The organism is Paenibacillus taichungensis (assembly GCF_047302525.1).
In the GTDB taxonomy this organism is placed as follows: Bacteria; Bacillota; Bacilli; order Paenibacillales; family Paenibacillaceae; genus Paenibacillus; species Paenibacillus taichungensis_B.
Window position 1 is genome coordinate 1,668,511 of the sequence record NZ_CP168020.1, and the last position, 57,671, is coordinate 1,726,181.

Consider the following 57,671-nt stretch of genomic DNA (forward strand, 5'->3'; position numbering starts at 1 on the left):
TACTTCAGGCGCTTCAACGCCAACACCCATCACGAAGGAAGTCATCCTGTATCTGGAGCAGTATGAACATGACAAGCCGGAAACATGGGAAATCAAGCGTACGGTGAATATGAGCAAACTGCTACCTCCTGTAAGGGAAAAGACTCGTACGACGTAAACGAACATTAATATAAGAATCTTGCAGTACAGAGCCGAAATCCGGTGACTGACTGCAGGATTCTTTTTTTTGAGGGGGATAAGAGTCGGCTTGACTGAAAAGGGTGAATATGTTATATTTACTTTAGTGGATAAAAGCTTAAAAGCGAACAAGCGTTTAAGTGAAGAAGAGTTTTGGAGATTAAATCAGACGCGCTTAAGGCGCTCTCATACAAGGAAGGATGGGATTTATAATGATCGTTATTGCAGGTAAAGCTACTCCGGAGGAACATATTCAGGATATCGTCGCTACAATTGAAAAGGAAGGGCTTCAGGTTCATATCTCGCGTGGAGAGGACCGCACCATCATTGGTTTGATTGGTAAAGTAGAGCCGAAAATGGCTGAGCATCTCCGTCAAATGAAAGGTGTGGAGAATGTCGTCAAGATTTCGAAGTCCTACAAATTAGCAAGCCGTGACTTCCATCCTCAAGATACCGTGATCTCCATCAAAGGAGTAGACATTGGCGGGAAAGAACTCGTCGTTATGGGCGGACCTTGTGCGGTTGAATCAGCCGCACAGATTGATGAGATTGCCGGACTGGTTAAGGCTGCCGGTGGACAGGTGCTACGCGGTGGTGCATTTAAGCCACGTACAGGTCCATACAGCTTCCAGGGAACGGGTGTTGAAGGTCTGATCATGATGGCAGAAGCAGGCAAGAAACATGACCTGTTAACCATTACAGAAGTCATGACGCCTGAATATGTGGATATTTGTGCCGAGTACGCAGACATTCTGCAAGTAGGTACACGTAACATGCAGAACTTCGATTTGCTGCGCAAGTTGGGTGAGTGTGGCAAACCGGTATTGCTGAAACGTGGTTTCAGTGCAACTTATGATGAGCTGTTGAATGCGGCGGAATACATTCTTGCGGGTGGCAACCCGAATGTAATGTTGTGTGAGCGTGGTATTCGTACATTCGAATCCTACACACGCAATACGCTCGACCTGTCGGCCATCCCTGTCCTGCAGTCTCTCAGTCATCTGCCAGTCATTTCGGACCCAAGTCATGGTACTGGTCGACGTGAACTGGTTGAACCGATGACGAAGGCTTCTGTTGCTGCTGGTGCTAACGGCCTAATTATCGAAATGCATACGGACCCGGATAACTCCATGACGGGTGACGGCGTGCAGTCTCTGTTCCCTGACCAATTTGCCAACCTGCTTCAGGATCTGGAGAAATTGGCACCAATCGTCGGTAAAACATTCAACACAGCCAAACAACCGGCGGAGTTCTTTCCGGCACGAGTTGGCGTATAACTGATCATCATAATATAGGTAATATATATCATCCGGGCATCTGTCCTGACTCCGTTCAATGAGAATGGGGCTAGGACAAAATGTCCGGTTTTTATGTTATTTGGAGCTTTGAACGCATTTATTAATCATAGGTGATAAGAAACATTTATGATGTAATGTTATTTCCATAATTTAGGGTAAATATACCCCTGCTTTACCGCATTAAACTAGTTAAATGTAGTATATTTACGTTGTTAAGTGAAATCAATAGGTTTATAAAATGTAAGCATAGCTTACATAGTCGCAAAAAATACCTTACATAAGTATTGACGATGTCACATTTGAGATTTTATAATGACGACAGAAAAAAATTCGAATATGGACATTTTCTTAGCGGGGTTGTTTAATGTTCGGAATATTTGGGAGGACGAATACATGTCGGTTGAAAACGTATTGAAATCAATTCAAGAGAACAACATCGAGTGGGTAGATTTTCGTTTTGTAGATTTATCCGGTCGTGCGCACCACATCTCGTTACCAGCTTCGGCAGTTGACGCAGACACTTTTGTAAATGGAGTAGCCTTTGATGGTTCTTCTATTCAAGGTTTCCGCGGAATTGAAGAGTCCGATATGGTTATGATTCCAGATCCTGAAGCGACTTATGTCGATCCGTTCACAGCACACCCTACATTGAATGTTATGTGTGATATCTTCACTCCGGATGGCGAGCGTTATGAGCGTGACCCACGCGGTATCGCAGTCAAAGCGGAAGAGTTCCTAAAAGAAAGCGGAGTAGGTACAGCAGCATTCTTCGCACCTGAATCCGAATTCTTCATCTTCGACGATGTACGTTATGAGAGCGGCACGAACAGCTCTTCCTATTTCGTAGATTCCGAAGAAGCTTCATGGAACACAAACCGCAAGGAAGACGGCGGTAACCTGGGATTCAAAGTTCGCACTAAAGGCGGATATGTTCCTGTAGCTCCAGTGGATACACAACAAGATATTCGTAGTGAAATGTGTCGCATTTTGGAAGAAGCGGGTCTCTCGATCGAGCGTCACCACCATGAAGTGGCGACAGCAGGTCAAGCCGAAATCAACTTCCGTTTTGATACGTTGAAGAAAACAGCAGATAACCTGCTTGTATACAAATACATCGTGCATAACACTGCACGTCAATATGGTAAAGTTGCAACATTCATGCCAAAACCACTGTTTGGTGACAACGGTAGCGGAATGCACGTTCACCAATCCATCTTCGATGGCGATTCCCCATTGTTCTATGACAAAGCGGGATATGCGAACCTGAGCGAAATGGCTTTGCACTACATCGGAGGAATTTTGTACCACGCACCAGCTCTGATTGCTTTGACTAACCCTAGTACGAACTCATTCAAACGTCTCGTACCTGGTTATGAAGCACCGGTTAACCTGGTTTACTCCAAAGGTAACCGTTCGGCAGCAGTACGTATTCCGGTTGCAGCTGTGACACCGAAAGGCTGTCGTATCGAGTTCCGTACACCGGACTCCACAGCTAACCCTTACCTGGCGTTCTCCGCAATGCTGATGGCGGGTCTGGATGGTATCAAACGCAAAATCAACCCTACTGAGCTTGGATATGGTCCGCTCGACAAAAACATCTATGATTTGTCTGATGCAGACAAAGAAAATATCCGCAGTGTGCCAGCTTCCCTGGAAGAAGCGCTTGACGCTCTGGCAGCGGACAACGAATTCTTGACTGAAGGCGGCGTCTTCACGAAAGAATTCATTGAAAACTACATCAACCTCAAACGTGACGAAGCGAAAGCAGTAGCAATTCGTATTCATCCACATGAGTACAGCCTCTACTTCGACTGCTAATCCGGTCGGAACAGAAACTGTTCCCAATGTAAAGCCTCCGGGACTCGCTCTCGGAGGCTTTTCCTTGAATTAAGCGATGTAGTGCATTAACTTTGCAGGGTGATAAAGGAATTTGATAACCCTGATTCGCAGCTTCGGTGCTTATTGCCCTTGAAGCAGATAGAGAATACTGATATCATAGCGATAATATTCACTTCATATGTCAGCTACGGATGGAAAGGGCGGGGGATTTTGTGACAAAGAGAGCGTATAATTTTAATGCAGGACCTGCGGCGTTGCCACTTGAGGTTCTGGAGCGTGCTCAGGCGGAATTTGTTGATTTTCGGAATACAGGGATGTCGATTATGGAGATGTCTCACCGTGGAGCGGTGTATGAATCTGTACATAATGAAGCTCAGGAGCGCTTGTTGTCTCTGCTAGGCAACCCCAAAGGATACAAGGTCCTCTTCCTGCAGGGCGGAGCCAGCACTCAGTTCGCCATGCTGCCGATGAACCTGCTCGGGGAAGGACAGACAGCCAGTTACGTCATGACAGGCAGCTGGGCCAAGAAGGCACTGTCTGAGGCGAAACTGATTGGGGAGACGCAGGTCGCTGCATCTTCCGAAGCGGATAAATATATGAAATTGCCGGATGTGTCGAATCTTAGCTTCCCGGATCGCACAGCTTATGTTCATTTGACGTCTAACGAAACGATTGAGGGAACACAATTCAAGTCATTCCCGGATACTGGTTCAGTTCCACTTATTGCGGACATGTCGAGTGACATCTTCTGCAAACCGTTTGACCTTAATCAATTCGGCATGATCTATGCAGGTGCACAGAAGAACCTGGGCCCATCAGGGATTACGGTTGTTATTGCTCGCGAAAAACTGGTTAGTGAATCTCCTAAAACAATTCCGACTATGCTTCGTTATAGTACACATGTGGACAACAATTCTCTCTATAATACACCACCGTCCTTCTCCGTATACATGGTGAATGAGGTTCTGAAATGGATCGAGGAACAAGGTGGATTGGCTGGAATTGAACAGAAGAACGTGAAGAAAGCAGATTTGCTCTATAATGCCATCGATTCCTCCGGAGACTTCTACCGTGGTTGTGTAGATCCGGCAGATCGTTCCCTGATGAATGTGACCTTCCGCCTGGCTAACGAGGAATTGGAGAAACAGTTTATCAAGGCTTCGGAGCAAGAAGGTTTTGTTGGTCTGAAAGGGCATCGGAGTGTGGGTGGCCTGCGTGCTTCCATTTACAATGCTGCTCCATATGAAAGTGTTAAAGCACTTACGGACTTCATGAGCCACTTCCAGAAGACAAATGGATAAATAACCTGGCAGCGAGTTGTGAATTCAAGCATTCACACTTGTGCTTTACCAGAGCCTTCCACATTGACGTGTGGAGGGCTTTTCTTTAAGATTAGAGAATTGTCGTTTACATGAAATGAAAAGGAGATTGAACACATATGGCTTTACATATCGTTCTGGTTGAACCGGAGATTCCGGCAAATACGGGTAATATTTCTCGTACATGTGCGGCTACCGGCACACATTTACATCTCGTGCGTCCACTCGGATTCCGTACGGATGATGCTACACTGAAACGCGCGGGTCTGGATTACTGGCATGCCGTTCATATTGAATACCATGATTCGTTTGCCGAGGTTCAGGAACAGTATCCGGAAGGGCGTTTCTTCTACGCAACCACGAAGGCAAAGAACCGTTATAGCGATTTTAAGTTTCAGGATGGAGATTTTCTAGTGTTCGGTAAGGAGACCAAAGGCCTTCCTCCAGAGTTAATTGCTGCTAATCCAGATACTTGTATGAAGATGCCAATGACAGGGGATGTCAGATCATTGAACTTGTCAAACTCAGCAGCAATCATTGTGTATGAGGCATTGCGTCAACTTAATTTCCCGGGTCTGGATTAATCCGATTCGCGTATAAGTGACGGTTAGAATTCGCTAAAAAAACATTTTTCAAAAAAAAGGACAAAAAATGTTTATTTCCAGCAGGATTCGACAAAATCTTGGCGAATTAATAAACATAGTACAAATGTACCTAGAAATTTAGAGTAAGATAGGAGAGGTGTGCCGTAGCTATGAAGCCAGCTGGAGTCGTTCGCAAAGTTGACCAATTGGGTAGGATCGTATTGCCTAAATCTTTGCGTAAAAGGTATCAAATGAATGAGGGAGATCCTGTAGAGATCTTAGTACAAGGGGACCATATCATTCTGGAGAGATACCGTCCAAAATGTATTTTTTGTGGATCGATGGAAGAAGTCAATGAGTTCAAAGAGCGTTACATATGCGCACAATGTTTAGATGAAATGACCCAGCTTCCACAGCACGGGTAAAATAAAAAGTATCATGACCTCTGAAGGTCATGATACTTTTTTTGTGTGAAAAAAACCATTTCCACTTCTATTTTACCGGGATTAAACGAAGGAGATCAGCTATTAGTGTCGTATTCCATCACCCAATATTTTTTCCCGGGTGTACCTTCTTCAATGACTTTTTTCCAACCTTGGCGCTCATAAAAGCCCATAGCGTTATGATTCTCCGATACACACTTCAATCGAATCGGTTGTTCCATGTTTGCAATGGATGCCTCAAGTAAACGCGCTCCTACACCTATGCCAATAAAACCGGGATGGACAAAAAGGTGGTGGATAAAGTTGTCGGGAAGGTATAGCGAAGCGAAGCCGAGAAGTTGTCCTTCTTCATTTTCAGCCACGATAATATATTCTTCTACGGTGTCAGTATCAAAATCCTGCAGGGACAGTTCTTCCGGATTAGCCCAGTGAAATCGGGCACGTCGCGACTCGAGATAAATGTTTCTCAACTCCGCATAATCTGCCTGAGTGGCTGCTCGTATATTCAAATGTTCCCCTCCAGAATAGGCAATATATCCGACCAAACATTATCAAGAATGGCTTGCATATTTTGTTCATCACTATTGATGGCAACGACGGACTCCAGTGTAGGTAGGACAACGCATAGTTGACCATTGGCGCCATCAGCACGGTAAGCGTTATGGGAACATCTCCAGAATTGATATCCATAACCTTGTCCCCAGTCTCCGTCTCCTGGTGTAGGGATCTGTTGTGTTGTCGCTAATCGGATCCATTCCGTAGGAATGAGCTGCTTGCCATTCCAGTGGCCCTCCTGAAGCAACAGTTGACCGAATCTACCTAATTCCTCGTTGGTGAGCTGCAGGCCCGCACAGCCCAATGTAATGCCCAAGGGAGAAGTCTCCCACTCTACATTCGTAATACCCAGTGGCTCGAATAGCCGGGGAATCAGATAGTCCTTAACGGTTTGATCGGTGGCAGCCTGAAACATGGCGGAGATCATAAACGTATCTGCACTGCTGTATGTAAACGTTTCACCAGGAACTCTGTTCAAAGGAAGGGACATGTAATATTTCGCCCAATCTTTCTCAGGAAGGGTGGCTCGCTCTTCTGCCCATAACACGGGTACGTCATGCCCCGAGGACATCCGTAGCAAATCATACAGGGTGAGATCTGCAGGAGGGAAGGCTGTTAAATGAGAAGCAGGTGTTGGTGATGTGAAATAGTCACCGAGTCTGGATTCAAGTGTAAGTGTGCCTTCATCCAAAGCCAATCCAATCGCCATACAGGTAAACGATTTGCTGACGGAATGCTGTAAACGGCGCATATCACTGGTGCGATCCCACGCTCCGATTGTAACCCCTTTCTGCAATACCCGAACAGAATGAACGTTTAACTGCTGCTCATCTATATGATGAACAAAAGAATTAATAATACTCGACATCTTAACATCCTTTCAAAAAAAGAAGAATTTTTGCTGTTGGTGAAACGTTTCCGCAATCTGGATCAAAAATTAGAACTTATGTTAGTACAAACTTGGTTCAATGTCAATGAAGATGTGTAAACGATTACTTATAGGATATTGTTTTACATTAGAAGTGCCTTTTGACGCAAATTTTATCACGAAAAATCAGTTTTTTGAGAAAAAAGCGCGAAATTTGTAAAAAGGTTATTGACAGGGTTTGCACTTCGGGATTATGATTTATTCGAAACGATTCGAAGAAATCGCTTCCACGTAAAAAGTGTTGTAATCAAGTCCAAGTAAATCAACGTTGGCTATGTTTTGAAACGATTCGAGAAAATCGTTTCGATAACCAAGCGAAATACGGGGGAATCACTGGAAGTTGCAACAAAAAGGCAGAGAAATAGAAGTTTACAGACAGCAGCCGACGATGAAAGGGGTTACATATGGCGCATATAACGATCGAAACCGGATCGCCTACGTTATGCATGAATACAAGCATACATGTAGTGTCCAGTGACTCCGGAGACACTTCAGGCGGTACGCTATATTTGCTGCATGGTGCAGGTGATAATGCAAGTACATGGCAACGTTTGACTACAATTGAAATGTACGCAGAGCAATATGGCTGTACCATCATTATGCCAGAAGCGAACCGAAGCTATTACACCGATATGGAATACGGCCTGAATTACTTCCATTACATCACTCAGGAGCTGCCTGAATTCTGCAAGCGTCAGCTCAATCTCAATACAGACCCGGCCAAGACTTACGTCGCCGGTCTATCCATGGGTGGGTATGGTGCATTGAAATGTGCACTGACATATCCCGAGAGGTATCGTAAGGCGGTGTCCTTATCAGGTGTAACTGATATTCAGACCCGGCTTCATGATCCGGAGATGCCATCAGGCATGATCAAGGAAATGAAAGCGGTTTTTGGAGAACGGTTACAGGTAAAACCCGATCAGGACCTATACGCACTGTCTGCAAAGCTGTTGAAGCAAGGTGGAAATTTACCGGATATTCTGAGTTGTTGTGGTGACATCGATCCCTTTGTGGATATGAATCGCAAATTCGCGGAATACATGCAGGAGACGGACTTTAAGTTTCGGTATGTGGAGACACCGGGCACCCATGAATGGAGATTCTGGGAGCAACACCTGAGAACAATGTTTGATTTTCTGTATAACGACAAGACCAAAGTAGAGTGAGGAGATGCAATTTGAAACCTGCAGCCGAAGGACCTAGCAAAAAGCTGAAGGAAAACTTGAAAGGCAATTCGCTCTGGAGTGAAATCTGGAAGCACAGAATGACGTACACCCTGCTTATTCCAGGGCTCGTCTGGCTGATCCTGTTTGCCTACATGCCAATGGGTGGCCTGTCTCTTGCGTTTAAAGACTATAAGGCGAACCTGGGGATTTGGGGAAGCCCGTGGAGCGGATTTGAGAATTTCAAATACGTTTTCCGGGATCCAACCTTTATTGACGCGGTATGGCGTACGCTGTACATCAACATTCTAAAACTGATTATTCAGTTCCCGTTCCCGATTATTCTTGCCCTGTTGCTGAATGAATTGCGGATGCGCAGAGGGAAAAAGTGGTTCCAGACGGTTCTTACGTTCCCTCACTTCCTTTCATGGATCATCGTATCCGGGGTAGTCATCAACGTCCTGGCTTATGACGGACTGGTAAACAGCGCACTTGGTTTGCTTGGATTGCCAACTATTAACTTCCTTGGTTCCGAGTCCAACTTTGTACCGATGCTGCTGTTGACGGATATTTGGAAATCAAGTGGATGGGGTGCGATTATCTTCCTGGCTGCCATTTCCGGTATTGATCAGGATCAGTATGAATCGGCGCAGATTGACGGCGCTTCCCGTATGCAGCAGATGTTCAAGATTACATTGCCAAACATTCTTCCAACAATCACCGTCATGTTCATTCTGTCGGTTGGTGGATTGATGTCTTCCGGTTTCGACCAGATCTTCAACTTGGCAAATGCCGCAACTAAAAATGTATCGGAAGTATTGGATGTATATATCTATCGGATTACGTTCCAGTCCTCAACGGACTTCTCATTCTCGACAGCGGTCAGCTTGTTCCGTTCCCTCGTGAATATGGTCTTGCTGCTTCTCGCAGACAGATTTGCCAAGTGGCTTGGCGGAGACGGTTTGTTCCGATAAGAGAGGAGGAAAAATGAAATGAGTAAGAAGTCTAACAAAAAACCGAGAATTGGTACAGAAAAAATGACATTTCTCGATTACATTATTTTCGCCATTTTACTTGTGCTTGCCCTGATGATTCTGATTCCGTTCTGGAATGTCATCATGATCTCGTTCGCAACACAAAAAGAATATGCTGACAATCCATTTTTGATGTTCCCTAAAGAATGGACATTGGATTCCTATAAGGCGTTGTTCGCTGACGGAACGATTCTGTCGGGGTACAAAAATACAATTATTTTGCTAGTCATCGGTTTGCCACTCAGCTTGTTCCTGACAACAAGCATGGCATATGGCCTTAGTCGCAACAAATTTCCGTTCAAGAAATTTCTCTTTTTCCTAGTACTGTTCACCATGATCTTTAATGGTGGTATTGTACCGCTGTACCTGATCATGAAATCACTTCACCTTACAGGTACGCTGTGGTCCGTTATCCTGGCGGGAAGCTTCAGTGCTTTCAACATGATTCTGATGATGAACTACTTCTATACCTTGCCTGAATCGCTGATGGAATCGGCGAGATTGGATGGAGCAGGAGAGTGGAGAATCCTGTTCTCAGTTGTTCTTCCGCTGGCTACACCAATTATGGCTACAATCACGTTGTTCTACGGTGTGGCTTACTGGAACAGTTGGTACGATGCGATGATATTCCTTCGAAAAGCGGATCAGTTACCGCTCCAGAATGTACTCAGAAACATTATCGTCACATCCCAGACGAACGCATCCAATGCATCCAGTGTGGATGCTGCCCAAGCAAGCAATTTCTCAATGGGTATGAAGATGGCGGCAGTATTTGTCACCATGGTACCAATTATGTGTTTCTTCCCAATGCTGCAAAAACACTTTGCCAAAGGGGTATTAACAGGGGCTATCAAGACCTGATTATACGTATAGGATTTTGCATTAAAATTCTACTAAAAAACATGGGGGTAAAACATGAAAACGAACAAAAAGTTGTCAGTAAGAGCTCTCTTTGCCATCACGCTTAGTGTAGTTATGCTGATGGTGACCGCTTGTTCCAGCCAAGGAGCTTCAGGTGGTAACGAAAAAGATGCAGAGGGAAATTACAAAGACAACCTGACCATCTCTGTAGCTAACCTGACAGAAATCAAAAACGGGAACTTGGATAATGACTTCCACAAATTCTGGACAGACAAGTTCAATGTAACATGGGATTACAACTATATCGATTGGGATTCATGGGGCGAAAAGCTTCGACTTTGGATCAACTCTGGCGATTTGCCGGATGTAGCAGTATGGAACTACGTGCATGGTGATGCCATGAACAGTATTGATCAAGGCCTGTTCTACAAATTCCCGGATGACTGGAAAGAACGCTGGCCTAACGTGGCAGCAGCCTACAAGTTGACTGGTCTTGGAGACAAGCTGGAAGAACTGACGGGTGGAACATACGTCCTGCCAAGACCAATCTATTTCGAGAACAAACCTGCTGACCCATTGACGAACCAAATTGGTGTCATTGCGCTTCGTAAAGACTGGGCTGAAGCGGTTGGTTTCGAACTAAAAGATGCATATACAACAACTGAATTGAATGAATACGCTGAGCTTGTGAAAGAAAAAGATCCAGGCAAAGTGGGCAACAAACTTGTACCTCTGTCCTACAATGCGGCAGATGCCATGACGAATATCATTATGCCGAACAGTGTGCATGCCATGACTGACTCTCCGTTCTATAAAGGAGAAGATGGCCAGTTCCACTGGGGTCCAGCAGATCCTGAAACTCTGACAGGACTTAAATTGATGCAAAAAGCCTACAAAGATGGCTTGCTCAATCCTGAGTTCTACACATGGAAAAACAATGAAGGTCAAAACAACTTCAAAGTAACAGGTACAGCTGCAGTAACAAGTCTGGGCGGACTGGCTTCGTACAGACAAGGTCTGGATTCCGATATGAGAAAGAATCTGGGTGTAGATAGTGATGAACTGGTACACACAGCAATCGTATTGGGCGAAGACGGGAAATACCGTAACATGGAGCAAGCCAACTTCTGGTCAGCATTGATCTTCAATCCGGACATTAGTGACGAGAAATTCGAACGGATCATGGATCTAATCGACTACTCGACTACCAAAGAAGGACAACTGCTCATCAACATGGGCTTCGAAGGAACAGATTGGAAATATGATGAAAACAACGAACTGGTTAGCTTGCTGCCAGAAGGAACTGTTCTGGAAGACAAATACCCAGCACGTTTCGAAGGCCTGTATCTTCTGGGTGACGACTTTAGTGTTGTAAACCCTGCAATTAAAAAGGATTACCGTGATAGAGCTGTGAAGCTGTTCGAGGAAAAAGCAAAACTCGGTACAGAAGGCCAATCACTCGCAACATACGACTGGGATGTCAACCTGTACGATTCCAAAGCTAAAAGTCAGGCATCATTCGACTACCAGAATGAATATGCCAACTTGATCCTCAAAAATGGAGATCTTGAAGCGAACTGGAAAGAATGGGTAAACAGTAAAATGTCCCTGGTTCAACCTTATCTGGATGAACTGAACAAAGAATTCAAGTAATCATTCAGTAATTAGCAAGATGGGATATGACAGGTGTGTTCTGTCTGTCCCGTCCAATCGAACCCGGTGCGCGGTCTCTCCCCGAACGCAGCCGGGTTCTTTATTTCAACAACATGTTGTGGAGGATAATGTCTATGAATAACGAACAGTTGCTAGACCTTGTAAAGCAAATGACTCTGGAAGAAAAAACGGCCCAGCTGCTTCAGCTGACCGCTAACTTTTATGAAGGAACCAATGTTGAAGGTCAGATCACAGGTCCAATGGAAGAAATGGGAATCACGGAGCAGTCCGTGGATGCCAGTGGCTCCATTCTGGGATTGTCCGGTGCACAGGCCATTATTGATGTACAGCAAGCTTACCTGAAAAAAAGCCGTCTCGGCATTCCGCTCTTGTTCATGGCGGACGTCGTGCATGGTTTTAAAACCATTTTCCCCATCCCGCTAGCCATTGGCTGTTCATGGGACACCGAACTGGCTGAGAAAAGTGCTGAGATCTCAGCACGTGAATCCGCCGTATCAGGCCTCCATGTCACTTTTGCACCGATGGTCGATCTCGTTCGTGATCCGCGCTGGGGTCGAGTAATGGAGACAACAGGCGAAGATCCTTATTTGAACAGTCTGTTCTCTGCGGCATTTGTACGTGGATATCAGGGCGACAGTTTGAAGAATGAGCCGGATCGTCTGGCTGCTTGTGTAAAACACTTTGCAGCATATGGGGCAGCAGAAGGTGGACGTGATTACAACACGGTTGACATGTCTGAGCGCAACTTGCGCGAGTACTATTTACCGGCTTATAAGGCAGCACTGGATGCAGGCGTCGAAATGGTTATGGCTTCGTTCAATACCGTAGAAGGTATTCCAGCGAGCGGAAATGAGAAGCTGATGCGTGACATTTTGCGTGACGAGTGGGGCTTTGATGGTGTATTGATCTCGGATTGGGCTTCCATTCGTGAGATGATTGCTCATGGCGCAGCTGAAGATGACCGTGAAGCCGCATACCGCGCCATTCGTGCAGGAGTGGACATCGAGATGATGACACCTTGTTATGTCCATCATCTGCCAGAGTTAATCAAGAACGGGGAAGTGGAAGAAAAGCTCATTGATGAAGCGGTGCTGCGTATTCTGCAACTGAAAGAAAAGCTGGGATTGTTCGATAATCCACTGCGTGCAGCTGATCCGGAGCGTGAGCGCGAGATTGTGTTCTCGAAAGAACATCGTCAGGTATCGTACGAGCTTGCAACCAAATCGGCAGTATTGCTGAAAAATGATAATGACGTTCTTCCGCTGAAGCCAGAAGCCAATGTAGCGTTAATTGGACCTTTTGCCCAGAGTGAAGACATTCTCGGATGGTGGTCCTGTGAAGGTGTCAAAGAGGATGCTGTTAAACTCGGAACTGCTTTACAGGAACGTCTTACTGCCGGGAAAGTTCATATGGCTCAAGGCAGCAACGTTCACACGATTACCGCTGAACAGATTGCTGAAGCGCTTGAAGTAGCAAGCAAAGCCGATCTGATCGTGCTTGCACTTGGTGAAGATTCCGAAATGAGTGGTGAAGGTGGATCGCGTACGGATATTCGTTTGCCAGCAGCTCAACTGGAATTGGTTAAACAGCTCAAAGCAGCGGGTAAACCAATCGCCAGCGTAATTTTCAACGGTCGCCCTCTGGACTTACATGGTGTATTCGAAGAATCCGATGCTGTGCTTGAAGCGTGGTTCCCGGGCAGTGAAGGTGGAGCGGCCATTGCAGATGTATTGACAGGTGTGGTGAATCCATCTGCGCGTCTGACGATGTCCTTCCCGCAATCTGTAGGCCAGATACCGGTATATTACAATCATTTTAATACAGGACGTCCACTCAATCCGCAAAAGACGGAAGAACGTTATGTTTCCAAATATATTGATAGTCCGAATGATCCACTGCTTCCATTTGGCTACGGCTTGTCATACACCTCGTTTGAGTATGGTGATCTGGAAGTTTCAAGCAATGAAATGACTGCTGATCAACCTCTGACAATCCAAGTGCGTGTAACCAATGCTGGCGAACGTGCTGGCGCGGAGACGGTTCAGTTGTACGTACGTGATGTAACCGGTGAAGTTGTGCGTCCAATGCGTGAGCTGAAAGGGTATGTTAAGCTGTCACTCGCATCGGGTGAAAGTGGTACGGCTACATTTACATTAAACGAAGAACAGCTTCGTTATCATCATTCCGATTTGAGTCATCGCAGTGATAAGGGAACATTCCACATTTTCGTAGGACCAAATAGCCGCGATACATTGGAGAGTAAGTTCAAGCTGGTGTAATGGGATACACCTCATATCGATAAATGAAGGAGGATATGAATAGATATATGAAGACCATGAATAAATCTCAAATCAACGTACAATCCGGCGATCTGTGCTTTACGTTCTGGGAAAGCGGTGATTTGTTCAAGGCCGTAAGTGGAACAACGATGATTAATCAGTGGATGGCTAGTCCGGTGGACGGCTCCATGAACAATCTATACTTGCGGTTTCACAGTGATTCCGGTATCCGTTTTGTGCCAATGCTTGGCATTCACTCCGACAGTCAGGTGAGCACCGACGGCAGTCGTATGGTATGGACAGGTACCGCAGAGGGCGTAGGTTATCAGGTTGTATTTGCTCCAACAACACAAGGTGTATGGTTCTGGGATGTAACCGTAAACGGTAATGGAGAAGAGGTCGACGTGGTCTACGGCCAGGATGTCGGCAATGCGGATCCAGGTGCGGTACGCAGCAATGAGGCTTACTTGTCGCAATACATTGACCATGCTGTATTTGAGGATGCAAAGCTGGGATATATCGTAGCTTCACGGCAGAATCAACCGCAGGGTGGGACTTTTCCTTATCTTCAACAGGGTTCATTAACCTGTGCAGCAGGTTACTCCACAGATGGATTTCAGTTCTTTGGCTTGAGTTACAAGGAAACGAATGTCCCTGAAAGTCTGAGCAAGCCAACACTTGCGAATGAAGTGTACCAGTATGAATTTGCATACACAGCCCTGCAGTCTGAAAAAGTGGTGTTGAGTGGCGAAGCTCGCTTTGTGTTCTATGGACTCTTTCGGGCCAATCACGCTGAAGCAGTGAAGGAACTCGAATACCAGGATGTTGTCCAACAGGCTTGGGACGAGTATGAAGCGAAGCGTCAAGAGAATACAAGCATGGTACAGGCAGTATCCAACGTATTCCCAAAAGTATCTCTCCATCCGGTAATGGGTGAACCCATACCTACTTTATCGATGACAGAAGAAGAAGTGAACTCCCTCTTCCCGGGTTCGAAGAGACATCAGGAAGAGCGCGCGGATGGTGAATTGCTGGCGTTCTTTACAGATACGTATGAGCATATTGTGCTGAAGGAAAAGGAAATGCGCGTGGAACGTCCGCATGGACACATTCTGATGAGTGGCAACAATGTGAAGCTGGGTCAGAACGTAATCACTACGTCTTCCTATATGTATGGTATTTTCAATTCCCATGTGGTTGTGGGGAATACGAACTTCAATAAAATGATGAGCAATGCACGTAGTGCACTCAACATACCCAAATCATCCGGTCAGCGGATCTACGTCGAGGTTGAGGGAATCTTCCGCCTACTCACGATGCCTTCCCTGTTTGAAATGGGCTTCAACTATGTTCGCTGGTATTACAAGACAGCTGAGGATACGCTGATCATCACGAATTATACAACTTTGGATACTCCTGAAGTACATCTTCATGTGAAGTCGGAAAAAGGAATAGCTTATCGATACCTGATCACCAATCAGATTACGATGAATGTGAATGAATATGAACTGCCTGTTCATGTTGCCGAGCAGAATGGTGAACTGAGCTTCAAGGCAGATCACAGCTCCCTCAGTGCCGAAGTTTATCCGAATCTGGAGTACCGCATGCGTGTAAGCGGAGCAGGAGTGAAGGTTGGCGATGAGACTGAGCTGGCTAGTGGAGTAAACGCAGGCGACGACTCACTGACGACTTTACGGCTGGACAGCAGCGCTGAATGGACATTGACCATTCAAGGGCTGTTGGAAGGAGGACAGACTGCATCATCGACACGCAGCTTCGAAGAGGAAGTGGCAGCTTATCGTACTTTCTATGCAGAAGTGATGAATGGATTCCATTTGTCCCAGCCTCAGAAGCAAGGAGCAGACGAGCTGTTCAAAGTGAATGCTCTTGCATGGTGGTACACCCACAATATGCTGGTGCATTACTCTGTTCCTCACGGACTGGAGCAATATGGCGGTGCAGCTTGGGGAACACGGGATGTCTGCCAGGGTCCGGTCGAATACTTTATGGCTACACAAAAGTATGAGCAGGTCCGCGACATTCTGAAGACGGTATACTCGCATCAGTATGAGGATGACGGCAACTGGCCGCAATGGTTCATGTTCGATCGTTATTTCAAGGTTCAGCAGGAAGAAAGCCATGGTGACATTATTGTTTGGCCTCTTAAAGTGCTAAGTGATTATCTGATTGCTACCAAGGATTATTCGATTCTGAATGAGGAAGTACCTTATACCGTAAAACATGGTTTTGACTTTACTGATCAGACAGCCAGCGTGCTGGAGCATGCCCAGAAAGAACTGGAGTATATCCGCAGCCATTTCCTGCATGATACATTCCTCTCCTCATATGGTGACGGGGACTGGGACGATACATTACAGCCTGCCAATGCTCAATTGAAGCAATATATGGTCAGCAGCTGGACAGTAGCGCTCACCTATCAAACGTTGAAGCAGCTATCCAGAGCGCTCGCGCCTGTGAAACCGGAGCTTTCTTCCGAATTAAGCGATATGGCAGCGGGTGTGAAAAAGGACTTCAGCAAGTACATGCTGGATACCGATGTGATTCCAGGCTTTGTATATATGGAAGATCCGGCACAAGCGAAGCGCATGCTGCATCCGGATGACAGCGAGACAGGTATTCAGTACCGTTTGCTGCCCATGACACGCAGCATGATTGCCGAGTTGCTGGAGCCTGAGCAAGCCCAATCCCATTATGAACTGATCAAGGACAAGCTGTACTGCCCTGATGGCGTTAGATTGATGAATCGTCCAGCACAGTATGATGGCGGCGTCAGCACTCATTTCAAACGTGCAGAGCAGGCATCCAACTTCGGACGTGAAGTGGGCTTGCAATATGTTCATGCTCACATCCGCTATATTGAAGCCATGGCGAAGCTGGGCAACCCGGATGAGGTCTGGAATGGCCTAGGCATTATCAATCCAGTGGGTATTCAGGAAGCTGTTCCTAACGCAGATCTACGCCAGAGTAATGCCTACTTCAGCAGCTCTGACGGGAAATTCAACAACCGTTATGCAGCGCAGGAGCAGTTCGATAAGCTTCGCACCGGCGATGTGCAGGTGAAGGGTGGCTGGAGAATCTACTCCAGTGGACCGGGAATCTACATGAATCAGCTCATTTCGAACGCCCTGGGTATTCGTCAGGAGGAAGAAGATCTGGTTCTGGACCCTGTGTTACCTGTCAGCTTGGATGGCTTGCATTTTGATTTCCAATTTGCCGGCAAAAAAGTAACCTTCGTCTATCATTTCAGCGGAGAGGCCGTACAACGTATTGTTCTGAATGGCAAGGAACTGGATGCGACTAGGCTGCAACAACCTTATCGTCTTGGTGGACTGCGTATTTCACGCAAGGAGCTTGAACAGAGCCTGAGCGAGAATAACGTGATTGAGATTTACAGTTAATCGTGTAAACGTTAGTCCATTTTATCAAGAATAAATATTTTAGATGTCAGGTCCTTCGATTTCGAAGGGCCTGATGAACATAACAGGGGAGCGAAGAATGTGGTCAGTATCAAGGATATCGCCAAACAGGCGGGAGTTTCGATCTCTACCGTGTCATATGCTCTGAATGGTAGCAACAAAGTGACAGATGAGACCCGTTCCAAAATTTTGGCTATCGCCAAAGAGCTGAACTATGTTCCCAATGCTGCTGCCAGAACATTGAAGAAGAGAGAATCCAAAATTCTGGGTGTATTTCTGACGGATTTTAGCGGGGATGTATATGGGGACTTGCTTAGTGGTATGAAATCTGTATGTAACGCGCAAGGGTACGACCTGATTGTGTGCAGCGGGAAACAATCTCATCGAATGCTTCCGGAGCGAATGATTGATGGTGCTGTCATTCTGGATCATACATTTGCGAGCAAGGAACTATTACAATATGCGGACAGAGGACACAAGATTGTCGTTCTTGACCGGGAACTGGATCACCCCAATATTAATCAGGTTCTGCTGGATAACAAGGCAGGAGCAACCCTTGCGATGGAGCATTTGATTGAACAGGGACACACGAAGATTTATGTCGTGACAGGTCCTGAAGGTTCCTTTGACTCGGCTCAGCGGTTGAAGGCTGTGAGGCAAGTATCGGAGCGGGAAGCGAATGTGGAATGGATTGAGATCACAGGAGATTTCGAGAAGAGTGGCGGAGAACGGGCAGCTGAACGTATTATTCAGGAATATACTGAACCAGTTGGGGTATTTTGTCTCAATGACGAGATGGCGATTGGGATGTGTGACCGGCTCGCTGATAGCGAGTTAAACATTGGTCAGGAGATTGATATTATCGGATTTGATAATATTGAACTTAGCAAATATGTGCAGCCAAGACTGGTCACGATTGATTATTCCAAACGAAAATGGGGCGCACTTGCAGCCGAACAATTAATCAAGATTATTGCTGGAGAGCCTGTCGATCATGAACGCATCTACGTGACACTGGTGGAGGGCGGGTCGGTAAACAGCCAGGTTCAGTCAGAATATCTTGCGCAAGCCCAGGGTGAAAAGGCGGTTAGCTATTGACGACGCTGTCCCTTCTTCATTCCATGGATGTTGTGTCAAACGACGACTGTACAGCAAGCAAGAGACAAGGCTTAGAAGAATTGAAGCATTCTTTTAAGCCTTGTCTCTTGTTTAGCTTGTTTATTTGACCCATTATGAAATGAAAAAACCTCTCACCAGGAGAGGCTTGGCCCTTAAAGGCCCTTGGTTTTGTCATTGTTGTAGGATGAAGTGAGAATGCCTGTAAGGAAGAGAGCCAATACAATTGCAATAATCCAAAATGTCAGTGAAAATGACATACCATAGCACCTCCTGCACAATCTCATTTACTTCTATTATAACCATTATAAGAAGAAAAGGAATGCTTCACTCCATCATTTGTAAAATAAAAAGTGAGTAGGTATCGGTCGGAGGCTCCCGTCCGAAGGGTTATTCACAACCCGGTTGTTCACGATAAGTGAGGACGATCCGCCGCCATCCAGATTATAGGCGTCCACTACGCCAAGCTTGTACAAACGTCCTTGCAGCTCTTCCAGGGTGGCTCCTGAGCTGCCCCCTTCGTTATACCCGTCAACAACGATAATCAACAATTGATCGTCCTTGTAGTTGCCGATCACGGTGCGTGGAGCCCGCTTGGGTGACACTTTCCATTTGGCTGGAATGACCGTTTTTTGTCCATTCTGCAAGAGCACGGGTACAAATGTGGCGCCAAATTGTGGTTGTAGGCGATCCAGGGAACTTTTGTCGAAAAATTTACCGCCTACCAGCTTACCGGCATCATCAAGACCTACAAAAAACAGATCCTTAAAGCTGGCCTGAAAACCATTCACATACTTGCCATCCATAACGGTTGTACTCAGTGGATACCGTTTACCGCCGCTGTCGGCGAACCCTCCGGCATTAATTCCGGCAATGGCACCGCTGCGCTTGACCGCCTGCATGGTTGTCTCAGATCGGCCTGGCTCGCTGTCCAGAGCCATCTTCATGGCCGTGGGGTCTTTTAGCTTGATTTTCATCGCATAGCCCTTATAGGGGCCTGGATTGACCCTATAGAGTTCAATCGTAAGTCGATCACTGTCTATCCGTTCAAACGGAACGCCCAGCTTGGATGAGATTCGTTGATTATAGATCGTTTCCGGGCGAGCGGCTTGAACCGTAGCCTTCTGTACAAGCGTCGACATCGTACTCGTTGTCTGATTGTACAGCTGTGTTGTTCTTTTAATAGAAGAAGAAGTCTGAACAGCAGCTTCTTTTGCCCCTGCAAGCTCCTGGCTAATTGCCTGGGTCCGGGGTGTAACATTCTCTTCAGCCAGACCGGAATTAATGAAATCTCCGGGTTCAAGCGGAGGACGAATCAGCAGCATGCATAACATCAATCCAACAAAAGGAGCAAGTGCAAGCATAAATAAACGATTAACCTTTTTTACGGGTGTAATCATTTGAGCAGGTCCATCTTTTTCTGGAGTGTCTCCAGTTGTTTTTTGACTTCGCTCAGCTGGGTATACAATTTGTTGCTGTTGTCGGTTTTATCGTTTGCATTATCCTTGGTGAAAGTCAGCAATTCATTAAAGGACTGCACCTGGCCCTGCAGGTCCGCTACTTCCTTGGATATCGTTGTTAGCTGCTTTTCGTAGTCGGCTTTGAGCGCTGCAATCTGCTGTTGATTATGGGTCTGAAGCTGATTAATCATCTGTTGCTGGAGGTGGTTACTATAATAGTAGGTTCCGAGTACTCCAAGTGCAATGAGAACAATCCACATGACCAGAAACAGCTTGACTGAAGATCCGGCCTTACCTTTGGCGCTCCGGGTGTGATGGATGTCAGAGGGTTGGACAGAAGGTTTCATATCATCACTCCTGGTTATTTATAGGTACAAAAAATTTTCCAGTCCTCATTCTATCACGCCACTATTGATTACGCAAAAATGAAATTCTTTGAGTAATAGGATAAAAAGAGATTGCATCGGAAGGAAGTCCTAGGATACAATTTCTTATAGATGCAATAAGTAGGAACTTTGGGCAAGTTTTTCGACTTTTTTAGATAGAAATGCAGGAAATTTATACTATATTTTGATCTTTCTTCGCTTGGGAAGACAAAAGTCCTGATGTGACGACAGCAAAATACAGTAGAAATAGAGCTGTTCTTACAGCTGTATCAAGTGTTTTTCTATTTTTCGACATTATCCGACTTTTGCTTCTTCTATACACGTACTGTCGCAAGGATAGAGGCATTATTATGGCTGATGGTAGAAAAGGAATTTGTCCAATACATAACAGGGGGAACAACAATGAAAAAAGTATGGCAGGTGGTCATCGTAGATATCCACCCCACCAGCATGCTGGGAACAAAATTGATTTTGGAAGAACAGCAAGATCTGTTGGTACGGGGGATGACTTCGACCGGGTCCGAAGGTCTTGACCTGGTGAACATTCACCAGCCCGATCTGATTTTAATGGATTATCGGCTTCCTGAGGGTCAGGCGGATCAGTATATATCCCAAATGAAAAATCTGTCGGCTCATAGTCACATCATTATTCTAACGGACGAGGACAATGTAAAATTATTTCGTCATCTGATCAGTCTTGGTGCTAGTGGTATGCTGTCCAAACAGGCTTCCCCTAGCCAGCTGATTCATCTGATTTCCGGCTTGCGTGAGGGATGTGTATCCATCCCATTATCCTGGTTAGCCAGTTCGGAGTGGGCCCAGCCCGTCGAATCACCGGCAGAAGAACTTATTGTTGAATTAACAGAAACCGAAACTTTTATCATGGAAAGAATTGTTCAGGGCGTAACCTATGATAAAATAGCCAGTGAGATTAACGTTAGCAGACGTTCGATTGATAATTACCTGCGTAAAATATACGTCAAGCTGGATGTAAGCAGCAGGGCACAGGCGATTGAACGTTACGCTTTATACGCGAGGCAGACCAAAACCGTATCCTGACGAGCATGGCTCCATGAATCCCTATGTACGATGGCTCGTCAAGTGTCCGGTCTGGTCATATTCAGTGTCCAACAGGAATAGGTTGTAGGGGCTACGGACTGCGAGCACAGTTCGGATTAGGGATGAAAGGGGAACGGACCGATGAAATATTTCTTCGCCTCCCGTACAAACAGGCTTTTGACATCACCGCTGAGGGACATACGTGAGATGTCTGGTCGGGATTATTTCATTTCTCTGGCAGAAGAACTGCCTGCGGAGGAGCTGTTTCCATTCAAATTGCTGGAAGAAGCAGCGGTGTCTGTATTTAGTTCTGGACCCTCCGCATTGCAGTATGGTGAACCGGCAGGGTATAGACCGTTGAGAGAATGGCTGGACAACGATTGGAATGCTCGCAAGGGCATACGGACAGTCCCAGAGCAGATTCTATTGACCACAGGGACCCAGCAGGCCATCGATCTTGTGATGCGTTTGCTGCTTGAGCCTGGAGATTCCGTACTGGTCGAGCATCCTACCTCTCCAGGCTGTCTCGAGGTTCTGGAGATGCAAGGTGCCAAAATCGTGCCCGTCACAGGCGATGGAGATGGCATTTTGCCTGACCTTTTGGAGCACCACATGCAGCAGGTGAGACCGAAGCTGCTTTTTGCTGCACCCAGTTTTTCCAATCCAACCGGCGTGCTGTGGAGTATGGAACGGCGTGAGGCTGTGCTTGATCTGTGTTCACGTTATGGAGTGCTACTCGTGGAAGATGATTCCTATGGTGAACTTCATTTCGATGGATTGGAGCCGGGAGACTTCTACCGGAAGTATCCTTCCCTCTTTGCGCTGGATACAGCGGATCAGGGTGGACATGTTCTCTACATTGGTTCGTTTAGCAAAACCGTAGCACCTGCCCTGCGTACAGGTTGGGCTGCCGGACATCCGGCCTTGATCCAGGCTATGGCCTCCGTGAAACGGATAGCAGACGGACAGTCCAGTCCCATGAATCAGCGGTTGCTGTATCAACTGCTCGCCCATTCTCCTTTTAAGTGGAGCGATCATCTCTCCATGCTGAACCGGGAGTATAAGACCAGACTCAAGCTTATGCTCGAATTATTGAAGCGTCCGGGTTGGAAAGGGAGCCAGTACAGCATTCCTGAAGGAGGGATGTATCTGTGGGTACAGTTGCCGGATGGATTGGACAGCGGAGCTCTGCTCAAAGCAGCGCTGTTAAAAGGAGTATCCTTTCTTCCAGGTTCACTCTGCTCCACGGGTGAACAGGATCATCGGTACATCCGGTTGAACTTCAGCCATCCCGGCCGGGATGAGTTGCTCCTTGGCATGAATCTGATCAGTGAATCCATAACAGAGTTTACAGCCCGGAGCTAAACCAGATATAGAAAAGAAAGAATGTATGGTCAAATTCATGCCTGGAACCTGGGACAACAGAAGTTCCAGGCATTGGATTTGGAAGCAAATATGTTACCCCCAAAGTAATTACGTTATTGCATCCACTAACATTTTTATATATAATATGTATTAATGAGTTGTTGTTTTCTTTATATAAGCTGCATTCATTGCAAGTTCAGGAGAAGCACTCATATATTTTAACTAACGGGGGAACGAACATGTCTAACATTTTATTTGTCAAAGCAAACGACCGTCCTGCAGATCAAGCAGTCAGCGTACAATTGTACGATGCATTTTTGAGCGCATACAAAGAATCCCACCCAGGTGACACAGTTACCGAACTGGATCTCTACAATACAGATATTCCTTACTACGGCAACACTGTAATTACAGGTGGATACAAAGCCGCTAATGGTATCGAAGCAACTGCAGAAGAGCAAAAAGCAGCAGCACTTGCGGCACAATTGCAAGATCAATTCTTGGCAGCAGACAAAGTAGTATTTGCATTCCCACTGTGGAACTTCACTGTTCCAGCACCACTGGTGAACTACATTTCCTACCTGAGCCAAGCTGGAAAAATGTTCAAATACACTGCTGAAGGCCCTGTGGGTCTGGTTGGCGACAAAAAAGTGGCATTGTTGAACGCACGTGGCGGAGTTTACTCCGTAGAGCCTATGGCCTCCGCTGAAATGTCCGTGAAATATGTAACAAATGTACTGAACTTCTGGGGTATCCAAAACCCTGAACTGGTTATCGTTGAAGGCCACAATGCTTCACCTGACCGTTCCCAAGAGATCGTAGCAGCAGGTCTGAAATTGGCTTCCGAAGTAGCAGCAAGCTTCTAATAGCCTATATATAGAAACACGAAAAAGCCCATCATCTCCATTGGAGATGATGGGCTTTTCTACATGTGCATCTGCATTTTGCATAAAGCTACGCTGCCTGTTGCCTCAGTCATCCCTTCCATGGATCAGGTAGGGCTCCGCTACTTCCGCAATAAGCTCTAGCTCACTGTCGTCATGTTGATTCGAGGAAAAATCCATTTCTAGTTCATTTATACTCCGTTCAATCATATCATTATCCTCAAGCATGTGAGCATGCTCGGTCAGTGCCTGCACACCCTTAACCGTCAGCACATATCGTCCACGGGATAGCCGCTCGAACCAGCCATAATAGTTTTTTTGCAAAATGGCCGCAGCGGAACCCACACTTGTCTGTTTACTGATTGAGGCGGGGGAGGCTTCTCCCTGAGCGCGAAGGGCGGAAGCCACACGTAATGCCTTTTCTCTGTAAGCGGTGACCAGCTGCCTGCGTGTGCTTCCTCCGGTGTTGTAGTCACCACTGCGCTCGTCGAATTCCTTCAGCAGTCGTTGCCGCCGGATACCGCCTTTACGGACACTGGTGCTGCCGCTACCAGACATAGGAGCTTGGGCAGCAGGTTCGCACAGCACATCAATCAGAGGTGATTTGGTTTTGTAGAACGTAACGGTGATAAGCCCTAGCCCAAGTTGTCTGCACAGTGCGGTCAGTTCGCCCCAGCGCTGGTTCACGGCACCACGCTTGCTACGGTTCCGCTCAACAGCCAGATACACGAAGGGGCTGAGCTTCAGGCGCTGCATTCCCTGTAACAGCAGAGACAGATTAAATGTTTTTTTCATCTCCACAATGAGTGGTTCATTCTGATCCGATTTGACCCCAACCAGGTCACAATGTTTGACTTCAGCCTTCACGTCGTAGCCGCGTCGTTCGAAAAAAGCCTTTACAGGCGAATATAACTCGGTTTCGTACTTTACTGCCATCGTTTTGCTCCTTCCCTGAAGTGGCTCGTCTCTGGCCATCTATTGTCCCGTTTTCTGAATTTAGAACCTTCATTATATCATATCCGTTCTTTTTTTTCTGAGCGCACAAGATGTCTGATAGAACAGGGAAAGCCTCAAATTAAGACCCGCAGATTGAAAAAAAGAGGTCAACTTATCCGATTTGCCGCATAGGTATGTAATACACTTTTCACAACAATACATGATGTTTGGACAGAGGGTGGCGGGACTAATCCGGACCGCAAGATTGGTATTCAAGCACAAGCCGTAATTCTATTGATTTCTTCATACCATTCGGAATGGTTGACAATCACACTAAAGGAGCCATGGGAGGTACCAAGCATGAATATTTTTGAACGCGTTGCGGAACATCGGGCAGAGAGTGACCGTTTATCATGGAACGGGACATTTGAAGATTATATTGCACTGCTGAGAGAGGACCCGACTCCGGCAATGACGGCTCACGCACGAGTGTACCAGATGATTGAATCATTTGGCGTGGAAGAAGTTGGGGGGCACAAACGGTACAAGTTTTTTGAACAGGAGATTTTTGGGCTGGATCGTTCCATTGAAAAGCTGGTGGAAGAATATTTCCACTCGGCAGCACGCCGCCTGGATGTTCGCAAACGGATTCTGCTGCTTATGGGTCCGGTCAGCGGAGGTAAGTCAACACTGGTAACGCTGCTGAAACGTGGCCTTGAACAATTCTCCCGCACAGAGAAGGGTGCTATATACGCCATTGACGGATGCCCAATGCATGAGGAGCCCTTGCATCTGATTCCGCTGGAGCTTCGTCCCGAAGTGGAAAAGGAGATCGGTGTCCGCATTGAGGGCAATCTCTGCCCATCCTGCCAGATGCGTCTTCGGACCGAATATGGCGGTGATATCAGCAAGGTGCGAGTGGAACGGGTCACCATTTCGGAGGATAACCGGGTGGGAATCGGAACATTCAGTCCATCCGATCCCAAATCCCAGGATATTGCCGATCTGACGGGAAGTATCGACTTCTCAACCATTACCGAATTCGGCTCCGAGTCCGATCCACGCGCCTATCGTTTTGACGGTGAATTGAACAAGGCCAACCGTGGATTGATGGAATTTCAGGAAATGCTGAAATGTGATGAGAAGTTTCTGTGGAACCTGTTATCGCTGACGCAGGAAGGAAATTTTAAAGCAGGCCGATTTGCCTTGATCAGTGCGGATGAGATGATTGTGGCGCATACGAATGAATCCGAGTACAAATCATTTATTTCCAACAAAAAGAATGAAGCCTTGCAATCCCGGATGATCGTCATGCCAATTCCCTATAACCTGAAGGTCTCCGAGGAAGAGAAGATTTATGGCAAGCTCATTCAGCAAAGTGATATGAAGCATGTCCATATTGCACCGCATGCCCTGCGGACTGCAGCCATTTTCTCCATACTTACCCGCTTGAAAGAAACGAAGAAACAAGGCATGGATCTGGTCAAAAAAATGCGGATGTATGACGGTGAAGAAGTCGAAGGGTACAAAGAAGCCGATCTGCGTGAGATGCAAAATGAATATTTGGATGAAGGTATGTCCGGCATTGATCCACGTTATGTCATCAACCGGATATCCAGTGCTTTGATTAAGCAAAATCTTCAGTGCATTAACGCGCTGGATATCCTACGGGCGATCAAAGATGGTCTGGATCAGCATGCTTCGATTACCAAAGATGAACGAGAACGTTATCTGAACTTTATTGCACTCGCACGTAAAGAATATGATGAATTGGCGAAGAAGGAAGTGCAGAAAGCATTTGTCTACTCGTTCGAAGAGTCGGCTAGAACGCTGTTCGAAAATTACCTCGATAATATCGAGGCATTCTGCAACTGGTCCAAAATTCGTGATCCACTGACAGATGAGGAGATGGACCCGGATGAGCGCTTGATGCGTTCGATTGAGGAGCAGATCGGTATTTCCGAAAATGCCAAAAAGGCTTTCAGGGAAGAGATATTGATCCGCATCTCGGCTTATTCCCGCAAGGAACGGAAATTCGAATACAGCAGTCATGACCGCTTGCGTGAAGCGATTGAGAAAAAGCTGTTCACTGACTTGAAGGACATTGTCAAAATTACAACTTCAACGAAGACGCCAGATGCGACACAGCTGAAACGCATGAATGAAGTCATTAAGCGATTGATTGAAGAACATGGATATACCGCAGCCAGCGCGAATGAACTGCTCCGTTATGTGGGCAGTCTGTTGAATCGCTGATCTGCAACGAACCATTCCGGATCAGGCTCCTGACGCCTGCTGTGAGGCTCCTTCACAGCAGGGTCAGGGGTCTTTTTATATGGGTAGATGTACAATTAAGACTAATAAACTGACAAAGAAGGTCAATTCCATGACAAATTAGTTCTTATGGTATATGTTAAATTAGGTCATTTAGTCTATAATCGATACAGATATTTACAATTTAATATTTTTTGTGGTTATTAAGGAGCTGACAGAACTAGTTATGAGTATTGCTATAGCAAGACAACAACAACTTGATTATATTGGATTGACCGCCGGAGATCTGCAATTGCTTGCTGATCATCGACCTGCTTTTGAGAAAGTCGTTGACGAAGTGGTGGACCACTTCTACAACCATGTGGGAAATTATCCGAATTTAGTCGATCTAATTGCCCGCTTCTCTTCCATTGACCGTTTGAAGGAAACTCAAAAGCTATACTGGTTATCCATGACCGATGGTGTAGTTGATGATGCATACATTGAACAGCGCATTGCAATCGGACTGGTCCATTCCCGCATTGGTTTGTCCGAAGATTATTATCTGGGCACGTATATGGTTTACCTCGATATTGCAACAAGCATATTCCAGCAAGTCATCCCTGAACGCTGGCATCTGGTCATCCAGGCCCTTAGTAAAATGTTCAACCTCGATTCACAGCTTGTATTGGAGGCCTACGAGAAGAAGGAAAAGGAAAAATTAAATCAACTCGCTGAAGATCAGCAGCATACTTTGCTGGCGATCACACAGATTACCCAGCAGTTGACGGGCATGATTAGTGAATTGAATGAAAATGCTCAGGCGATCTCTGATGTGGCCAGGGAAACGGCAGCCTCTCAGGATCAGGCAAATGGACTATTGGAAGAGTTGACCAAGGAGATTCATCAGATTGGCAAAATGGGTGAGATCATTCGTGAAATCTCGGATCAGAGTCATCTAGTGGGCTTGAATGCCGCCATTGAAGCTGCACATGCAGGAGAATTTGGCCGGGGATTCGAGGTGGTTGCCAGTGAGGTTCGCAAGCTTGCGGCTAGTTCCCGTGAGGCTCAAGGGAAAATCCAGTCGAACCTGGCACAGATCATGAAGAAGCTGGGCAGTGTTCAACAGGAGTCAGAGCACACTGCTTCGGGAGCAAGGCGTCAGGCATCCCGTTCAGAAGAGCTTGCGGTTTTTGCTACCACTATGGAGAAACTGGCACTTGATCTCAGGAAATTGGATCATCAGGAATAGGCGGTAATACTGGCTGGAAGCTGTGATACCGTTTCTGGCTGTTTTAAGCTATAATGGGTAGACAAACCTGCCGATGTTATAGTGAATGCAGCCGGAGACAGGGGATTTGAAAGAGGTTGAGGTGATCAGGTGGCTTCTATCCATGATGTGGCCAAAGAGGCGGGCGTATCTGTTGCAACCGTTTCCAAAGTGCTGAACGATTATCCCGATGTAAGTGACAAAACTCGCAAAAAAGTCAATATAGCCATCGAACTATTGAAATATCAACCGAATGTGGTTGCACGTGGACTTGTAAAACGCCGTTCTTGGACGGTAGGTGTATTGTTGACGGTTCCTTTTACCAATCCGTTTGTATCGGAGTTGCTTGAAGGAATCAAAACAGCGCTGGAAAACAGCGGATACGATCTTGTTCGCTTATCTACACGTTTTGATGATCCTACATACTCGTTTATTAAACATTGCCGCAGCCGTAATGTGGATGGCGTTGTTGTATTCGGGGAAGGAAGAGACAACAAGAGTATTCAGGAATTGGTTACTGCGGAGATTCCGACGATGTTCGTTGATACCGACTTGTTTGGCAAGCGGGCAGGATACATAACGACGGATAATGCAAATGCCATTGCCATGAGTGTGAAGCATTTGCATGAACTGGGTCACCAGAAAATTGCTTATATTTCAGGTACACTTGGGCCTGCCGTAGCGAATCTTCGACTGGATGGATATCGGGAAGGCTTGCGTGTCTGCGGCATTCCATATTCAACGGTGTATCTGGAGGTCTGTGACTATTCTTTCGATGGTGGTAGTAAGGCAGCTCGCCGATTGCTTGCATTGAAGGACCAGCCTACGGGGATTGTCTGTGCTTCAGATATGTCTGCTTTCGGTGCGATCCACGAAATTGAGAAGCATGGTTTACGGGTGCCGGAGGATGTATCTGTTGTCGGATTTGATAACACATATTATGCGGAAGTGTTCAAACCGGGGTTGACCACGATTAATCAAAACATTCATTCCATTGGAATCAAATCCATCGAATATCTGATCGCCATGATTGAGAATCCTGCATATACTCCTCCAGTCGTTACGGAGCCATCCAATCTGGTGATTCGTCAAACGACTGCACCTGTGCAAGCGTAAAGGTCTTCAAACCAGCACAGCCTACGGGCTGTGCTTTTTTGGTATGTCATTTCAGTTTAAGAAATAACGGGGATCAGAAGTTGCTGAGCAAAGATGGCAGGAAAAGCTGTTGACTTTTTGCCACACAGACCTTAACAATAAAAGGCAGAATAATACAAAAAAAATTATGTAACCGCTTACTTTATTTGCTGCTGAATATAGGGGCACTGCAATTGTCATTCAATGGGAAGGGTGATGGTCATGCATCGGGTACTGCTGGTTGATGATGAAGTATACGCACGCAAAGGACTCCGCAAACTGATCCGCTGGGAAGCATGCGGGTTCGAAGTGGCTGGAGAGGCGAATGATGGGGATGAGGCTTGTACCCGGATTGAAGAGCTACAGCCAGACGTTGTCATTACGGACATACGCATGCCGGAGACGGATGGACTGGAATTGATCCGGCGTACGGTTGAGCGTGATGAGCAGGTTCTAACCAAGTGCAAACAGCCCTATTTTATCATCGTGAGCGGATATAATGATTTTGCTTATGCCCAGCAGGCCGTAAGGTACGGGGTACAGGATTATATTTTGAAGCCAATTGATGAAATTGAACTGGAAGGGACTTTACGCAAGCTGGCGGAGGAGTTGAATCGTCACAAACATGCTGAACAAACCAGACGTAAGCAGGAATACGTCAGATTACTTGATCAGTTTATCTATGGCGAATCGGAATCGGGAACGCTTGAACAGTGGACTGAACTGACGGGTACACGTGCTGGCGACCCGCTGGCATATCTGCTGGTTGAGAATAACACGCTACATTTTTGGGTTTCGGATAAAGCTCAAGAAGAGGGGCCGGGAGCCAGGAGCGGAGAGAATTTTGGCCGGATTGTGCAGTCTGTTCTTGGAAAGATGTATGCAAATCGCTCGTATCTTCATGTAAAAGAGCACGGCGAACGTATCGGAGTTCTGTTAACTGCGGAACATCTACGCTCCTATTCAATGAATCTACATGCGGTTGCCGGGCAAATGCAATCCTGCTTCGCCGAAATGGGCCATGACTCTGTAAGCATATATATCGGGAAGGTTTGTTATGAACCTTTACTCATTGGACATGCCTATCAGACCGCACTGAAGGCCATTTCCTATAAATTTATTTCAGAGAAGAGCGGGATCGTCCTGTATGATGACATGCAGCATGAACCTGTACAGTGGGTGCATACCGATCATGAAAAGGAGCAGGAACTCCTGACACTTATGGAGGAACAACGGATTCAGGCGTTGGAGCATGCAGTGGGTGAATGGTTCACCGGTATGAGAACGGCAAATTACGCTCCTGTTGCCGTGACGTCAGCAATTCACCAATTGATCTCAGCGGTACTATCGATTCTGAAATCGGCTGAGGCGAATGTGAAAGAGATACCTTCGTTCAAACCAATTTTGGCATGGCAAGCAGATCGGGGAACGTTGGCTGAAGCCAGACAGTTGTTGACGGTTTTCATGCTGGATTCAGCGCGTAAACTGGCGGAACAGCGTCAGTACAATCACAGGGGAGCTATGACAAAAATCAAACAATATATTGAAGCCAACTACAGCAGCAATATTAGTTTGAGAAGTATTGCCTCCAAATTTTACATGAATCCGGTCTATTTGGGGCAACGTTTCCGCAAGGTGTATGGCGTGTATTTCAACGACTTCCTTCTTCAGCTTCGGATGGAGGAAGCCAAGAAGCTGCTGCGTCAGACGGATATGCGAGTATATGAAATTGCCGAGAGGGTTGGGTTCGGAAGCAGTGATTATTTCGCAACTCAATTTGAGAAAACGGAATCATGCGCTCCTACGGAATATCGAAATCGCATCATGGATGAAGGGTAGGGAGATGAAAGCGTGAAGCTCAACTTTTTTAATAATATCCGCTTACGCGATAAAATGCTGATCTTATATCTCTTTTTTGTACTCGTACCCGTTATCCTGACTAATGTTATTTTCTATCAGGTGACCATAGCGAATGTAAAATCCCAGCGAATGGCCGACCTCTCCAAAGGAATGGAACAGATTCGAAGTCAATTTATGGGGGAAATTCGCAATGCGGCAGATTTCTCCTCAAGCTTTTATACGGACAGCATATTAAATGACATGCTGGATGTGAATTACACAAATCCGGTTCAGTATATCGAAGCCTACGATTCTTATCTTCGCAAAATCCTGAATACCTATTACTCCGGTTACCGCTCCCTCCAAGGCTTGACGATATATGTGGATAACGAAAGTGTACTGCCTTCCGGGGGAGTTGAGTTTCTGACCGAAGAGGTTCGACAGTCCGAGCCATACAGGCTGCTGGCAAACAGTGAACACTCCGCCCCCCTTCTAATGAGATCCGGCCCCGAAGGGAATCGGCAGACGTTCAGCATTTTACGCAAACTGAATTATTATGAAGCTCTGCCCGGATGGAAGGAAAAGTTCGTACGACTGGATCTGAAGCCGTCGACGATTCGCCAGATTTTCACCAATCTTAACGTACAGGGCAATCTCTATCTGGTTAATCCGGCTGGACAAATAGACTACTCGACGGATTCTGGTATTCCATGGACTAGTCAACTCGTAAATTATGGCGATGTCATGGATCAACAAAGTAAGAAAGAGTTCGAAATGGCCTATCCGTTGTCAGGTGAAATGGAGGGATGGAAAATCAATGGGGTGTTCGATGAATCCGAGATTTACAAGGAATTGGGCAAATCCAGTCACCTCGTCGTTGTACTGGCCTGTATCAATCTGATTCTGCCGACTTGGATCATTATCTGGATGACACGTACAATCCACGTGAGGCTGGCACGAATACTGAAACACATGGAAAAAGTGAAGCATCAGCGATTTGAACCGATCAGACAGCCGGAATCGTCGGACGAGATTGGGCAGCTAACAGCCGAATTCAATCGCATGACGATGACGATCCATCGTTTGATTAACGACGTCTACGTGGCAGACATTCAACATAAAAATTTGGAGTTACAGCGGCGGCATGCCCAATTAAATGCATTGCAGAGCCAGATTAATCCACACTTTTTGTTCAACGCGCTGGAGATCATCCGCATGCGCAGCCTCATGAAAGATGAGGATGAGACGGCACGAATTATTTATCATATGGCTAAAATTTTTCGGAATGCCCTAACCTGGAATCGGGATAAAGTCAGCATACAGGAAGAATTGGAATATGTGACCTGTTTTCTTGAAATCCAGAAATATCGTTTCGGTCACAAGCTGAATTATACGATTGTTCTGGACCCAGAGGCTGCGGATTGTTCCATTCCCAAGATGACATTGTTGCCTTTTGTTGAAAATGCCAGCATTCATGGTATCGAACCACTGAAGGAAGGCGGAGAAATTCGGCTTTGTATTCGGCGAACAGGTACAGAACTGATCTGTGTGGTGGAGGATTCCGGGGCAGGTATGACAGAGGACAAAAGAAAGCAGCTACTCTCTTACGTGGAAACGGAAGACTCAATGGGTGATCGCGTAGGTGTACAGAATGTCATCTATCGTCTGAAGCTGATCTACGATAGCCGGTTCCATATTCAGATCGATAGCGCTGCCAGGGCAGGCACACGTGTGGAAATTGGTTTACCCCTTGAAGATTCATCAAATCCGCCAACGCAATGAGAGTGCTTACATAAGTCGAGGGAGAAAGAGGGTGTGTTCATATTGGTCAACCACATGCTGAAGCGCTGGCTGCCGGCAGTATTAGCTTTAACCATGGTGACGGCTTGTTCCTGGGGAAGAAGTGAGATTAAACCGGAAGCCGGAGCAGTAGGAGACGACAAAGTAAGCACAGAGAAAGTTACATTCTCGTATTTTAAAGCGGGTTCCGGCAAGGACATCAATACAAATGAAACCACAATCGGTAAAAAGCTGGAGGAACAAACGGGGGTTAATTTCAAAATTGAATACCTTGTGGGTGATATTAATACCAAAATCGGAACGATGATTGCGAGTAATAAATACCCGGATGTGATGGTGCCGGACGGGGCTATTGACAAAATTGTGGATGCCGGTGCATTTATTCCTCTCAACGATCTGATTGATCAGTATGGCCCAAACATTAAACGGATGTATGATCCGTACTACAATCTGATGAAAGAGGAAGACGGCAACATTTATTTTCTGCCAATGAGCGCAGTGGTTGGAGACTATCTGCCTAATCCGAATGTGGATCAAGGTGCCTTCTGGATACAGCGGCGTGTATTGAAGGAGACTGGATATCCAAAAATCACCACACTGGATGAATACATGGCTCTGATTAAACAATACGCTGACAAACACAAAGATGAAGGATTGACTGGATTCCTGTCATTAACGTATGATGATAAATTTTTTACGATCACTAACCCGGCCATGCATCTTGCAGGTTATCCGAATGATGGAGCCATTATGGTGGATATGCAGACTCAGGAAGCCAGGGACTATGGGCTGACCGAAGAGACCAAACGCTGGATGCAGAAGCTGAATGAAATGAATTCATTGGGACTGTTCGATAAGTCCTCCTTTGTCGACAACTATGACCAGTATCTTGCGAAAGTGACCAATGGAAAAGTGCTTGGATTCTTTGATTATGCCTGGCAGGTAGGGCAGGAAATGAACCATTTGAAGGAAGCTGGCAACGACGATTTGCGTTATATGGCACTGCCTATTGTGTACGATGCAAACAACAAGGATCAGTATACTGATCCTCCGAGCTTTGTTAATAATCGGGGGATTGGCATCACCGTAAGCGCAGAAGATCCAGTCCGTATTATCAAATTTTTCGATAACCTGTTAACGGATGAGAATCAGATTCTGTCCAACTGGGGGATCGAAGGAGAGACCTACGAAGTGGATGACAAGGGGCGATTTACGCGCTCACCAGAAATGATCCAGAAAACGGACTCAGATGAGTTCCGTCAATCGTTCGGATTCAAATACTTTGAGTACAGCTGGCCGCGTTACGGTAATGGATCGACTCTGCCTGACGGTAATTCTGTCGGTGTAGAACGACAACCCGAAGTTGCCCAATTCTCCTATACGGATGGAGATAAGCTCATTCTGAAGAAGTATGGCGTGGAGACATTCTCCCAACTGTTCGCTGCGCCGGATGAACGTCCATGGTACCCGGCTTGGAGCATTGCTTTTGATCAAGGTTCCCCAGCCCATATCTATGGGCAGAAACGTACGGATTTGCAAAAGAAATATGCGCCCAAACTGGTCCTCTCCAGCCCGGATGACTTTAACAAGGTCTGGGATGAATATGTGAAGGAATTCAACAAGCTCGATGTGAAGGGTTATGAGCAGACGATGACCGAAGAAGTTCGCAAGAAGGCGAAACTGGTCCAAGGCGAATAAGGTAAGCGAGGAAAGGATGGCAAGGGGAAAATAAACGCCTCCAAGGCGCATGGTGGATGGGAATTCGGCGATATTAAACATCCGTTTTTTCTGGAAAAAAGTGTTGATTTCCACGTCTGGGACGTTTAGACTATATACATCAATATTAACGGGTTAGAGATGTATGACTTTGGCTTTATAACAAGTCGGTGGTCTCCAGACAAATGATATGGAGGGAGTGCCTGTCATCCAGACAGTGCACTCGCTTCTTTTTTTACATTTTGCATACATACAAGGCATTTCCCGGTTGAAAGGACAAAGTGAGTGGAGCACCTACATGGAACGTACAACTTAGAACTGGTTATTTTATCTTACATTATTGCAGCGTTGGCTTCTTATGCAGCGCTTGACCTTGCGGGACGGGTAAGTCTGGCTAAAGGCATGTCCCGGAATGTCTGGCTCACCTGCGGGGCAGTCTCCATGGGTTTGGGAATCTGGTCCATGCATTTTGTGGGCATGCTGGCTTTTGTTCTTCCCATGCATGTGTCTTATTCCACAGGTGAGGTCTTTCTATCCGTTCTGCTTGCAATCATTGCATCTGGTGTAGCGTTAAATATTGCAGGTCAGCAGTCAGGTAAAATAAGCAAGCTCCTGATATCAGGAGTGCTAATGACCGCAGGTATTAGCAGCATGCATTATATCGGAATGGCTGCCATGTCGGTACCCATAACGTATGAACCAGACAGGGTGGTGTTATCCATCCTGATCGCAGCTTTAGCTTCATTTGCTGCCTTATGGCTCATGTTTTTCTTCCGGCAGCATCAGTCACGTTATACATGGGTGTACAAAATGGGAAGCGGACTTATTATGGGGCTGGGCATCTTGGGAATGCATTATACAGGGATGTCAGCTGCACGATTTCATCATGCACATGACGCAATGGCTGGTTCGAGGATGCAGATTGAACCTTCACTTCTCGCGTATCTGATCGCAGCGGGTACTTTTATTGCATTGGGGTTGACCTTGTTCGGTATCTTTATTAATCAGCGTTTATCTCAGAAAGATCGCCGGATTCACGAAAATGAACAGTGGTATCAGGCCCTGTACGAAAACCATTCAGATGCCATTATTTCGGTGGATAAGCAAGGGGCTATCAAGGGGATTAATGCTGCAGTTACACGTATTACAGGGTACCAAGAAAGAGAGATCATTCATCGTTCTATTGATGAGATTGCACAGCACGTTGATATTCATTGGGCAAGTGAAATGCATCATGTGGTTTGGGATGATGATAGTCGTGAGCAGCAGCATTTTATGGGAAAAATGAAAAACGTTCAGGGAAATATTCTTGATCTAAGTATCGCTGTAGTGCCTGTACTGATTGATGGTAAACATCAGGGAAGCCACATTCTGATCAAAGATATCACCGAGGAGAAACAGGCTCAGGAAAGCATCCGCCATCAGGCTCTGCACGATCCGCTGACCGGGCTCCCCAATCGTCGCAAGCTGGATGATGTGCTGGAGAGCACGATCGCGACTTCTGGGGCAGCAGGAAGTTCATTTGCGGTTATGGTGATGGATATTGACCGTTTCAAAATGATTAATGACTCCCTGGGACATTCCATTGGAGATGTGTTTCTTCGAGAAGTGAGCAGCAGAATTATGAGTGCAATCCAGGATTCAGACCCGAACGCGACGGATAATGTCATGCTTGCTCGTATGGGAGGCGATGAATTCACACTGGTTGTTACGAATGAGCAGGGGAATGAGGATCGGGTAGCCGAACTGGCAGAACGGATTGTTCGAGCGATTCAGCTACCTTATCGATTAAAGGAAAATGACTTTTACGTTACGGCCAGCATCGGGATCGCAATGTATCCGTATCATGGAACAGGAGCGGATGCGTTGTTGAAGCATGCAGACTCTGCCATGTATGAAGTTAAGAAAAACGGCAAGAACGGTTTTCAGTTTTACACGGCCCAACTGGATTCGGAGCTGTATGAACGAATTGAACTAGAAGGGTATTTGCGCAAAGCACTGGAACGGGATGAGCTGGTCTTGTATTATCAACCCCAGATACGTACAGAAGACAGCCGTATGATCGGCGTGGAGGCTTTGATTCGCTGGAATCATCCAGACAAGGGCGTTCTGTCTCCGAATGTGTTCATTCCTTTGGCAGAAGAGACAGGCTTGATCTATGAGATTGGGAACTGGACACTGCGCGAAGCGTGCAGACAGATGAAACTTTGGCATGCCAGTGGCGGACCACTCATTCCGGTATCCGTTAACTTGTCTAGTCAGCAGTTTCATCAATCCAATCTGGTGGAGCAGGTCAAAAATGCACTCACTGAGACGGGCCTCGATGCCCGCTATCTTGAATTGGAGATTACAGAGAGCATGATGATGGATGCATCCGTATCCACAGGTATTCTCAATGAACTTACAGCGCTTGGAGTCAAAATCAGCCTGGATGATTTCGGGACAGGATATAGCTCGCTGAGTTATTTGAAGCATTTTCCAATTCATAAGTTAAAGATTGACCGTTCGTTCGTGACGGATATTACGGAGAGCCGGAGTGACCAGGCGATTGTGGCCACGATCATATCGATGGCTCAAAATCTGAAGATGGAAGTGATCGCGGAAGGGATCGAGACGAAAGGACAGCTGGATATTCTGATGCAAAATGATTGCCGCGAAATTCAGGGATATTATTTTAGTCGTCCATTGCCGGCAAGCGAAGTGGAGCATGACTTTTTTGTGCCACTGCGGCTGCATGGAGCTCCATCGATTCTCTAAGTTCACTGAAATGCCAAGCGGCAAGTCCCCGCCATATGCCAGGGACTTGCCGCCTTTTTTGTTCTTATGATAAAAACTTGCGGTGGTGCTTCTTGCCATCATATGTGAACCAGATCGGCTTATCTTCCACCCGTGTTTCCACATGGACGGTACGCCCCCAAAGGCGGTACAGATAAGGCAGGGTCCGTTCCATATATTTCAGATCCAGCTCGATGCCCTCATATTGATGCTTGAGCACGAGTTCTCCTGTTCGCAGGTAATCGGCGTCCTGAACGACCAGATACGGAGAACCACCGTTGATGCGTGCAAATACAAGCTGATCCCGTATGTTTTGCCAGGACTTGTCGGTAATTTTCCAGTCCGGGCCCTTTTTCTCGAATACATAGAGGTCGAGGTCTTCGGTTAATTGCTTGGTCATATAATTGCGAATAAATGAGGTATCGGAATCGAATTCGCGCACCTCAAACATTTTGGCACGACCCTGCCCTGGTTGACGCCCAAAACGTTCTCTTTCTTCCCGGGACGGGTTATCCCAGCGACGTTCAATATCCTCGAATATTTTCAGCCCTAAATAGTAGGGATTCAAACTTTGCTTGGATGGCTGCACGACGGAAGAGTTCAGTTTGGCAAATTCAATCGTATCCTCACTGTTCAGGTCGAGCTCCCGTATAATACGTTGATGCCAGTAGGAGGCCCAGCCTTCATTCATAATCTTCGTTTCCATCTGCGGCCAGAAATAGAGCATTTCCTCACGCATCATACTCATAATATCCCGCTGCCAATCCGTCAACACTTCAGAAAATTCCTGGATAAACCACATGACATCCTTTTCCGGTTCTGGCGGGAAGTGATGTACCTGTATTCCATCCGTAGGTGTTTCCTCGGGCTGGGTATCATCCAGGGACCACAAGTCATCATAGCGACCTTCCGGCCTTGGCGTTTTCTCGCCACGCTGCTCCCGCATTTTCATCTCCATATAACGTTGTTTGTCCAAATGGCGGGGTTTGATCAACTGTGGATCGACATGTTCCTGAATCGCTATAACGGCATCAATGAACGCTTCAACGGCCTCTGTACCATATTCCATCTCATAGTTGCTGATCCGATCAGCCGTCGCTGCCATGCTCTCCACCATATTACGATTGGACTTGGAGAAGCGGGCATTGTTTTTGAAGAAATCGCAGTGAGCCAGCACATGTGCGACGATCAGCTTGTTCTGGATCAGCGAGTTGCCATCCAGCAGGAAGGCGTAACAAGGGTTGGAATTGATTACGAGCTCATAAATTTTACTGAGTCCAAAATCATATTGCATCTTCATTTTATGAAAAGTTTTCCCGAAGCTCCAGTGACTGAACCGGGTCGGCATACCATACGCTCCAAAGGTATAGATGATATCGGCAGGGCATATTTCATAACGCATCGGATAATAATCCAGGCCGAATCCATCGGCAATCTCCATAATCTCGGCAATGGCGTATTCAAGGTCGCGGATTTCATCTGTCATCTTACGCTGCCTCCTTCCCGTTTCTGGAAAAAGCTGCGCAAAGCTTTGTACACTTCGCCTTTTTCTTTGATCACATAATACATGAACTGGTCGATCTTGATATGACGATAGGCGGACATGAGTGTGCTGCTGCGGTTGTACTGGTTCACCTCGCCATATCCAAACATATTGCTGCGCTTCATCAGCTCACCAATCAGTTTGACACACCGCTCATTATCCGAAGTCAGGTTATCCCCGTCCGAGAAATGGAAAGGGTAGATATTGTAGCTGGAAGGTGGATAACGGCTATCAATAATTTCCAGTGCCTTCATATATACAGAGGAGCAGATGGTGCCTCCACTTTCGCCGCGCGTGAAAAATTCTTCCTCGGTAACTTCCTTGGCTTCTGTATGATGGGCGAGGAAAACAATCTCGACCTTCTCATACTGACGGCGGAGGAAACGGGTCATCCAGAAGAAAAAGCTGCGTGCGCAATATTTCTCAAAGGAGCCCATGGACCCGGAAGTGTCCATCATGGCGATAATGACCGCATTGGACTGTGGAATGATTTTGTCTTCCCACGTCTTGTAACGCAGATCATCCGGACTGATATGGTGAATACCCGGATTGCCTGTAGTAGCGTTGCGGCGCAAGTTCTCCAATATGGTGCGTTTCTTGTCAATATTGGATTGCATGCCCTTTTTGCGAATATCGTTGAATACCACTGTATGTGTCTCAATCTGATCCTTGTCTTTTTGCTTCAGATCCGGAAGCTCCAGTTCTGCAAAAAGCATATCTTCCAATTCCTCGATGCTCACCTCGGCTTCAACAATGTCATGCCCGGGTTGATCTCCGGCCTTTTCACCTTTGCCTGGTTTCTTCGAAGCGGGATCACGACCAATGACATCCCCGACCTGACTGTCACCGTCTCCCTGCCCCACATGTTTTTGCTTTTGGTAGTTATACACAAAACGGTACTCATCCAGACTGCGGATTGGTACCTTGATGATTTGTTGTCCATCGGACATAATGATGTTTTCTTCAGTAATCAAATCAGGCAGATTCTGCTTGATGACATCTTTAACCTTTTGCTGATGGCGTTGCTGGTCCTGGTACCCTTTGCGGTGAAGCGACCAATCTTCCCGGGATACGACGAACGAGTAAGGCTGGTGTGAATTTGACATGTAGGCACCCCCCATTGATTACGCGGCACAGTTTGGCCTGTCGGTAATTAAGTATATTCACGGGCGGGGACGATATGTGATGCATGAGTAGATAAAATGATACAATTACGCGAGCTTGCCTTCCAGGATCATCTAAAATTGTACAGATCGTCCGGAACTTTTTTACAGAAACGATGAACAAGTGTGACGAACTTCCTTTACAATAGGGACAAGGTGTTTACTTGGCATCCCTCAAAGGGATGTATGCAAAGGAAGGGTACGATTTGGATAAACGGGCAGTTAAGGCATGGATTATGTATGATTGGGCCAACTCGGCCTATGCGACGACGGTACTTGCAGCCGTTCTTCCCGTCTTCTACGCCTCTGTGGCTGCAGCTACACTGGATACAGATACCGCAGCATCATATCTGGCGTACACCCATTCCATCGGCATGCTATGTGTAGCGCTGTTAACCCCCTTACTGGGGACATTAGCGGATTTATCTGGGCGTAAAGGTGATTTTTTGCGAGTATTCTCCATCATTGGCATTGTCGCAACACTCGGATTCAGCATCATTGGGGAGGGAGACTGGCTGCTCGCTTCTGCACTGCTGGTCATTTCGACGATCGGTTTTGCGGGTGGTAACACGTTCTATGATGCGATGCTGCCTGATCTGGTATCAGCCGATCGAAGAGATATGGTCTCCTCCAAAGGGTACGCCTATGGTTATATTGGTGGGGGATTGCTGCTTGCGGTCAATATGCTGATGATTCAGCAGCCTGGGTGGTTTGGGATGGCGAGTACACTTGCGGGAACAAGACTTGCTTTTATCTCCGTAGCGTTGTGGTGGTTGGTATTTTCCATTCCTTTATTCCGCCATGCCCCGCGTCGACCTGCCGCACCGGATATGCCCAAGTCGTGGAAAGGGTATGCAGGTGTGGGTGTACGCAGACTTGGCCAAACTTTTCGCCAGATACGGCGTTTTCCGCAGCTGATGCGCATGCTAGTTGCTTTCTGGTTTTTCAATGACGGCATTAACACGATTATCCTGATGGCAACGATTTATGGAACAAGCATTGGGATCGGGACAGCAGATCTGATGTTGGCCTTGTTACTGACCCAGTTTATCGGGTTTCCTTGCACATTGTTGCTGGGGGCATGGGCACAGCGTTGGGGCGCGAAGCAGGTGTTGATGGTAAGCTTGTCCATTTACATATGCATCGTTATCTTAGGGTATTTCATGACATCAGCCATCCATTTTTATCTGCTCGCTGGGCTGGTTGGAGTAGTGCAGGGCGTAAGTCAATCGACAGCGCGATCCTTGTTCAGTAATTTGATGCCTGCTGGCAGAACTGGAGAGTATTTTGGATTTGTGAATATTACAGGCAAATTTTCTTCCATTTTTGGGCCGTTTGTATTTGGTTGGGTGGGCCAATTAACAGGGTCAACCCGTTGGGGGATTCTGTCTCTAATTTTCTTTTTCGCTGTGGGGATTGCAGTGCTAGTGACTGTGAAAGTGCAGCAGGGGATGTCTGATGCGATTCAGGCTGATCCGGAAGAAGGGCAGGGCTGGATGCATCATCTCATTTCGGGGAAAAGCTCAGAGGCAAGATCGACTGGATGAGTGGTTATTAACGTTTTATAGTCTAATGTTCATCATTAATAATAGTAGCTCCGTGGGCCTGTTTATTCGTAAACTGCTCTGGAGCTTTTTCATGTTTATGCAACAGTTATAGATGGTAAGGGTCATAGAGTAAGTATAAGTGCTTAAACGACAGAGAACAGAATAGAGTGGATAGAAAGATATTATGAAAAGGTGAAAATAAAAGATTGACATGATACATTTTGTATCATAGAGTAAAAGCATGAATACATATCGTATCTAAAAATTGTCGAAAGTACATCATCCATATTACCTATTCCCAAGTAGGATTATTAGCGGATTTTGATATAAAGAGCTATACCAACTGCATGCTTATTTTAATTTTACAGAGGAGAGGCTGCCATTGGTAGATGTTCATGGTAACGGACTTGTCTTACTACTATGTGTACCTCGCAGTGGAAGTTCGCTATCCACCGTGATGCTGCAAAATCACAGCCGTGTATTTGCCACACAGGAGATGTGGTTTCTGATGAATCTTGTAGATTTGCAGAAGGCTGATTCCCGCCCCTATGGTGGAAGTGCAATTATCCGTCAGTTTTACAGTGCTATGGTATCAGACGAAGGTTTTGAGAAGGCGTGCAGAAGCTTTGCTCTTGAAATCTATAACGGATTTCTGGAGGGGAGCGGGGCAGACTTCATCGTAGATAAATCTCCTCGTTACTATTATATGCTGGAATGGCTTGATCGCCTGTTTCCACAGTCCAAGCGCATTCATCTCCAGCGTAACCCCCTTGCCATAGCTGCTTCCTACAAAAAGGTAAACCGGCATACCGGAGAAGGATTCGAACTGATTGGCAGCTTGCAGAGTCCGAACCTTAATATGAAAGCAGTTGATCTCACACTGGGTATGCTCCGTTTGAACGATTATTTTGCGGACAAACACACGAATGCCTATGAAGTTCAGTACGAACAACTTGTCTCCAATCCTCGGGACGAAATGGAAAAGTTATGCGGTTTTCTTGGCATCGGATATGAAGAGGGAATAGAGCAATATGGACGCTTTGTGGACAGTACAAAGTCCAATATGTTCTATAGTATGGGTGTCGGTGATCCGTTTCTGTCCTCGCATCAGGAAGCTCATAAGGATTCTGTTAACAACTGGAAAAAAATACTCGATCCACAGGAAGTTGAATTCTATTGCCGGGTGATAGGCGCAGATCTGTTCCATCGGATGGGATACAGTGAACAGCTCGAAGAAGCCGAGAAATGGACGGGTGTACGTTACGAAGCTGGCCCGGATGAGGAAGTCATATCCAAGCTAACGCGTCAATTCTCCGAAGCAACGGGCAGCAGCTGGCAGCGAGGTTACCGGATGCAGCCTGTAGACCTAGTGAGCAATACTCCAGATGAAAACAGGGATAATCAGGCAGCGAATGAACCTGATGCAATTGACCCGACTCTGGCCGCATTGGCAACGATCAGGCAGTTGGAAGCCGCATTACGTGCAGCCGATAATCGGCTGGAGCGAGGGTACAATGAGCGGGAACGATTGAAGGTACAGCTTGCCTCTGCTCACAGTAAGATTCAGCGTATCAAATCCTTGATTCCGTTTGGTAACCAGATAAGCGCCTGGGCTTCACAGCGCAAGATACTCCGGGGAGGAAAGTCATGAGCGCTATAGCAGGAATTGTTCACACCGATGGTCAGCAAGCGTTGTGGGAGGACAGTTGGCGCCTATATGCCAGTCTGGGCCACGTTCCGGCGGATACAACGGGGGTCTGGAAAGGCAATGAAGCTTTTCTAAGCTGTCACGCCCAGTGGATTACGCCGGAGTCAGTCAGCGAGCAATTGCCCTTATATGATGAAGTGAGTGGTCTGACTATCACGGCGGATGCCATTTTGGATAATCGGGAGCAGCTGGCAGATCAACTGTCCATATCGAGGGCGGAGTTAGCCGGATTGTCGGATAGTGAACTGATCCTGCGAGCCTATCAGCGGTGGGATGAACATATGGCAGAGAAACTGCTTGGCGATTTCGCCTTCGCAATCTGGGATGATCGCAAGCGTAGACTCTTCGCTGCCAGAGATATTACGGGCATGAGATCCTTTTATTTTCGGCATGATGGTGAGCGGTTTGCCTTCTGTACCTTAATGAAACCGTTGCTGCAATTGGAAGGTGTACATAAAGAACTGGATGAAATCTGGTTGTCCGAATTTCTTGCCATTCCCGATATGCATGACTCAGCAGACATCCATTCTACCGTCTATCGCGGAGTGAGTCAGCTGCCCCCTGCCCATACGCTTAGTTTCAGGGATGGAAGGATGGAACAGAAACAATATCATCGCTGGGACGAAGTGGAGCCTCTAAGACTCAAGTCCGACGGGGAATATGTAGAAGCATTCCGGGAGGTATTTGGTCAAGCTGTTGGATCGCGTTTACGAACGCATCGACAGGTGGCTGCTGCTTTAAGCGGAGGGCTGGATTCTGGGGCTGTGGTTGGATTTGCCTCAGGAACACTGCGGAGTCAAGGGAAAACATTAAATGCGTACAGCTATGTTCCGGTGTCTGACTTTACGGATTACACATCGAAAACACTGTTAGCAGATGAACGCCCGTTTATCCAGTCTACGGTTAATCATGTCGGTAATATCACGGAGAATTATCTTGATTTTGAGGGTAGAAGCCCACTTAGTGAAGTGGACACCTGGCTTGATATTATGGAAATGCCTTATAAATACTTTGAGAACTCCTTCTGGATTCGTGGTTTTTATGAAAAAGCGAGTCAGCAGGATGCAGGCATTCTATTGACTGGAGCGCGGGGCAACTTCACGGTCTCCTGGGGCCCAGCACTTGATTATTACGCCAGTTTGCTAAAAAGCGGACGTTGGTTCCGGTGGCTCCGGGAAATGCAGCAGTACAGTGAACGTACCGGGATGAAGTTCTCACGAATTGCCAAAATTACGGGCCGTAAAGCGTATCCGGAATTGTTCAAATCCATGTCAAAGGGAGCTGCCCAAGCTGCGTCGGTGCAATTAATCCATCCGGAGTTTGCTAGGCGAACAGGCGTATTGGATCGGCTCAAATCCATTATCGTTCTGCAAGGCGGTGCTCAGGCAGATGCGCTCAAAGTACGGGCAGAGAAATTCAACAACCTGGCCATTGCCAACAAAAATGGTGCTGTTGCGACCAAATGCTCTCTTCGTTATCGTGCGTGGGAGCGTGATCCTACGAGTGACGCCAGAGTGATTCGTTTCTGTCTGTCCGTACCGATTGAACAATATGTTAATCAAGGGACGGACCGTGCCTTGATTCGGCGGGCTACATCACCTGAGCTACCTGACAAAGTGAGGTTAAACCAGCGAGTGCGCGGTGTTCAGCCCGCGGATTGGTTGCACCGCATGATTCCCAATTGGGGCGATTTTACTGCCGAATTGCTTGCGTTATGTTCTGACAGCCGGGTCGCTGGCATATTGAACACAGAGCGAATCAAGTCTGCACTCGCAAACTTTCCTAACCCTCGGCCGGAGCTCGCTTCCCACCCCGACTTGCGGTTGATGATGCATAGCCTGATCGTGTATCGATTCATCCGAAAGTTCTGATGTAGCTAGTGGGTGTAGCGATATGAACCGGGATAAGGTTCATTAATTAGTTGACTTATGAGAGGAGGTGAACACGATGCAAATGGAAAAAAAGGAATGGCAAGCACCAGCACTGGAAGTATTGGAAGTGAACCAAACGATGGCAGGAGTAGGTTACAGACAGATCGACTGGATTACTGTCCACGATGCTGATCTCTACGATCCGACTTCCTAAGTTGCTTAGTTTTAACATGTGCCATCATACTTAGAAGGGCGGAAAGGGTAATATCCCAACTTTTCGCCTCCGCCCTTATATTGAGCAATGCGAATATAAGGGCTTTTTTACTTACATGCAGATTGCGAAGGAGGAGTCATTCATTGTTGCCTGTGCAGTATGAAGCGTATGGCTTGCGTTGGTTGAGCCAAATCCCAATGCCTGAACTCCAAATCGTACAGAGCGGTACAGATTCTCTAACTGCCCATACGGACGTACACATTGAAATAGCTGATTTGGCGGCACAGTGGGAAGAGTGGGATGTGGGGAGCGATAACTTTGTATCCCGAAATGGCAGTCTTTTTTTTCGGATTGAGGATACGGGTCTGTTTCTCGTGGAACAAGGACGCCGCATCGTGGTATCCCCTCAAGCGGGTGCAGATGACAAAAAGGTTAGATTATTTGTGCTGGGCACATGTATGGCCGTCATTATGATGCAGCGCGGCATTCTACCGCTGCACGGAAGTGCGATAGTCATTGATGGTTGGGCTTATGCATTTGTTGGACACTCGGGTGCAGGCAAATCCACTTTATCAGCTGCACTTGCTTCACGCGGCTTTCCGCTCTTAACGGATGATGTCGTGGCACTGACTTGGGATGCAGGAGGAAGAGCAATCGTATCACCAGGTTATCCGCAGCAAAAGTTATGGCAGCCCAGCCTGGACGGATTCGGTATGAAGGAACAGGATTACGCAACGGTTCATGCGGAGATTACGAAATACGCGATACCGGTTCAGCACTATTTTCATGATAGACCCGTTCCGATTGCCGCTGTTTTTGAACTTGATCCGAAACCGGAAGAAATGCTGAAACCCGTACAGCTGAAGGAAGTTGCCGGATTGGAACGCCTTCACATGCTGTGCTCTCATACATTTCGTAGTGGACTTGTTTCCAGGCAGGGTCTGGCACAATGGCTGTTCGAGACGGTCTCACGGCTGTCCGCCGGTATTGAAGTTTTCAGAATCACGAGGTCAGGCTCTGATTTTACGGCATTTGAGATGGCTGACCGGATTACAGAATATGCACGTAAAGGAGTGTATACGGGACAATGACAGCAACGAAGCCAATGAATGGGGAAGACCGTGTGTTGCGTAAGGAAGGCAATCTTGTCAGTGACATGGGCGGGGAAAAAGTCATGATGAGCATCCATAACGGCAAGTACTATAATCTGGGCAGCACGGGTGGACGAATCTGGGATCTGATCAGTGAAGAAAGAACATTGACCGAATTGGTTGAAGTGTTAGCTTCAGAATATGAGATTGAACAAGACATATGCCGTGAACAGGTTGTGCAATTTCTAGAGCATCTGACGCATGAAGGATTAATTGACGTTACCCGCGGAGAGTAGACCATGTTGCGAAAAATAAAAGCATATCGTTCATTGCCGCGTGAAATTCGTGGATTGGTATGGGAAGCTTATGTCCACCTTGGATGGGCACGAATACTTAAGGCGATGCCTTTTGCCAAGATTGCTCCTGGTCTCGGTACACCGATGTACGAAACGCCGATGACGGGACTCAATCGAAGTGATGTGACGACGATTCGAAATATTTCTAAAGCTATACTCATTGCCAGCAGGTATACATTATGGGAGAGTCGTTGCCTTGTCATGGCAATCGCAGCGATGAAGATGCTGGAACGCCGTAAAGTGGAGAGTACTCTATATATGGGTACTGCACGGAATAAACAAGGCCAAATGATGGCTCATGCATGGCTACGAAGTGGGAAATTGATTGTGACTGGAGCAGATACAATGGACCAATATACGGTTGTCGGCGTGTTTGGCAAGCGGTGTCCTGAGAAGGGAGCTGGGGAGATTGTCTACGATACATGAGTGGGAACAATATACAGCGGAATTTCCACAGGAGCTTAAGCTGATTTTGAGCATGATGAAAGGCGATCTAACAGCAATAACCCCTGAGGACGCCAAAATACGGATGAAGGACATGGACTGGCAGCTCTTTTTGCAGCTCGCTCATCATCATCGACTGTACTCTGTTCTCTATCTGAAAATAAAAGAGTTGGACTCAGCGGTTATTCCCGCTTTTGTAGTGGAAAACCTGAGGCAGCAATATACAGCCAATACGTTCCGCATGTTACATCTGACAGCCGAGATGGAGCAGGTGTGTGGTGCTTTTCGTGAACGAGGTATTCGGAATATTACGCTCAAAGGGCCCGCGCTGGCACATGATCTATACGGAGATATTTCCTTGCGGACCTCTAAAGATCTGGATATTCTCATTCCCTTTGATGATGTGGAGTCCGCGGAAGAGATCCTGGAATCGCTTGGTTATGAATCGAAGGAAGGCAAGCGAACACCGACCGTTGCCAGCTGGAAATGGCGGGAACATCATATCTGTTACAAACACCCGGTCAAAAGAACCCAAGTGGAGATCCATTGGCGGCTTAACCCGGATTCTGGAAGAGAAACCGATTTTGAATTACTGTGGAAACGCAGCCGATTCAGCACCTATACCCAGACGCCTGTCCGTATGCTGGAAAGGGAGGATCTGTGGGCATATTTGGTGACGCACGGTGCAAGACATGGATGGTTCAGACTGCGCTGGTTGCTGGATATCGACCAGATGATTCGCAATATGCCACTGGATGTCAAAAAAGTGGAGCGACGCCTGAAAGCAGAAGATAGATTATCTATCGGTTCACAAGCTCTTCATCTGGCTTCGGTATTAATGGACACCCCGTTGGATGCCAATTATCTTGCTTTGTTGTCTTCGCACGAACGTGCGGGAGAGAAATTAGCCAGACGCGGCGTAGTGTTCATGAATGTGATGATTGAGAGCCCGGCAGATGTAAAGAGTTATCGTTCCTATCTGTTCGCACTGCGAAGCACAAGGCAGAAGCTGTTTTTCTTTATCGAACGTTTGTATCCGAGTACCTGGGATGTAGACCAACTGCCGCTTCCGCGTTCACTGCATTTTTTGTATTTTCCGTTACGTCCCTTTCTCTGGTTCTGGCGGCGAATCAAAAGGAACACGATGACGGAGAGGGGATAACGTATGATTTCGGAAATGCAATTTTTTATGCGAAAACTGCATCGTGTAACGGGCCCAGTGTTATATTGGAACCTGCTGGGCATGATCTGCATCAGTCTGATGGAAGGAATCGGCATATATATGCTCGTTCCGATGTTAAGTCTTATTGGTATTTTTGAAATGGGTCCAACAGGTCTGCACTTACCCTGGATATCAGAATTTTTAAATCGTTTTCCGGAAAATGGCCGGCTGCTGCTGGTACTGTTGGCCTTTGTCCTCATTGTCTCTGGACAGGCGTGGCTACAACGTCTTCAGACAATTCGCAACACTCGAATTCAGCAGCAATTTGTTCGAACGCTGCGCATGGAAACCTATCGTGCCATCATTATGGCGCAGTGGTCTTTTTTTCTCCAAAAACGAAAATCCGATTTTAATCATATATTAACGACCGAACTTGCCCGTGTCAGTCAGGGAACGAATATTATGCTGCAAATGGCGGCTTCCTTGATCTTCACCGGCATTCAAATCGGCCTGGCCTTCTGGTTGTCTGCCAAGTTAACCACCCTTGTCCTGGTCTGCGGATTGGTATTGTTTATTGTCTTGAGAAAATTCGTGAAACGGGCAAAACAGATTGGGGATCAGACGTCGGAATATTCCCAGAGCTATTATAACGGTATTACAGAGCACTTTAACGGAATCAAGGATATTAAGAGCAATATGCTCGAAAAATCACATATTAGCTGGTTTGAACGTATGTGTGGGCGAATAGAACGTAACGTGATTCAGTTCAGCCAGTTGAACAGTGGCACACAATTGATTCATCGAATATCGGCGGCTGTCATTATTGCTGCTTTTATCTATTTATCCCTGCATGTGCTCGCTGTACCTCCGGCAAGTTTGTTGCTCATCATTCTGATTTTTTCACGGTTGTGGCCACGATTCACGTCCATTCAGTCCAATCTGGAGTATATGAGTTCGATGCTGCCCGCGTTTCAGATTGTGAGAGAGTTACAGACAGAGACCGAGAAAAGCCGTGAGATTAGCGAAAAAATGGTTAATGCTGGTGAACCATATGATGAGGAGTTAACGGTTCCCGGTCCTCGTTCGGTTAAAATGAAGGCCCAGGCCAAGCTAAATGAGCAGGAAGATGGCAGTGTTCGGCCCATTGAACCCTTGTTGCTTAAGGAATCCATAGAGTGTCAGCAAGTCAATTATCGCTACGAAGGCAGCGATATCTACTCGTTATTCGAAGCGTATGCATCCATCCCTGCGAAAGGCATGACGGCCATTGTAGGCAAGTCGGGAGCTGGGAAGAGCACGATGATTGATCTGATTATGGGGCTCATTCGTCCGGAGAGCGGTCAGATTTTGGTGGATGGGGTGCCGTTAACCGAAAATCGATTGTTAGCCTGGAGAAGTTCAATCGGATATGTCTCTCAGGACCCTTTTCTGTTCCATACGAGCATTCGTGAAAATTTGCTTCTGGTTGACCCAAATGCCAGTGAGGAACAGATGTGGCATGCATTACAGTTCTCTTCGTCTGCAACATTTGTCCGCAAACTTCCGCAAGGACTGGATACCATTATCGGTGATCGCGGCATCCGCTTGTCCGGCGGTGAACGTCAGCGTTTGGTGCTTGCCCGCGCCATGCTTCGAAACCCTTCTGTATTGGTATTGGATGAGGCGACGAGTGCGCTGGATAGTGAGAACGAACAGCACATTCATGAGGCCCTTGAGCGCCTGAAAGGGCATGTCACCGTTATTGTTATCGCCCACCGATTATCCACCATTCGAACAGCGGATCGAGTGATTGTATTGGATGAGGGCCGGGTTATCCAACAAGGGGGCTATCAGCAATTATCTACTGATCCGGTAGGCACGTTCAGCAAACTGTTGAATATGCAGGCAGGTGTAGTGGGGCAATGAATCTCTCGGTAAATCCCGAAATGAACAAAGCAAAAAGGCGCGCCATTTGAGGCAGCGCCTTTGATCTATGTGTATTAGGAAAGTAATCAATATGATTTGCCATTTTCATTTAGTGAACGATGGCATTGCTAACAGGCTTCGGAAGATGAAAAGCACCAACACGTTCCAGATGCTGCACAATTTCATGCACGGCTTCTTCGATGGACAGCACTTCGGTATCAATGATCAGTGTAGGATCTTCTGGAATATCATAAGGGGCCGAAATCCCTGTGAAATGTGGAATGGCACCGCTGCGGGCCTTTTTGTAAAGCCCCTTCGGATCACGGCGTTCGCACTCTTCGATCGAACAACGTACATAGATTTCAATGAAATCATCAGCTTCAAAGAGCTGTCTAACCATATACCGATCTTGTGCATCTGGCGAGATAAAGGCGGAAAGAACAAATAACCCGGCATCTACCATCAACTTGGATACTTCACCAATCCGGCGCAGATTTTCTTGCCGATCCTCGGCCGTGAAGCCTAGATCCCGATTCAGTCCATGACGTACGTTATCCCCATCTAGTACGTAACAATGAACCCCTTTTTCGTACAGATACTGCTCCAGGGCAAATGCAAGCGAGGATTTTCCTGCTCCGGATAAGCCGGTGAACCATAAGGCACGACTGCGATGACCGTTATGTTTTTCCCTGTCCTGCCTGTTTAAGCTGGATTGCTGCCAGGTAATGTTACGCTCTTCCTTTGACATGATATCCGCCTCTTCCTACTTATGATATGTATAATATTTTAACATATTTACAAGATTATAGCACCTTCTGAATTTGGCGAAATTTAGCGTGAATCAACGACAATTCGGGTATAGAATTAGTACATACATAGCAGGAGGAAGACCAACATGAACAATAACATACACAACATACAGGTATATTTCCAGTGCGCGGATTGCGATCAGGATATTCGGGCAATCTTTGCTCAAGAGCAGGTCAGTGCGGTTCGCTGTTCAGGATGTGGTAGAGCATACACATTGATGAAACCTACCATTGGTGACGAGATTTTGCTTGATTGGGAGCAGGAGGCCCTATATCATAAATTGCGCGCAGATCGCTCTGAACATGATAATCATAATATGTCTGCCCTGATTATTAAAGTAATTGAGCTGCTAACCTGGCGGGATAGTGGTGATGGTCAGACACGTGCGATAGAAATGGTTAGAGAGTGGCTGGCTTCCAGTGGAAAACCTCAGACCTTACTTGAATTGTTTCATCATCCCGAGCGAGACAATAAACGGTTTTGAACGGAGAAATGAGAACTGGGTCCCATGGTGTGTAAGTATGTGAAGCGATCTGTAATCGAAATTTACATACATTAGCTGTTCCTGTGGCATATTACCTGAAGGTGTTCGTGATAGGAAACGATAAACCGAATTTTTCAGGAACAGGAGCGGATAGCAATGAAGCGAATGGTTCTTTACATGCTGCTGGCTGTATTGACGTTCGGTATATTACCGGCACATACTGAAGCATCGCCAATAAATGGAGCTTATCATTTTGGCTTCAAAAAGAGCCAAAACGGCCAGTTGCCTTCCATTGATCAGGAAGGATTTAAGGAGATATTGCAGCATAACGATGCCATTTTCCTGGGGGATACAAAACAGAAAGAGCTGTATCTTACGTTTGATAACGGTTATGAGAATGGATTTACGCCAGCCATCTTGGATGTTCTGCGCGAAAAAAAAGTGCCAGCTGCTTTTTTTGTCACCGGACATTATCTGAAAGACCAGCCTGAATTGGTGAAGCGAATGTCGGCAGAAGGCCATATTGTGGGTAACCACTCCTGGAGCCATCCCGATATGACCCGAGTTTCCAATGAAAAAATAAGAACAGAGCTCGATCAGGTACGATCTGAGGTCAATCGATTGACTGGACAGCAAGCGACCTTCTTGCGGCCACCACGTGGCATTTTTAACAATCGGACGCTTGCAGAGAGCCATGCCCAAGGTTACGTTAATGTGTTTTGGTCCGTTGCCTATAAAGATTGGGATACCAAAGTGCAACGTGGTACAGAGTATGCACGTCAGCAAGTCCTGAAACAGCTTCATCCGGGAGCAGTCATTCTGCTTCACTCTGTGTCGAAGGATAACACGGAGGCGCTAGCTTCCATCATTGATGAGGCACGCAAACAAGGATATGCGTTCAAAAGTTTGAATGACCTGAAAACTAAAAGTTATTAATGTTACATGTTTACAATAGAAAAAGGGCATCCTGAGCTACGGTAGCTTGGGATGCCCTTTCTGGCTTGGTCTTTGATGGTTTAAGCAGACATGATTCTAATTATTAAGGAAACATGCTGTGTGATGAGAGGCTTTTTATAAAACCGTGTTGTAAATAATACCGATCGTTTTGGGACCACAATGACTACATATAACGCAACCAGCCGTAGTTAATTCCACTCGTGCTCCAGTCTGCTCCTGCAGAGACTTTTGCAAATCAAGCGCGTCTTCCTCGGCCATGGTATGCACGACGATAACGAGATCACGGTCGATCTGTTCCTTATGGTTAAGTGTGTTTTGCAGCATTTGTTCCAGCGCCTTTTCCCGTTTGCCACGCACCTTGTACGCAGGTGACATCTTGCCATCGGCTACCCGAATGACGGGGCGAATTTTCAGCAGACTGCCAATCAGGTTTTGCATGCCAGAGCAGCGTCCACCTTTGTACAGATACTCTAACGTATCGATGACAAACTCAGTTCGCACATTCGGTTTGATGGCTTCAACGAGATGTGTAATCTCCGTCAGGCTCTGCCCTTTTTCTACTGCATGAACTGCCTTCATGACCATCAGAGCAATTCCGGAAGAAAGATTCAGAGAATCTACGACAGAGATGCGACCTTCCGGAAACTCGGAACTGGCCAATCTTGCATTTTGGTAAGTTGACGAAAGTTCAGAGGACAAGCTGATATATAAGATATCATACCCTTGTTCTATGTAAGGTTGAAATGCCGTCATGAAATCCGCAGGTGAAGGTGCTGCCGTTTTGGGCAGACGCCCATCCCTGCTTACACGTTCATAGAGCTGCTCCGGCTTAATTTCAGCACCGTCCTTCAGTGATTCCTCACCGAACACGACATATAAAGGGATGATACCGATATCGTGCTGCTGGATCCATGCTGGGGCCAGATCACTTGTGCTGTCCGTGAAAATTTTGATTCGTGACATGTCAATCTCCTTTGGATACGAAAATTTGGCAATAGGATGGATCAAATAAATCAAGTTGAGATGGATTAGTGTTATTTCATTATCGTTTTTTGAGAAATGAGTGTGAAGCGGATATACGCTTCTACATCATATAGATACCTGCAATAATAAGCCCTGCAAACGCCAGGATCATGGCTCCACTGAGAATGGTTCCAATAATAGCAAAGACTTTTTTTCGATTTTTGAGAATAAGCCCAATCACGCCGAGAATGATTCCGGCCAGATTAAGAATCAGGCAAACTAGAACAGCCAGAGAAGCCAGAACAACTGCTGGATGTAATGCAATCTCCTCTACTTGGATCGGTGTGGTTACAACGCCAATTGAACTGTTTATAGCCATTGTGGCAATAAAAAAAGTCAGCATGTAACCAATGATCGAGACCAATCCAATCACAAAACTTGCAATACCAGGCCCAGAGTGTTTCAATCGACCCATGGATGGATCTTCAAGGGCGGAGGGGTAAGGTGTATACAGATTATCATGATTGGGATCTGAATAATCCGTAGCGGAACCGGATTGATAAGGATGATGGTTATTCTGGTTATTTTGATTATCCATAAATGGTTTATCCCTCCCTTAATCGTAGTCATGAGTGTAATTAACCTAATCCGGGTATTATGATTCTCATCAAGAGAATGAAGGCATTCCTTTTTACTTTTCCATAAAAATCGATAAAAATCAAGGTTTAACGCCAGTTTTCGTCGATTTTGAGGCAAAAGCGAAGCAAAGTATATATAACCAGACATATAAATGCCTTCGCATCGTAGCTGGCTGGTAAACACTGCAAGGATTCGCTAAAATGAATAGTTGAGAGATGAATTAAGGGAGAGAAGGCAAATGCAACGGAAATGGATGATGCTTGGTGCTGTACTGACAATGCTTTCTGTAGCTATTGGTGCGTTTGGTGCACATATGCTAAAGGAGAAAATTGGTGCAGACGCCATAGCCGTGTATGAAACCGGAGTGCAGTACCACATGATACATGCAATCGGACTGCTGATCATTGGTCTTACAGCGGGTCAACTTGGACCGTCCACCAAGCTCAAGTGGGCAGCACGCCTGCTGTTTATTGGAATTATCATATTCTCAGGCAGTCTGTACGTACTGAGTATTTCAGGTATTAAAATATTGGGAGCCATCACGCCAATCGGCGGGGTAGCCTTTATTGTCGGCTGGTTGTTATTAGCAATAGACGTATGGCAGCGGGGAAGAGATCGCTCGTAAAGGTTTACAATGGCTGTTCATAGTTATGGAGAACTTACGATGTACCAGTTCATTGTTACATGAATGAACACCTGAAAAAAGCAACTTGCCTGGGAAATGTTATGGAATTCCCCCGTAAGTTGCTTTTTGTTTGAATGCACATTGAGTTAAAGAAACTCATCAATTTCATTGGTTCGGAACGTATACACTTGTTTTTCATCCACATGGTAGACGCTTACAATGCTGGTATCCCGATCAAAATTCAATATTCGGCATGGAATGCTCTGATGCCTACCGTTTTTGTTGTTCACAACGATCCGAGTAAGACGGTTTTCTTTGATAAGGGTATCAATCCATACATCGAATGAATTTCCGTTGGTAGTGTTGGATGCTTCGGTTGAAGGAGCTTTCTGGGAAGCAGGTGTTTCGATTTCACTTTGTGGTTTGACTGGAACGGTTGAAGCCGTCGCTTGATTTAGTGAAGAGTTCTTCTGTCTTGCATTGGATTGTGATTTTTTTCTTTCTTTATGAAGAAAGGCGAATGAGTCCTTTTTGGACTGCAGTGTCACTTCAATAATTTTGCCAAGCTCTATGCCGGATTGAATCCGGAAGTCCGCAATTTGTTCCTCTTTGTTTATGAACTCCAACAGGGACTGCAGTGCCAATGCATTCGAGCGGCTCTTAATAAGAATATCGACATTGAATAAAAAGCCGATTTCTTCTTCGTTGGATAAGGTTTCTTTCATTCATCCCAGCCCCGTTAAAAGATATGTCAGCAAAAACATGCTTCAATACACTATATCATTAAAAAGGCAATAATCATAGTGCTGGAGACATAGAAAATGGGTCGCTATATTGACGACTTGTAGCAAAACATATGTATTTCAAGCTCTTTTCCGCAGGTGTCCACACGGCTATCTGGAATGAGGCATACAATTATCGTGACCTGTGGAAGAGGAGGTGTATCGGGAAATTATGGTGACGATGGAGCCGATTGTGGTTGGAGAGCATGTGTTGGTCGGGGTAGAGGTTAAACTGCCCAAAACGACATTACTGACGATTAATACATCCAAAGGATATATCATGTGCGGAGCACTCGATGTGGGATTACTTAATGAGAAGCTTGGGGATCGCAAAATTATTGCAGCTCGGGCGGTTGGCGTGCGCACATTGGAACAGTTGCTGCATGCACCTATGGAGTCGGTAACCACGGAAGCCGAGGCTATGGGCATTACGGTTGGCATGACGGGTGTAGAAGCATTGCTCAAGATGATCTAATCCCTGAATATTAGGCGATTAAAAAAGGGCTCCCCTACTGGGAAGCCCTCTCTTTAACTTACATATGCTCATCCTATATCAAACGATAAAACATGCTTGTATTAATTTAAGCTTCATCCTTGGCGAACAAGGCAGCTAAATTCTCTTTGAAAGGAGCGCGAACGACGCCTTTTTCCGTAATAATGGCTGTTACATATTCGTTAGGTGTGACGTCAAACGCCGGGTTGAATACTTTTACACCTTGCGGTGCCGTACGTTTGCCAAAACCTTCAGTTACTTCCTCCGCAGCACGTTCCTCAATCGGAATGAGATCTCCGGATGGCGTAGACAGGTCAATGGTGGACAGTGGGCTGGCTACATAGAAGGGAATGTTGTGCGCTTTGGCAAGGACCGCTACGCTGTAAGTTCCGATTTTGTTAGCTACATCCCCATTGGCAGCGACGCGGTCTGTACCAACGATAACTGCCTGAATCCAGCCTTTGGACATCACCATACCTGCCATGTTGTCGCAGATCAGAGTAACGTCAATGCCCGCTTGCTGGAGCTCGAAGGCCGTAAGGCGTGCACCCTGAAGGACAGGACGTGTTTCGTCCGCGAATACTTTCAGGTTGATGCCACGCTCGTGAGCGAGGTACATCGGTGCAGTCGCTGTTCCGTATTTCGCGGTTGCAAGTCCGCCTGCATTACAGTGTGTGAGCACACCCATACCGTCTGCGAACAAAGGAAGAGCATTTTCACCGATAAGACGGCAGACTTCTTCGTCTTCTTTTTGAATCAAAAGTGCTTCCGCTTCAAGGGAAGCATTGCTATCTTCGATGCTTGCACCGGATTCAGCAAGGTCACTGGCTTTTTGCATCATGCGATCCAGCGCCCAGAACAGGTTAACAGCGGTTGGACGGGAAGTGGCAAGATGAGCACAGATGGATTTTACATGATCCAGCCAGCCTTGTACGGCAAGTCCGTCATATGCCTTGGCACCGAGCACGACACCAAATGCAGCAGCAATCCCGATCGCCGGAGCACCGCGTACTTTCATCGAGTGGATGGATTCCCATACCTCTTCGGGCGTGTACAGTTTCAGCATCAGAATTGTTTCAGGCAGCAGACGCTGATCAAGCATTTCAAGCTTGTCCTGTTTCCATATAAGGGAGGACAGAGGCTGATGTTCAGGGTTTGTCATGGATGTTCCTCCGTTCCTTGAGTTAAGCTTTAATAAAAGTAACTGCAGTAGCTACTGTATCTAGAAGTTCACCAATGGTATTCAGATTGCGATTACGCTTGATGAGTGCTTTACCGATCGCCAGCGCTTTGCGCTGAGCACGTTCACGTTGTGTCGCATCTTCAA

The 57,671-nt window shown here is 46.5% G+C and carries 49 protein-coding genes (2 of these 49 only partly in view); 36 read left to right on the forward strand and 13 right to left on the reverse strand.

The window, feature by feature from the left end:
• The 6 genes from ACDJ58_RS07800 to ACDJ58_RS07825 form a co-directional block, all read left to right on the forward strand.
• Positions 1–157, forward strand: partial view of a 4-hydroxy-3-methylbut-2-enyl diphosphate reductase gene (locus ACDJ58_RS07800; protein WP_413376894.1) — the final stretch only. It extends 797 nt beyond the left edge of the window; only the last 157 of its 954 coding nucleotides appear in the window; its start codon lies beyond the left edge, outside the window; the stop codon is at positions 155–157.
• Positions 158–389: 232 nt separating this feature from the next.
• Positions 390–1,454, forward strand: coding sequence for a 3-deoxy-7-phosphoheptulonate synthase (aroF, locus tag ACDJ58_RS07805; protein WP_063564242.1), 1,065 nt, complete (start codon positions 390–392; stop codon positions 1,452–1,454).
• 414 nt (positions 1,455–1,868) lie between these two features.
• Positions 1,869–3,293, forward strand: a complete 1,425-nt coding sequence (glnA, locus tag ACDJ58_RS07810) for a type I glutamate--ammonia ligase (protein WP_413376896.1) — start codon at positions 1,869–1,871, stop codon at positions 3,291–3,293.
• Between the two features lie 233 nt (positions 3,294–3,526).
• Positions 3,527–4,615, forward strand: a complete 1,089-nt coding sequence (gene serC, locus ACDJ58_RS07815) for a 3-phosphoserine/phosphohydroxythreonine transaminase (RefSeq protein WP_413376898.1) — start codon at positions 3,527–3,529, stop codon at positions 4,613–4,615.
• Between the two features lie 137 nt (positions 4,616–4,752).
• On the forward strand, positions 4,753–5,217 hold the full coding sequence (gene trmL, locus ACDJ58_RS07820; protein ID WP_091001027.1) for a tRNA (uridine(34)/cytosine(34)/5-carboxymethylaminomethyluridine(34)-2'-O)-methyltransferase TrmL: 465 nt from the start codon (positions 4,753–4,755) through the stop codon (positions 5,215–5,217).
• Between the two features lie 170 nt (positions 5,218–5,387).
• Positions 5,388–5,642: an AbrB/MazE/SpoVT family DNA-binding domain-containing protein gene (locus ACDJ58_RS07825; protein ID WP_024629045.1), complete on the forward strand. Its 255-nt coding sequence runs from the start codon at positions 5,388–5,390 to the stop codon at positions 5,640–5,642.
• Positions 5,643–5,737: 95 nt separating this feature from the next.
• On the opposite strand, the gene ACDJ58_RS07830 is transcribed toward ACDJ58_RS07825, so the two are convergent.
• Entirely contained in the window at positions 5,738–6,169 is a 432-nt protein-coding gene (locus tag ACDJ58_RS07830; RefSeq protein WP_413376901.1) for an N-acetyltransferase family protein, read from the reverse strand.
• On the reverse strand, positions 6,166–7,083 hold the full coding sequence (locus tag ACDJ58_RS07835) for a serine hydrolase domain-containing protein (protein WP_413376903.1): 918 nt from the start codon (positions 7,081–7,083) through the stop codon (positions 6,166–6,168). The genes ACDJ58_RS07830 and ACDJ58_RS07835 overlap by 4 nt, the downstream gene beginning before the upstream one ends.
• A gap of 464 nt (positions 7,084–7,547) precedes the next feature.
• Here ACDJ58_RS07835 and ACDJ58_RS07840 point away from each other — a divergent pair, with 464 nt between their 5' ends.
• The 7 genes from ACDJ58_RS07840 to ACDJ58_RS07870 all read left to right on the forward strand — a co-directional run bounded on the left by ACDJ58_RS07840 (position 7,548) and on the right by ACDJ58_RS07870 (position 18,692).
• Complete coding sequence (locus ACDJ58_RS07840; protein WP_413376905.1) at positions 7,548–8,312, forward strand: alpha/beta hydrolase; 765 nt, start codon at positions 7,548–7,550, stop codon at positions 8,310–8,312.
• 11 nt (positions 8,313–8,323) lie between these two features.
• On the forward strand, positions 8,324–9,283 hold the full coding sequence (locus ACDJ58_RS07845) for an ABC transporter permease (protein ID WP_413376907.1): 960 nt from the start codon (positions 8,324–8,326) through the stop codon (positions 9,281–9,283).
• 18 nt (positions 9,284–9,301) lie between these two features.
• Positions 9,302–10,204, forward strand: coding sequence for a carbohydrate ABC transporter permease (locus ACDJ58_RS07850; protein ID WP_063564250.1), 903 nt, complete (start codon positions 9,302–9,304; stop codon positions 10,202–10,204).
• Between the two features lie 54 nt (positions 10,205–10,258).
• Positions 10,259–11,857, forward strand: coding sequence for an extracellular solute-binding protein (locus ACDJ58_RS07855; protein ID WP_053780487.1), 1,599 nt, complete (start codon positions 10,259–10,261; stop codon positions 11,855–11,857).
• A gap of 134 nt (positions 11,858–11,991) precedes the next feature.
• Positions 11,992–14,157 carry a beta-glucosidase BglX gene (gene bglX, locus ACDJ58_RS07860; RefSeq protein WP_413376909.1) on the forward strand — a complete coding sequence of 722 codons (2,166 nt, stop codon included), beginning with the start codon at positions 11,992–11,994 and terminating at the stop codon, positions 14,155–14,157.
• Positions 14,158–14,204: 47 nt separating this feature from the next.
• Positions 14,205–17,576 (forward strand): GH36-type glycosyl hydrolase domain-containing protein, encoded by a 3,372-nt coding sequence (locus tag ACDJ58_RS07865; RefSeq protein WP_413376911.1) that lies wholly within the window; start codon positions 14,205–14,207, stop codon positions 17,574–17,576.
• 99 nt (positions 17,577–17,675) lie between these two features.
• A complete protein-coding gene (locus tag ACDJ58_RS07870; RefSeq protein WP_413376913.1) occupies positions 17,676–18,692 on the forward strand; it encodes a LacI family DNA-binding transcriptional regulator in 1,017 nt (338 codons plus the stop codon).
• Positions 18,693–19,045: 353 nt separating this feature from the next.
• On the opposite strand, the gene ACDJ58_RS07875 is transcribed toward ACDJ58_RS07870, so the two are convergent.
• Both ACDJ58_RS07875 and ACDJ58_RS07880 read right to left on the reverse strand, forming a co-directional pair.
• Positions 19,046–20,110, reverse strand: coding sequence for a phosphodiester glycosidase family protein (locus tag ACDJ58_RS07875; RefSeq protein ID WP_413376915.1), 1,065 nt, complete (start codon positions 20,108–20,110; stop codon positions 19,046–19,048).
• A complete protein-coding gene (locus ACDJ58_RS07880) occupies positions 20,107–20,517 on the reverse strand; it encodes a hypothetical protein (RefSeq protein ID WP_063564256.1) in 411 nt (136 codons plus the stop codon). Before ACDJ58_RS07880 ends, ACDJ58_RS07875 begins: the two co-directional genes overlap by 4 nt.
• Positions 20,518–20,958: 441 nt before the next feature.
• On the opposite strand from ACDJ58_RS07880, the gene ACDJ58_RS07885 reads away from it, so the two are divergent.
• The 3 genes from ACDJ58_RS07885 (at position 20,959) to ACDJ58_RS07895 (ending at position 23,846) form a co-directional block, all read left to right on the forward strand.
• Positions 20,959–21,615, forward strand: a complete 657-nt coding sequence (locus ACDJ58_RS07885) for a response regulator transcription factor (protein WP_063564257.1) — start codon at positions 20,959–20,961, stop codon at positions 21,613–21,615.
• A gap of 141 nt (positions 21,616–21,756) precedes the next feature.
• Positions 21,757–22,980 carry a PLP-dependent aminotransferase family protein gene (locus tag ACDJ58_RS07890; RefSeq protein WP_113051660.1) on the forward strand — a complete coding sequence of 408 codons (1,224 nt, stop codon included), beginning with the start codon at positions 21,757–21,759 and terminating at the stop codon, positions 22,978–22,980.
• A 239-nt stretch (positions 22,981–23,219) separates the two neighbouring features.
• Positions 23,220–23,846 (forward strand): FMN-dependent NADH-azoreductase, encoded by a 627-nt coding sequence (locus ACDJ58_RS07895; RefSeq protein ID WP_063564259.1) that lies wholly within the window; start codon positions 23,220–23,222, stop codon positions 23,844–23,846.
• Positions 23,847–23,951: 105 nt separating this feature from the next.
• Here ACDJ58_RS07895 and ACDJ58_RS07900 read toward each other — a convergent pair whose 3' ends face one another.
• Complete coding sequence (locus ACDJ58_RS07900; protein ID WP_413376918.1) at positions 23,952–24,800, reverse strand: DUF2161 domain-containing phosphodiesterase; 849 nt, start codon at positions 24,798–24,800, stop codon at positions 23,952–23,954.
• Positions 24,801–25,160: 360 nt separating this feature from the next.
• On the opposite strand from ACDJ58_RS07900, the gene ACDJ58_RS07905 reads away from it, so the two are divergent.
• From ACDJ58_RS07905 to ACDJ58_RS07935, 7 genes are all read left to right on the forward strand, one after another.
• A complete protein-coding gene (locus ACDJ58_RS07905) occupies positions 25,161–27,056 on the forward strand; it encodes a PrkA family serine protein kinase (protein WP_413376920.1) in 1,896 nt (631 codons plus the stop codon).
• A gap of 244 nt (positions 27,057–27,300) precedes the next feature.
• Positions 27,301–28,305, forward strand: a complete 1,005-nt coding sequence (locus tag ACDJ58_RS07910) for a protoglobin domain-containing protein (RefSeq protein WP_413376922.1) — start codon at positions 27,301–27,303, stop codon at positions 28,303–28,305.
• A gap of 129 nt (positions 28,306–28,434) precedes the next feature.
• Positions 28,435–29,439 (forward strand): LacI family DNA-binding transcriptional regulator, encoded by a 1,005-nt coding sequence (locus ACDJ58_RS07915; protein ID WP_413376924.1) that lies wholly within the window; start codon positions 28,435–28,437, stop codon positions 29,437–29,439.
• 240 nt (positions 29,440–29,679) lie between these two features.
• On the forward strand, positions 29,680–31,296 hold the full coding sequence (locus ACDJ58_RS07920) for a response regulator transcription factor (protein ID WP_413376926.1): 1,617 nt from the start codon (positions 29,680–29,682) through the stop codon (positions 31,294–31,296).
• 12 nt (positions 31,297–31,308) lie between these two features.
• Positions 31,309–33,078: a sensor histidine kinase gene (locus tag ACDJ58_RS07925; protein ID WP_413376928.1), complete on the forward strand. Its 1,770-nt coding sequence runs from the start codon at positions 31,309–31,311 to the stop codon at positions 33,076–33,078.
• 54 nt (positions 33,079–33,132) lie between these two features.
• Complete coding sequence (locus ACDJ58_RS07930) at positions 33,133–34,794, forward strand: ABC transporter substrate-binding protein (protein ID WP_413379546.1); 1,662 nt, start codon at positions 33,133–33,135, stop codon at positions 34,792–34,794.
• A gap of 303 nt (positions 34,795–35,097) precedes the next feature.
• Positions 35,098–37,569, forward strand: coding sequence for an EAL domain-containing protein (locus tag ACDJ58_RS07935; RefSeq protein ID WP_413376929.1), 2,472 nt, complete (start codon positions 35,098–35,100; stop codon positions 37,567–37,569).
• A 64-nt stretch (positions 37,570–37,633) separates the two neighbouring features.
• Here ACDJ58_RS07935 and ACDJ58_RS07940 read toward each other — a convergent pair whose 3' ends face one another.
• The gene (locus tag ACDJ58_RS07940; protein WP_413376931.1) at positions 37,634–39,073 is read right to left on the reverse strand and encodes a SpoVR family protein; all 1,440 of its coding nucleotides are present in this window, start codon (positions 39,071–39,073) and stop codon (positions 37,634–37,636) included.
• Entirely contained in the window at positions 39,070–40,236 is a 1,167-nt protein-coding gene (yhbH, locus tag ACDJ58_RS07945) for a sporulation protein YhbH (protein ID WP_053780501.1), read from the reverse strand. The genes ACDJ58_RS07940 and yhbH overlap by 4 nt, the downstream gene beginning before the upstream one ends.
• Before the next feature lie 263 nt (positions 40,237–40,499).
• Here yhbH and ACDJ58_RS07950 point away from each other — a divergent pair, with 263 nt between their 5' ends.
• From ACDJ58_RS07950 to ACDJ58_RS07990, 9 genes are all read left to right on the forward strand, one after another.
• Positions 40,500–41,840, forward strand: coding sequence for an MFS transporter (locus tag ACDJ58_RS07950; RefSeq protein ID WP_413376932.1), 1,341 nt, complete (start codon positions 40,500–40,502; stop codon positions 41,838–41,840).
• Positions 41,841–42,222: 382 nt separating this feature from the next.
• Entirely contained in the window at positions 42,223–43,491 is a 1,269-nt protein-coding gene (locus ACDJ58_RS07955) for a sulfotransferase family protein (protein WP_413376935.1), read from the forward strand.
• Positions 43,488–45,419, forward strand: a complete 1,932-nt coding sequence (locus tag ACDJ58_RS07960) for an asparagine synthase-related protein (RefSeq protein WP_413376937.1) — start codon at positions 43,488–43,490, stop codon at positions 45,417–45,419. The genes ACDJ58_RS07955 and ACDJ58_RS07960 overlap by 4 nt, the downstream gene beginning before the upstream one ends.
• Before the next feature lie 76 nt (positions 45,420–45,495).
• Positions 45,496–45,633: a paeninodin family lasso peptide gene (locus tag ACDJ58_RS07965; RefSeq protein WP_175383968.1), complete on the forward strand. Its 138-nt coding sequence runs from the start codon at positions 45,496–45,498 to the stop codon at positions 45,631–45,633.
• Between the two features lie 143 nt (positions 45,634–45,776).
• On the forward strand, positions 45,777–46,724 hold the full coding sequence (locus ACDJ58_RS07970; protein WP_413376939.1) for an aldolase: 948 nt from the start codon (positions 45,777–45,779) through the stop codon (positions 46,722–46,724).
• Positions 46,721–47,020 (forward strand): lasso peptide biosynthesis PqqD family chaperone, encoded by a 300-nt coding sequence (locus tag ACDJ58_RS07975; protein ID WP_413376941.1) that lies wholly within the window; start codon positions 46,721–46,723, stop codon positions 47,018–47,020. The genes ACDJ58_RS07970 and ACDJ58_RS07975 overlap by 4 nt, the downstream gene beginning before the upstream one ends.
• A 3-nt stretch (positions 47,021–47,023) precedes the next feature.
• Positions 47,024–47,506, forward strand: coding sequence for a lasso peptide biosynthesis B2 protein (locus ACDJ58_RS07980; protein WP_413376943.1), 483 nt, complete (start codon positions 47,024–47,026; stop codon positions 47,504–47,506).
• Positions 47,490–48,686 (forward strand): nucleotidyltransferase family protein, encoded by a 1,197-nt coding sequence (locus ACDJ58_RS07985; RefSeq protein WP_413376945.1) that lies wholly within the window; start codon positions 47,490–47,492, stop codon positions 48,684–48,686. The genes ACDJ58_RS07980 and ACDJ58_RS07985 overlap by 17 nt, the downstream gene beginning before the upstream one ends.
• Positions 48,687–48,689: 3 nt before the next feature.
• Positions 48,690–50,591, forward strand: coding sequence for an ABC transporter ATP-binding protein (locus ACDJ58_RS07990; RefSeq protein ID WP_413376947.1), 1,902 nt, complete (start codon positions 48,690–48,692; stop codon positions 50,589–50,591).
• 109 nt (positions 50,592–50,700) lie between these two features.
• On the opposite strand, the gene cysC is transcribed toward ACDJ58_RS07990, so the two are convergent.
• Complete coding sequence (cysC, locus tag ACDJ58_RS07995) at positions 50,701–51,339, reverse strand: adenylyl-sulfate kinase (RefSeq protein WP_413376949.1); 639 nt, start codon at positions 51,337–51,339, stop codon at positions 50,701–50,703.
• A 147-nt stretch (positions 51,340–51,486) separates the two neighbouring features.
• On the opposite strand from cysC, the gene ACDJ58_RS08000 reads away from it, so the two are divergent.
• Positions 51,487–51,885 carry a hypothetical protein gene (locus tag ACDJ58_RS08000; protein ID WP_024629079.1) on the forward strand — a complete coding sequence of 133 codons (399 nt, stop codon included), beginning with the start codon at positions 51,487–51,489 and terminating at the stop codon, positions 51,883–51,885.
• A gap of 156 nt (positions 51,886–52,041) precedes the next feature.
• The gene (gene pdaA / locus ACDJ58_RS08005; RefSeq protein WP_413376951.1) at positions 52,042–52,821 is read left to right on the forward strand and encodes a delta-lactam-biosynthetic de-N-acetylase; all 780 of its coding nucleotides are present in this window, start codon (positions 52,042–52,044) and stop codon (positions 52,819–52,821) included.
• A gap of 135 nt (positions 52,822–52,956) precedes the next feature.
• Here pdaA and ACDJ58_RS08010 read toward each other — a convergent pair whose 3' ends face one another.
• Positions 52,957–53,805, reverse strand: coding sequence for a DegV family protein (locus tag ACDJ58_RS08010; RefSeq protein WP_413376953.1), 849 nt, complete (start codon positions 53,803–53,805; stop codon positions 52,957–52,959).
• Positions 53,806–53,926: 121 nt separating this feature from the next.
• Positions 53,927–54,403: a hypothetical protein gene (locus tag ACDJ58_RS08015; RefSeq protein ID WP_413376955.1), complete on the reverse strand. Its 477-nt coding sequence runs from the start codon at positions 54,401–54,403 to the stop codon at positions 53,927–53,929.
• Positions 54,404–54,682: 279 nt separating this feature from the next.
• Here ACDJ58_RS08015 and ACDJ58_RS08020 point away from each other — a divergent pair, with 279 nt between their 5' ends.
• Entirely contained in the window at positions 54,683–55,069 is a 387-nt protein-coding gene (locus tag ACDJ58_RS08020) for a DUF423 domain-containing protein (protein WP_053780513.1), read from the forward strand.
• 146 nt (positions 55,070–55,215) lie between these two features.
• Here ACDJ58_RS08020 and ACDJ58_RS08025 read toward each other — a convergent pair whose 3' ends face one another.
• On the reverse strand, positions 55,216–55,794 hold the full coding sequence (locus ACDJ58_RS08025) for a hypothetical protein (protein WP_413376957.1): 579 nt from the start codon (positions 55,792–55,794) through the stop codon (positions 55,216–55,218).
• Between the two features lie 229 nt (positions 55,795–56,023).
• Between ACDJ58_RS08025 and ACDJ58_RS08030 the strand changes: the two genes are divergently transcribed.
• Positions 56,024–56,326 (forward strand): YunC family protein, encoded by a 303-nt coding sequence (locus tag ACDJ58_RS08030; RefSeq protein WP_017689545.1) that lies wholly within the window; start codon positions 56,024–56,026, stop codon positions 56,324–56,326.
• 106 nt (positions 56,327–56,432) lie between these two features.
• Here ACDJ58_RS08030 and mtnA read toward each other — a convergent pair whose 3' ends face one another.
• Together mtnA and mtnK are read right to left on the reverse strand one after the other, a co-directional pair.
• Positions 56,433–57,506 carry an S-methyl-5-thioribose-1-phosphate isomerase gene (mtnA, locus tag ACDJ58_RS08035; RefSeq protein WP_413376959.1) on the reverse strand — a complete coding sequence of 358 codons (1,074 nt, stop codon included), beginning with the start codon at positions 57,504–57,506 and terminating at the stop codon, positions 56,433–56,435.
• A gap of 22 nt (positions 57,507–57,528) precedes the next feature.
• Positions 57,529–57,671, reverse strand: the end of a protein-coding gene (mtnK, locus tag ACDJ58_RS08040) for an S-methyl-5-thioribose kinase (protein ID WP_413376961.1). Its footprint extends 1,075 nt past the window's final position; 143 of the gene's 1,218 nt are visible here — the last part of the coding sequence; the start codon falls outside the window, past its right edge — the gene reads right to left on this strand; the stop codon is at positions 57,529–57,531.

Coding starts and splice junctions, on each gene's coding strand:
- ACDJ58_RS07825 (WP_024629045.1), top strand. CDS start 5,388: ATGAAGCCAGCTGGAGTCGTTCGCAAAGTTGACCAATTGGGTAGGATC.
- ACDJ58_RS07965 (WP_175383968.1), top strand. CDS start 45,496: ATGCAAATGGAAAAAAAGGAATGGCAAGCACCAGCACTGGAAGTATTG.
- ACDJ58_RS07890 (WP_113051660.1), top strand. CDS start 21,757: ATGAAATATTTCTTCGCCTCCCGTACAAACAGGCTTTTGACATCACCG.
- ACDJ58_RS07885 (WP_063564257.1), top strand. CDS start 20,959: ATGAAAAAAGTATGGCAGGTGGTCATCGTAGATATCCACCCCACCAGC.
- ACDJ58_RS07865 (WP_413376911.1), top strand. CDS start 14,205: ATGAAGACCATGAATAAATCTCAAATCAACGTACAATCCGGCGATCTG.
- trmL (WP_091001027.1), top strand. CDS start 4,753: ATGGCTTTACATATCGTTCTGGTTGAACCGGAGATTCCGGCAAATACG.
- ACDJ58_RS08000 (WP_024629079.1), top strand. CDS start 51,487: ATGAACAATAACATACACAACATACAGGTATATTTCCAGTGCGCGGAT.
- mtnA (WP_413376959.1), bottom strand. CDS start 57,506: ATGACAAACCCTGAACATCAGCCTCTGTCCTCCCTTATATGGAAACAG.
- ACDJ58_RS08010 (WP_413376953.1), bottom strand. CDS start 53,805: ATGTCACGAATCAAAATTTTCACGGACAGCACAAGTGATCTGGCCCCA.
- ACDJ58_RS08020 (WP_053780513.1), top strand. CDS start 54,683: ATGCAACGGAAATGGATGATGCTTGGTGCTGTACTGACAATGCTTTCT.
- bglX (WP_413376909.1), top strand. CDS start 11,992: ATGAATAACGAACAGTTGCTAGACCTTGTAAAGCAAATGACTCTGGAA.
- ACDJ58_RS07895 (WP_063564259.1), top strand. CDS start 23,220: ATGTCTAACATTTTATTTGTCAAAGCAAACGACCGTCCTGCAGATCAA.
- glnA (WP_413376896.1), top strand. CDS start 1,869: ATGTCGGTTGAAAACGTATTGAAATCAATTCAAGAGAACAACATCGAG.
- ACDJ58_RS07900 (WP_413376918.1), bottom strand. CDS start 24,800: ATGGCAGTAAAGTACGAAACCGAGTTATATTCGCCTGTAAAGGCTTTT.
- aroF (WP_063564242.1), top strand. CDS start 390: ATGATCGTTATTGCAGGTAAAGCTACTCCGGAGGAACATATTCAGGAT.
- ACDJ58_RS07920 (WP_413376926.1), top strand. CDS start 29,680: ATGCATCGGGTACTGCTGGTTGATGATGAAGTATACGCACGCAAAGGA.
- ACDJ58_RS07905 (WP_413376920.1), top strand. CDS start 25,161: ATGAATATTTTTGAACGCGTTGCGGAACATCGGGCAGAGAGTGACCGT.
- ACDJ58_RS07960 (WP_413376937.1), top strand. CDS start 43,488: ATGAGCGCTATAGCAGGAATTGTTCACACCGATGGTCAGCAAGCGTTG.
- ACDJ58_RS07990 (WP_413376947.1), top strand. CDS start 48,690: ATGATTTCGGAAATGCAATTTTTTATGCGAAAACTGCATCGTGTAACG.
- ACDJ58_RS07940 (WP_413376931.1), bottom strand. CDS start 39,073: ATGACAGATGAAATCCGCGACCTTGAATACGCCATTGCCGAGATTATG.
- ACDJ58_RS07835 (WP_413376903.1), bottom strand. CDS start 7,083: ATGTCGAGTATTATTAATTCTTTTGTTCATCATATAGATGAGCAGCAG.
- ACDJ58_RS07980 (WP_413376943.1), top strand. CDS start 47,024: ATGTTGCGAAAAATAAAAGCATATCGTTCATTGCCGCGTGAAATTCGT.
- ACDJ58_RS07880 (WP_063564256.1), bottom strand. CDS start 20,517: ATGAAACCTTCTGTCCAACCCTCTGACATCCATCACACCCGGAGCGCC.
- yhbH (WP_053780501.1), bottom strand. CDS start 40,236: ATGTCAAATTCACACCAGCCTTACTCGTTCGTCGTATCCCGGGAAGAT.
- ACDJ58_RS08025 (WP_413376957.1), bottom strand. CDS start 55,794: ATGAAAGAAACCTTATCCAACGAAGAAGAAATCGGCTTTTTATTCAAT.
- ACDJ58_RS07910 (WP_413376922.1), top strand. CDS start 27,301: ATGAGTATTGCTATAGCAAGACAACAACAACTTGATTATATTGGATTG.
- ACDJ58_RS08030 (WP_017689545.1), top strand. CDS start 56,024: ATGGTGACGATGGAGCCGATTGTGGTTGGAGAGCATGTGTTGGTCGGG.
- ACDJ58_RS07855 (WP_053780487.1), top strand. CDS start 10,259: ATGAAAACGAACAAAAAGTTGTCAGTAAGAGCTCTCTTTGCCATCACG.
- ACDJ58_RS07975 (WP_413376941.1), top strand. CDS start 46,721: ATGACAGCAACGAAGCCAATGAATGGGGAAGACCGTGTGTTGCGTAAG.
- ACDJ58_RS07875 (WP_413376915.1), bottom strand. CDS start 20,110: ATGATTACACCCGTAAAAAAGGTTAATCGTTTATTTATGCTTGCACTT.
- ACDJ58_RS08015 (WP_413376955.1), bottom strand. CDS start 54,403: ATGGATAATCAAAATAACCAGAATAACCATCATCCTTATCAATCCGGT.
- pdaA (WP_413376951.1), top strand. CDS start 52,042: ATGAAGCGAATGGTTCTTTACATGCTGCTGGCTGTATTGACGTTCGGT.
- ACDJ58_RS07840 (WP_413376905.1), top strand. CDS start 7,548: ATGGCGCATATAACGATCGAAACCGGATCGCCTACGTTATGCATGAAT.
- ACDJ58_RS07930 (WP_413379546.1), top strand. CDS start 33,133: ATGCTGAAGCGCTGGCTGCCGGCAGTATTAGCTTTAACCATGGTGACG.
- ACDJ58_RS07850 (WP_063564250.1), top strand. CDS start 9,302: ATGAGTAAGAAGTCTAACAAAAAACCGAGAATTGGTACAGAAAAAATG.
- cysC (WP_413376949.1), bottom strand. CDS start 51,339: ATGTCAAAGGAAGAGCGTAACATTACCTGGCAGCAATCCAGCTTAAAC.